The organism is Streptomyces monashensis, assembly GCF_001866665.1.
GTDB lineage: Bacteria > Actinomycetota > Actinomycetes > Streptomycetales > Streptomycetaceae > Streptomyces > Streptomyces monashensis.
Genome location: NZ_MLYO01000064.1, coordinates 1 through 55,004 on the forward strand (window position 1 = coordinate 1; position 55,004 = coordinate 55,004).

The following is a 55,004-nucleotide window of genomic DNA, read 5'->3' on the forward strand; positions in this document are numbered from 1 at the left end:
AACGACCGCAACGACCGTGACCGGGGCGGCCGTTCCTTCGACCGTCGTGACGACCGCCCCGGCTTCCGCCGGGACGAGCGCGGCGGGCACCGGGGCAGCGACCGTCCGTTCAACCGCGACCGCCGTGACGACCGCCCCGGCTTCCGCTCCGCCGGTCACGACCGCCCCTTCGGCCGTCGTGACGACCACCGCGGCACCGGCTCCTTCGGCCGCCGCGAGGACAAGCCGCGCTGGAAGCGCAACGGCTGACGCCGGGTGAGCTCGGCCGAGTGACCCGAGAAGGGCCCGTACGACACCGTCGTACGGGCCTTTTTTGGCCATAGCATGACGCATGTCACGCCCCAGGTGAGGGAATTGCTGGGGGCATGACAGAAGACGCGAGAGCGAACGGGGCGCACGGCCTGTCGGACGAGGAACGGCTGGCCCAGCTCGGTTACACCCAGGTCCTCGCCCGCCGGATGTCGGCGTTCTCGAACTACGCCGTCTCCTTCACGATCATCTCGGTGCTGTCCGGCTGCCTGACGCTCTACCTCTTCGGCATGACCACCGGCGGCCCGGCGGTGATCACCTGGGGCTGGGTGGCCGTCGGCCTGATGACCCTGTTCGTGGGCCTGTCGATGGCCGAGATCTGCTCGGCGTACCCGACCTCGGCGGGCCTCTACTTCTGGGCGCACCGCCTCGCGCCGCCCCGCTCGGCGGCGGCCTGGGCCTGGTTCACGGGCTGGTTCAACGTGCTGGGCCAGGTCGCGGTGACGGCCGGCATCGACTTCGGCGCGGCCTCCTTCCTCGGCGCGTACCTGAACCTCCAGTTCGGCTTCGCGGTGACCCCGGGCCGTACGGTCCTCCTCTTCGCCGCGATCCTCGTCCTGCACGGCCTGCTGAACACCTTCGGCGTGCGGATCGTCGCGTTCCTGAACGACGTGAGCGTGTGGTGGCACGTGCTCGGCGTGGCCGTCATCGTCGGCGCGCTGGCCTTCGTCCCCGACCACCACCGGTCGGCGTCCTTCGTGTTCACCAAGTTCGTGAACGAGACCGGCTGGGGCTCCGGCCCGTACGTGGTCCTCCTCGGCCTCCTGATGGCCCAGTACACCTTCACCGGCTACGACGCCTCCGCGCACATGACGGAGGAGACCCACGACGCGTCCACGGCCGGCCCGAAGGGCATCGTCCGCTCCATCTGGACGTCCTGGATCGCCGGCTTCGTGCTCCTCCTCGGCTTCACGTTCGCGATCCAGTCCTACGACAAGGAGCTGGCCTCCCCGACCGGCGCACCCCCGGCGCAGATCCTCCTGGACGCCCTGGGCGCCACGACGGGCAAGCTCCTGCTCCTGGTCGTGATCGGCGCCCAGCTCTTCTGCGGAATGGCCTCGGTGACCGCCAACAGCCGGATGATCTACGCCTTTTCGCGCGACGGCGCGCTGCCCTTCTCGCGTGTCTGGCACACGGTCAGCCCGCGCTCGCGCACCCCCGTCGCCGCCGTCTGGCTGGCCGCCCTGGCCGCTCTCGCCCTGGGCCTGCCCTACCTGATCAACACGACGGCGTACGCGGCGGTGACGTCGATCGCGGTGATCGGCCTGTACATCGCGTACGTCATCCCGACCTTCCTGCGCGTGCGCAGGGGCGCCGCCTTCGAACGCGGGCCGTGGCACCTGGGCCGCTGGTCGGGGGCGATCGGAGTCGTGTCGGTCCTCTGGGTCGTGACGATCACGATCCTCTTCATGCTCCCGCAGGTCTCCCCGGTCACCTGGAAGACCTTCAACTACGCCCCCGTCGCCGTCCTGGTCGTCCTCGGCTCCGCCGCGACCTGGTGGCTCGCCTCGGCCCGCCGCTGGTTCCTCACCCCGGACCGCGCTCCCGCCCCGCAGACGGCCGAAAAGTGACCATCGCGCCCTTTCCCTCCCCCGCGACGCGGCCGGTCCACCGATACCCGATCGGAGACACGGCCGCGTCCGGCTATGCTCGGACAGGCAACATCGCCTGGGCCCTTAGCTCAATTGGCAGAGCAGTGGACTTTTAATCCATTGGTTGTGGGTTCGAGTCCCACAGGGCCTACCGGTGGCGGGGGAGGGGAACAGCCTCTGACCTGCTACGCAGCGCCTGAGTCGGCTTCGGTCGGGTCGGGCGCTGCTTCGTTCTCAAGCCATTGCGTGAGCGATGCGTGAGCGGATGCGCTCGCGGCCTGCGGATCGGGGGCCGCTGGGGCGGACGCATCAGCAGCCGCCGGACGCGACCGGGGGATCAGCTTCGCTGCCTTCTCGGCGATTTCACGGTCCAGCTCAGGGAGCAGGCTCGTGTACGTGTCCGAGGTCAGCGTGATCGTGGAGTGCCGGAGCGTCTCCTTGACCGTGTGGATGTCGCCGCCGCCTCCGTGCGTGAGCGTCGCGGCAACGTGGCGCAGGTCCCGCAGGGTGATGGGCGGCAGGTCGGTCGTGGCGAGGATGCGGCGGAAGGTATCCGAGAGCGTCTCCGGGTGGAGCCAGGAGCCGTCCTCCTTGGTGAACACCTTGCCGGTGTCCTGCCAGGCGGGGCCCCACTGGGCGCGCTCCTTCTCCTGACGGGCCTTGTGGTCCCGCAGGACGGCGATGTTCATGCCGTCGAGCGCGATGGTGTTCGCGCTACCGTCCGTCTTCGGCTCGGACTCGTAGGGGTCCCAGCCGTCGACCACGATCTCCTTGGCGGGTGTGATGAGGCCGGCGTCGAGGTCGATCTCGTGCCAGTCCTGGCCGACCGCCTCGCCGCGGCGGAGACCGCGGGTACCCATGAGATGGAACGACGCATACAGCCGGTCGCCCTCAGCTGCATCGAGGAAGACGCCGAACTGCTGTGGCGTCCACACCATGACGGGCCCGGGGATCTCGCCCGTCTCGCGCCACCTCCGGACTCGCTCGTCCGTCCACAGGAGGGGCTTCGGGCGCCTGCCTGACTCCAACTCGACGTGGGACGCCGGGTTGAAGGTGATGAGCTGCTGTGCGATGGCGGAGTTCAGTGCCGCGCGGAGGGTGCGGCGGATCGCCTGCCGGGTGGCCGGGCCGGTGATCTTCCGGAACGGCTTCATCTCGGCGAGCTTGGCCCGTTCGGCCGCGAGCAGCTTCCGCTCGGCTCCTACGGGGCGGCCGGGCTTGCTCGGCTTGCATCGGGCGATCTGCTCGCGGCGGGCTTCGTTCTCGGCCGCGATCACTTCATTCTCGTCGGCTATCGCGTCGAACATCTCCACCAGGTGGCCGACGTTGAGGCGGTCGAGGCGCACGTGGCCTATGCGCGGCTTCAGGTGGACGCGAATGTGGGAGGCATAGCCGTTCAGCGTGGTCTTGCGGCGCTTCTTCGCGGCGAACCACTGGTCGAGCCACTCGCCGACGGTGAGGCTGCCGCGCAGCGGGAGACCGCCCCTCAGACTGCGCCGAGTCTCCTCGATGGCGGGCAGTGGGGCCTTCTCGACCGCGACTTCCTCCAGCATGGTGACGAGGCGCTGGAGGCTGTCCGGGTCGTCCTTGTCCGCCAGGGCGAGCAGGGAGCGGACGTGGTCGAGGTCTGCCTGAGCGTCCTTAAGGCTCTCGTAGCCCGTGCGGCTGAAGGAGCGACGGGTGCCGTCTTCTTGGGGCGGCAACTCCTGGCGTATGGAGTAGTAGCCGTGCTTGCGGCTGGAGAGCTTCGGGCAGTTCTTGCCGAGCGGCTTGGCGGTCTTGGGATCACGGCAGTAGCAGCGGCGGTGGGTGGAACCCTTCAAAGATCGTTCTCCTCGGTGGTGCTGTCGTCGGATGGGTCGACGTCGGCGAGTTCGGGTGGCAGGTAGGGGAGCAGGCCGCGGTCGCGGCGGATGAAGGAGCGGGCTACGCGGAGGCGTTGCTTGGCCTGGTCGATGCGCTCCAGGCAGGTGGCCTGGTCTCGCAGGGCCTCCGCTCGCTCCGCTGCACTGGTTGCGTGCTCGACGGCGTATTGCGCGTAGCTTTCGCTGGCCATCGCGGCCTGCGCTTCGCCGAGGGCCTGAATGTGCTCGCGCTGGTAGCGGAGCATGTCGCGGTCGGCGAGGGAGCCGCTGTCCTGGGCGATGAACCAGACCATGGCCTCCCACGGAGCGATTCGGTGCTCGTACGGGAGCCGCTGGACCTCGGCCACGTAACCGATCGGGTAGATGAGGCAGATCGGGTTCGTGCGCAGTGCCCTGGCCAGGACCATGACGTCGACCAGGGGCAGGTTGGCGCGGCGGCCGGATTCCATATTGGCGATGACGTTGCGGGGGATCGGGTGACCGATCTCCTCGCACCGGTCGGCGAGGTCCTGGGCGCTCATGCGCAGCTCCTTCCTTCGGCGTCTGACTTCGGCGGCCACGGTGGCCATGACGTGGTCGACCCACTCGGGGACGTCGTCCTCGTCGTCGTATCCAGCATCAGAATCGCGTTGTGTCATGAAGACACATTAGCTTCGTCATCCTTGATTTAGTGGCCTGGAGCCGGACGTGATCAGCGCGTTCGCCGAGGGCTCAGTCATGGATGGAGTGCGTATGCGCGAAAACGACCCTGCCGAGCGGGCGAAGGGTATGAGCAGGCAGGAGCTGCTGGGGCTGCCGGTGTCCGTTGACCTGGAGACCAGCAATCGTGCCTTGGGGCTGGGGCGGAGCAAGGGGTACGAGCTGGCCAAGCGCGGCCAGTACCCCTGCAAGGTGCTCCGTCTGGGCAACGCTTACCGGGTCGTGACCGCCGACCTGCTGAACCTGCTGGGCTTGGCCGCGTGAGGGGTCGGGTCCGTAGCAGATAGTTCTGCGCTGAGCTGACACAGAATCGCTGGACTGTGCCAGGGGGTGGACGTACTGTCCGTGTTCCCTCAGGGAACGGAAGGAGCCCCCGGCGGCGCAACGCCGGAGGCTCCAGCAACCCCGAACGGCCCTGGAAGAACCAACCCGGCGGCAAGGGCGCGCAAGCCCGACACCGCCAGACGAGGAGCTGCCCTGTGCAACATGCGGGATCCGAGCCCTATTCCAACTCCAACGAGCCTTCGTGGCCGCCGGTCGCCGTCCCCGGCCAGCCCGGCCACCACGCCGGCGAAGCGCCTACGTCGGCCAACGACGGTGCGCCGGGCCCCACTTCGGCGGACATATCCGCCGAGGAGGTGGTGCCGGATCCGGAGCCGACCGCCGGCTCGGCGCTGCTGGACGAACTGCGTGCCCAGATAGCGCGGTTCGTGATCCTGCCCTCGTCAGAGGCGCTGGACGCGGTCACGCTGTGGGTGGCGGCGACGCATCTGCAGCCCGCGTGGCAGCACGCGCCGCGTCTGGCGGTGGTGGGTCCGGCGAAACGGTGCGGCAAGTCGCGGCTGCTGGACGTGCTGACCGAGACGGTCCACGAGCCGATGCTCACCATCAACACCACACCGGCGGCCATCTTCCGGTCGATCACCGAGGAGAACCCGCCCACGCTCCTGGTGGACGAGGCGGACACCATCTTCGGCACCCCGAAGATGGCCGAGAAGAACGAGGAGATGCGCGGCCTGCTCAACGCCGGCCACCAGCGCAACCGGTACGTCACCCGGGTCGTGGGCAACGACCACACCCCGCACCGCTTCGCGACCTTCGCCATGGCGGCCATCGCGGGGATCGGCGACCTGCCCGACACGATCATGGACCGGGCGGTGGCGATCCGCATGCGTCGCCGGGCCGAGGTCGAGAAGGTCAAGCCCTTCCGCTCCCGCCGCGACATCCCGGCCCTGCACGATCTGCGTGACCGCATCGCCGCCTGGGCCAGGCCGCTGCTGGACGAGGCCGCGAACCTGGAGCCGGAGATGCCGGTCGAGGACCGCGCCGCGGACACCTGGGAGCCCCTGGTCATCGTCGCCGATCTGGCCGGTGGACACTGGCCCAGGCTGGCGCGCCTCGCGTGTACGCGGATGGTCGCCGCCGAAGCGGCGGCGGAGGACCACCCGAGCGGGGCGCGGATCCTCGCCGACATCCGCCGGGTCTTCCACGCCCAGCGCGAGGTGGACAGCCTGTCCACCGAGGAACTCCTCCACCACCTGCGCCAGGACCCCGAGGCTCCGTGGGCTGAGTGGGGACGCGGCGGGCTGACCGCCCGCGAGCTGAGCAGGATGCTCCGCGAGTTCGAGATCAAGCCTGGCAACGTGCGCATGGCCGACCGGACTCAGCGCAAGGGGTACATGCGCAACAAGTTCCTCGACGCCTGGCGCCGGTACTGCCCCGCCGTCCACCCCGCCGACGCCGACACCACCCGCGGCAAGGACTGAGGCCCGCCCTCCCGGTTGCCGTACTTGCCGTCCCTGCCGTGATCTCGCAGGTCACACGGCCTACAGGCAAGACGGCAACCGGGGTCAAGACGGAAACGCGATCATCAATCGCGCCTCTGCCGCCAAGACGCCGTCCGTATCCGTCTTGCGCCGTCCACCGCCGTCCTGCCGTATCACCGCAGGTCGCAGCCCTGCCTCTCGGGACGGAATACGCAACGCCACCGTCCCGACCGGGGGCACGGCCACACCGACACCAGGCCCGCCAGTACGGTCCCGCGCTTGTTCCGTCTCGGAACAAGACGTCGGCAAAGCCTGCCAGGACGGAGGGCCGAAGCGGTCGCCGTACCCACTGTGACCTGCGCCTGCAACGGCCAAGACGGCAAAGACGCACCACACCACTACCCCAGGAGTACCCCGCTTGAGGATCCCCCTCATATCCCGTCGCCGTGACCGCCCGCCGCTGGACGACCAGCCTGGTCAGGAGCAACCAGCGAAGACGAAGCTCACTGCGGAGCAGTACGTGCTCCGCACGGCCGGCATCGTCATCGTGGCCCTGACCGCCGGTGCGTTCTGGCTCTCCTATGCACACCTGGCCGAGGTCGCTGCCCAGCACGGACTCCGGGACTCGCCGACCCGCCGATGGGCGTGGCCCGCGACGCTGGACGCGTTCATCGTCGCGGGTGAGCTGCTCATGCTCCGTGCGGGCCTGCGCCGCGTCACCGACAAATGGGCCATCGGCGTCACCGTCATCGGATCATTCGGCTCCATCGGGCTCAACGTGGCCGGGGTGACTGGCACTCGCGAAGTCGGCAGTGTCCCGTTGCTCGACTACGTGGTTGCTGCGGTTCCACCCGCCGCCGCGATGGTGGCCTTCGGTGTGCTGATGCGGCAGATCCACGAGCTCGTCGCGCAGCCTGTCGACCACTCGGCCCCCGATTCAGCGCAGGTGCCGGAAGCACCCGCCGTCACTTCCGTCCAGCCTGCCGAGGCGCCGGTCATCGCGGTCGGCCAGTCCGGCGAGGCTCCGGTCGAGCACGTCCGGCCTGCCGGTCTGCTGGTTGAGCCCGGCCAGGCCACTGAGCCGTCGGCCGCCGTATCCGTCCAGTCGCCGGAATCGCCCGCCGACGCTGCAGCGGGCAAGTTGCGCGGTGGCCGTCCGCCCGGCGCCCCGCTCCAGGTACTCGTGGAGATCGGCCGGGCTGCCGCCGCTGAGCAGGGCAAGCTCACCCGGGCCGTCGTCCGGACGGCGGTTGAGGACAAAGGGCTGACGGTCGGCAGTGAGCGGCTGACCGAGGTGATGGAGATCCTCCGCACCGAACTCGAAGGAGCAGCCGAGACCGACCGGCCCGGCGGCTGACCGGAACTGCTGCCGGGTGACCGGAACCCTTCCGGTCACCCGGCCTGCCGTACCGCCCCCAAAAAAACGCGTGGTCGTCCACACCTGTGGATGGGGCGGCAGCCGTCCGAACTCCATCCGATCTCCGCCGTGACCCGTACGCCCTCCCCACCCCTCTCCGGAGAAACCGTCCATGACGCACGACCCGAACGACCCCGAGAACGCCCCCGACGAGATGCCGCAGCTGACGAAGTCGCCTACGTTGATGGACCGTTGGCGCCGCGCGTTTGGACGACCTGCCCCGGGCGGAGCCAGTAGTACCCCGAGTCCGACTCAAGGCCGGTCTTCGGGGGTCTCCGCCCCGGGGGTGGCGGAGACGGCCCAGCGCCAGGGGGCGCCGGACCGGGGGGTCGGGGCCGAGGGCAGCCCCGACCCGGACACGCTCCATGCCGTCCAGCACGAAGTGCTCCAACCCGCCCCCGCCGCCGAGACTGATGCCGGCGAACCGTCCGAGCAGAGCGTGCAGCCCACGATCCGCCGTTTCACCGGCACCAAGCGAGTCGTCCGCGTCGGCCCCCTGCGTTTTACCAGCGACGAACACACCCAGCTCCAGGAAGCGGCCGCCGAGCACGGCTACAAGGGCGACTCCGGCTTCGCCGCAGACATCGTGCTCGCTTTCGTCACCGGCCGGTTCACCGCCAACCTGCCCCTGTCCGAGGATCGCCGCCGCACCCACATCTTTCGCGCCCAGGTTTTGCGCCAGCTCAACCGGATCGGCGTCAACGTCAACCAGATCGCCCGCGCCCTCAACAGCGACCTCACTCCCCCCGACATCCGCCAGCGCCTCGCCGATCTCCACCAGCTGCTGGAGCTGATCGCCGAAGCTCTGCGCGAGCCCGTCGATCCGGAGACGGAGGCAGCCGCGTGATCGCCGCCATCAAACCGGCCGGGTCCAACACCCGCGGTCTGCTCGCCTACCTCTACGGGCCTGGCCGCCAGGACGAGCACCTCGATCCGCACATCGTGGCGGGATTCGCCATGCTCGGCATGCCCGACCCCGGCCGCGACGAAAACGCCACCCTCACCGAACTCGCCCGCTACCTCGACGAACCCGTCCGGCTGCGCAACGGCGAGTTCGGCAAGCAGGTGACCGACCACGTGTGGCACTGCCCCGTCCGTGCCGCCCCCGAGGACCGCTACCTCTCCGACGCCGAGTGGGGCGAGATCGCTCAGCGCATCGTCCAGGCCGCCGGCATCGCCCCCGCCGGTGACGACCTGGCCTGCCGCTGGATCGCCGTACGCCACGCCGACGACCACATCCACATCCTCGCCACGACCGTCCGCGAAGACGGCCGCCGCCCCAAACTTCACGACAGCGGCCTCCGCGTCGGCGACGCCTGCCGCGAGATCGAGAAGGACTACGGGCTGCGCCAGTTGAAGAAGGGCGACCGCACCGGCACCCGCCGCCCCACCCAGGCCGAGATGCACAAGGCCGAACGCCTCGGCTGGGACCAGCCCAGCACCGAGCGGCTCCAGGACCGCATCCGCGCCGCCATCCCGCACGTGACAGGCGCCGAGGAATTCATCGCCTACCTCGAAGCCAGCGGCGTCGAGGTCCAGGTCCGGCGCGGTCCGTCAGGCGACCTCCTCGGCTACGCCGCCGGCCGCCCCGGCGACGTCAACGAGGCCGGCGAGCAGATTTACCACTCCGGAAGCAAGATCTCCCCCGACCTCTCCCTGCCCAAAATCAAGGCCCGCCTCGAATCCGGCCATCCTCAAGAACACCCCACCGCCCGCCGCAACCACCCCAGCACCCCCTGGCACCAAGCCACCGACGCACTCGACACCCTCCACACCGACCTCGCCGACGACACCCACGCCCAGGCCCACATCACCGCCCTCGGCGAACTCCTTGAAGCCACCGCCCAGAAGGCACCCGCCCATCTGCGCGCCGAACTCCAGGCCGCTTCCAAGGCGTTCGCCCGCGCCCAGCGCTCCCAGATCCGGGCGGAAGACCGAGCTGCCCTCGCTCTGCGCAGCGCGGCACGCGACATCGTGCACACCGCCACCGGCCCCGACGGCAGCGCCCTAGCCGCCCTGGTCGCGGCCCTTGTCTGGGCCACCATCGTCGCCGGGCGCTGGCACGAAGCGAAGAGCCACGCCCACCAGGCCGACGCGGCTCGTCAGGCTGTCCAGCACCTGCAGATGGCCGCTGACCGCGCACTCGCCCCGACGCTAGTCGAACTCACAGCCCGGCTGCCCAGGGATCAAGCCCGCCGCATTCTCGCCAATGATGTACGGGCAGCTGCGCCCGACCACGCCGAGCGGATCCTCACCGACCCGGCTTGGCCGGCCCTCGCCACCGTTCTTGCCGACGCCGAAGCTCGCGGCCACCAGCCTCACCAGCTCCTCAAGGAGGCCGTCGCCCAGCGCGAGTTGACCACCGCGCGCCAACCCGCCCGTGTCCTGATAGCCCGCATCCAGCACACCGGCCGGAACCCGGTGGCCAACCGCCTTGCCGAGGCCGCCCGCCTGAAGTCGACCATGGCAGGGTCGATCCCTGCCCAGCAGACCCGGAACGGTCAGGCTCCAGCGGTGACTACGTTGCGTCCTCAACAGTCGCACCGACCGAGCCGGTAGCCGCCGTATGGGTTCGCTACGTACCCCGCGGCTTCGCGACGGAGAGTCGGCGGCTTCAAGCCAACGTCGTCTCGAATCCGCCCCGCGCCCTTGACGGCCCCCTAACCCTTCGGAACCGTCGCACGCAAGAACGCGCAACCCGCTTGATCCGGGAGGGCATCGTGGACCTACAGTTCATCGGAATCGACCCCAACACCGGCGGCGAGGGTTCGCCGACGGTGTGGGTGGAAGAGGAGACGGCCGACCTGGTCCTGCAGGGCATCAAGGCCGAGGAAGCGCTGGAGGCACTGATCAGCGGTACGGAGTGGGTGGCCGGGCACGCGGTGGGGATCCCCACCCACGAGACGGTGATCCGCATCCCCGCCCGCCTGGTGCCGATTCTGAGGGAGGCGTGTGATGTCGCAGAACGGCGTGCCGAGCTTCGCTGAGCTGCTGGCCGACACGCGCCGCAGCGCGGTGCATCTGGAGATGCGCGACGTGTACGGCGTCGGTGACGAGGCCGAAGAGTTCGAGCAGTTCAAGCGCACCGGCCACGTCGATCTCGACCCGACGGCGCGGTGGTGGCCCCAGTGGCTGGGCACGGTGCGCGAAGCCGTCGCCCGCGGCGTGGTGATGCGCCGCGCCCGGATTGTGTCCGAGCCCGTGACGGACTACATCCGGTGGGAGCACGCGGCCACCTCGCTGAATGTCGACGCGGGTGAACTGGTGCGTTGGCTGCCCCGCCGCCGGGCCGTGGACATCGCCCTGCCGGGAGCCGACTTCTGGCTGTTCGACGACCGCTTGGTGCAGTTCAACATCTTCACCGGGGCCGGTGACTGGGCGGATCCGCCCAAGGAATTCAGCGAGGACCCCACCGTGGTCAAGCTCTGCTCCGACGCCTTCGAGGCCGTATGGGAGCGTGCCGTCGACCACGAGAAGTACACCGTCTGACCCGCACCTCACCCTCATGCCCGCCTCCCCCTCGTCCAGCGCTCAGGCAGCCCGTGAAGCGCTCGCCGTACGCCTAACGCACCTACGCAAAGACGCCGGCCTCACCGGGAAGGAGCTGTCCGCCCGGTGCGGCTGGCACCCTGCGAAGACCACCCGCATCCAAAAGGGCGAGGTGCAGCCCACCGACGGGGACATCCGCGCCTGGTGCGCTGCCTGTGGAGTGGTCGGCCAGGCCGACGACCTGATCGCCACGGCCCGCGCCGTCGACTCGATGTACGTGGAGTGGCGCAGGAGCCACCGGACCGGCATGCGCAAGACGCAGGAGGACATCAACGACCGCTACGCGCACAGCGGCGTCACGCGCGCGTACGTCTCCAACGTCGTGCCCGGCTTCTTCCAGACACCCGCGTACGCCACGGCCCTGATGGAGGCCATCACCGACTTCCAGGGAACCCCCAACGACATCTCCGAGGCCGTCGCGGCCCGCGTCGCCCGGAGCCGGTTCCTGTACGAGGGCGGCCACCGGTTCGTCGTGCTCATGGAGGAGTGTGTGCTGCGCTATCGGGTGGGCGACGCCGAGACGATGGCGGGACAGCTGAGGCATCTGCTGACAGTGATGCCGCTTCCTTCCGTCTCGCTGGGCGTCATCCCCTTCACCGCGCAACGGACGATGTGGCCGCTGGAGGCGTTCTACCTCCATGACGGCACACGCAGCGTCGTGGAAACCCTCACCGCCGAGGTCAACGTGGTGCAGCCGCGTGAACTCGCCGACTACCGCAAGGCGTTCGGGGAGCTGACGAAGATGGCCGTCCACGGCAACGCCGCCCGGGCCTTGATCGAGTCGGCGATCACCTCCCTGGGATGACGTTGCGCAATTCTCCGCAATTTCGTTGAGGTCAAACTCCGGCTCTCCGTACGGTCGTTGGCGTCGCCGGGCAGGTCCAGGATCCCCTCGGCGGCAGTGGAGGAGTCCCGCTCATCCCCCATTGCGAGCGGAACATCCCAGCCCCGAGGAGACGACCCCGTGAGCGTCATGACCAGACCCACCGCAGTCGGACCGCCCGGCTACACCGAAACCCTCCCCTGCGAGCCCGAGACGGCCCGCCGTGCCCGGCGCCTTGTCTCGGGCGCGCTGAACACCTGGGGCATAGCCGAGTTGGCGGATGCAGGCACACTGATCGTCTCCGAGCTGGTGGGCAACGCGGTCCGCCACACCTCGTGCCGTCTGGTCCGGGTATCCGTCCGGCGGGTCACGGACGATCTCGTTCGGATCGGCGTCACCGACAGATCCCACGCCCTGCCGAGACTGGATCTGGTCGCCGACGGCGATGAGACGGGGCGCGGTCTGGTCCTGGTCGACGCGCTCTCGTACCGATGGGGCTACGACGAAATGCGCTGGGGCAAGACCGTCTGGGCGGAGCTGGCGGTCTCACCGTGCTGACCGTACGGCTACTGCCCGAAGACGAACTGGCGGGCGTCGCCGATCCGGAGCGGTGCGTCGAGCTGGCCGTCCCCCGCCGCATCGAGGACACGATCACCGTCCGCGCCCTGCGCCTGACACCCGCCGACCTCGTACGGCTCCGCATGGAAACCGATCTGGCCCTGGCGGACATACGCACCGAAGCCATGCACGCCGAGGCCACCTGGCGTCAACGACTCGCGCAATGGCACGCGGACGGGCGTACCGCCGTCGAGGCCAATGAGCTGGATACGGCTCTGCTCTCCCGTGTCCTGCACGGCCTGCGGGCCTCCTTGTAGCACCCACAGACCCCGACCGGCGTACCGAAAGGGAACCCCGGACGGAACGGCGCGCGCTCGTGTCCGCCCCAAGCGGGCCGGAGCCGCTCCAGATCCGCGCTGCCAAGAAGCGGCACAACGGATCCGTTCAAGACCTCTCGCTCCGGCTGAGCGGGAGGAAGCCCAGAGAACAGGAGTGCACGATGCCCGAGAACACCGTCATCCAGCCCGTCGAGGACGGTCTGATCGTCTCCCGGAAGTCCATCGCCGCCGCCCGCTCCCGTGCCGAGCAGCCGTCCGACGGCGGCTCGACCGGCGTTTCCGACAGCAACGACTGAGCGGAGCCGACAGAAGTGACCGCCTTCTCGCAGGTGGTCGAACGCCTCGGTGGGGACTTGCCCACCGGGGCCTTCGGCCGCACGTACCGCATCTGGCGCGGTGTCGCCGACTTCTCATCCCTACTGACGTGGGACGACCTCAACGCGGCCATCGGCAGGGGACGTCTCGAACCGCCTCGCTTCCGCCTGCACCGCGATGGGGAACTCATTCCCTGGCAGCAGTACGCCACCGCCGTCACGACCCGCAGGAACGTGGTGTGGCAGCGCATCCAACCCTCGCGGCTGCACGATCAACTCCACGACGGCGCCTCGCTGGTCCTGGACGCTGTGGACGAACTCCACGAGCCCGCCGAGCGCTTGGCGCAGGTCCTCGAAGGGGTGTTCCGGGGCCGTGTCCAGATCAATGTGTACGCCTCCTGGACCGCGACGGAAGGCTTCGGCACCCACTGGGACGATCATGACGTCATCGTGGTCCAGCTCGAAGGGGCCAAGCGGTGGCGTCTGTACGGGCCGACCCGGATCAACCCGCTCCACCGCGACACCGAAGCTCCGGAGCCTCCGGCAGACGAGCCCATCGAAGAAGTCGTCCTGCGCGCCGGCGACATGCTGTACCTGCCCCGGGGCTGGTGGCACGCGGTGGCGGCCACCCAGGGACGTTCCCTGCACCTGACGTGCGGGCTGCAGACCACGACCGGCGCGGACCTGGTGGGCTGGCTCTCGGACCGGCTGCGAACCTCGGAAACCGTACGTGCGCACTTGCCCGTCTTCGCCTCGCCGCAGGAACAGGCTGACTACCTCGAACTCCTCCGCAAGGAAGTCGCGGACGCCCTCCACGGCGGCGCGATCGCAGACTTCCTCACCGCGCGGGACGCCATCGAACCGGGCCGCACCATGTCCTCCTTGCCGTTCCTCGACGCCGTACCGGCGCGCGCCGACCTGCTTGTCCGGCTCACCACCGCCCGAGCCCAGCTCACCGAAAATGACCACGACTACGTCGTGTTCCTCGCCGGCGGCGAAGAGTGGACGTTCGCCCCACCTGCACGCGCCGTGCTGTCCCCGCTCCTCGACGGCTCCCCAGCACTGCTGGGGCATCTCGCGGAAACGAGCGGCCTCACCGTCCAGCAGGTCGCCGGGCTCATCACCGAACTGGTCAACGCGAACGTCGCGGCGGTGAGCGAGCGGTGAGCCCCGACCTCGCACTGGGAACGTACCGGTGCCGGGACATCCCGCAGGCGGCCGCCCACGCGGCCGCCTGCGGGGCACTCTGGATCGACACCGCCCCGAACTACCACCACGGCCAGGCCCAGACTCAGCTCCGCCCCGTGCTCGCGGGGAACCCGGATCTGCGAGTGTCGACGAAGGTCGGCTTCCTCACCCCCGACATTGCGACAGCCGCGAGCGATGCCCAAGTCCTCACACCCGCGGAGGCTGCGACAGGTCACTGTCTCACCGACCGCTACGTCACCTGGCAGAGTCGACGCAACACTGCAGAGCTGGGCCGCAAGCCGGACATCGTCTTCGTCCACAACCCCGAACGAGCCGTACGCCCCCACGACGCCATCGCCGAAGCATTCACCGCACTCGAAGCCGAGGCCCGCGCCGGACGGATAGGTGGCTATGGCGTCGCCACCTGGACCGGCTTCGAAGACGCGTTCAGCGTCGCTGACCTGCTTGCGATCGCCACACGCTGCGGAGGTCCTGGCTATCACATGATGGCCATCCAACTCCCCGCCTCGCTGGTCATGCTCAAGCCGGTCGCGCAGGTCCTGGACGGCACCGGCCCTCTCGCCGAGGCGACCGCAGCCGGCGTGGACACGTTCATTTCCGCGCCCCTGCACGGGGGAGAACTCCCCACCATGGTCACCGACGAGCTCGCCCAACTCATCGACCCTGGCACGACCCCGGCCGAGGCCGCGCTACGGGTGACCGCGTCCACCCCAGGGGTGAAGCACATCCTCCTGGGATCCGGGCGCGCGCAACACTGGAAGGCCGCCGAGCGCGTCCTCACGCTGCCTCCGCTCCCGGACAAGACCCTTCACGAGGTGATCGATGTTCTCGGCGCCTGACGACGCCACCGCCCAACGCATGCGTACCGCCAGGGCTTTCGCGTGCAATACGCTCACGCTGACCGACCTCGCCGAGAAACCCATCTGGGGCTACGCCGGCCGGACCCTCTCTGGCGCCGTAGCCGGTGCGCACGGCACCGGCTGGCTGCGCGTCGTCGCCGAGCGTCCCGACAAAGCGCACGGGAAACTCTGGGACGGCCCCAAGACCGCCCAGGAACTGCTGCCTCCCGAGATTCCCCGCCCCGCCCTCCACCACGTCCACGACTGGCAGGCGGACGACTGGGCGTACCGGGCGGAGCTGTACCAGCGCACGGACGCCACCGTCATCTCCCGCTCACCGGTCCTCGAACACGATCCGGCCCTCCCCGAAGCATGGTGGGCGCAACTGCGGACCGCACTCGACTCCCTCGCTGAAGCCCCCAGCGACCGCATCGCCGTCCGCGAGGAGTACATCCGGCGAGCCGTCCCCCAATACACCGGCCGTGACGTCGGTGAGATCGCATGGGCCACCGCTCACGGCGACTTCCACTGGTCAAACCTCGGCGGTCCCGACCTCACCATCCTCGACTGGGAAGGCTGGGGGCGAGCCCCGATCGGCTTCGACGCCGCCCAGCTCTACCTCTACTCCCTCCACACTCCCGCAACGGCCGCTCGCATCCGTCGGACCTTCGCACATGTCCTTGACACCCCGGCCGCACGCGTGGCAGAACTGACCATCTGCGCCCAGGTTCTCCAGGCCGCCGATCGCACGCCGTTCTACCGGGAGTTGGCGGGGCCGGTGAAGGAGTACCTGGACGCCACATACGAAAGGACGGGGTGAGAGTGGCGACGCCTTCAGTGCCTGTCCTAAACCGGCTTGGTGGGCAGCAGCGGGCTCTACGCCGGCGTGGTGTCCGAGGACGCGGGGCGGGCCGAGGAGTCCACTTCCTGGGCTGCTCGCCCCCACTGCACCATCTCCACCTCCTCCCCGGGCCGGAAGACCCTGAGCGTCTGCTCCAGAGAGTGGGCGTGATGCTCTGCGCGGATGCGGACCCGGCCCGCGCGAACCAGTTGTCGCCAGTCTCTGAGAATGACCCTCAGCCAGGTCTAGTTGACCCCTCTGATCACCCTGCGCGGCTCTACTGCGGCGCGCAGCTGCGCAGGATGGACGCGATCAGGTCGTCCAGGCCGTGCTCGGTCACCTCGGCCGGCAGCATGCCGCTCACCGCCAGTCCGGCGTAGCCGTGCAGCGCCGCGAAGACCGGTAGCGCAACGCGTTCCAGCTGTCCCTCGCGCACTTCGCCCCGGCGTTGCCCGTCGCCGATCAGCTCCAGCAGTTGTTCGGACCACTGCTGGGCGGCCGCGCCCAATGCCTCCGACGCCTCCGGGCTGTGCTTGACCGAGAACATCAGGTCGAGCAGCGCGGCGTTGGCCACGGCGAAGCCCACGTAGGCGCGGGCCGCGGCATCCATCCGGGCGGCGAACGCCGCACCGACGCCTTCCTGCGAGGCTGCCAAGGTCTCGGCGAGCCGCTCGAACCCGGTCAGTGCCAGGGCGTCCAGCAGTGCCTGCTTGGTCTTGAAGTGGCGGTTGGGTGCGGCGGGGCTCACCCCGATCTCTCGGGCCAGCTCGCGCAGGGACAGCGCGCCCGATCCCTTCTCGCGCAACGTCTGCTCGGCCCGTGCGAGGAGCGCGGCGGGGAGGTCTCCGTGGTGGTAGGGGCGGTTCTTCATGCCCTCAGCCTAGCCGGGCGTGAGCGACGCCTACATTGTTTATGTTGCCTACATTGTAATCAGTGTATACATTGGAGCCATGGCAAAGAACACGCACACCCAGCCCTGGAACACCACCGACATCCCCGACCAGACCGGCCGCACCGCCGTCGTGACCGGCGCCAACAGCGGCCTCGGCCTCGCCACCGCCACGGCCCTGGCCGGCGCGGGCGCGCACGTCGTCCTTGCCGTACGGGACGCCAAGCGCGGCGAGACCGCCGCCGCGACGGTGAACGGCAGCGTTGAGGTCCGCCGGCTCGACCTGGCCGACCTCTCCTCCGTGCGCGAGTTCGCCGCCGGCTGGCACGGTGACCTGGACCTGCTCATCAACAACGCCGGCGTCATGAACGTCCCCGAGGGCCGCACCAAGGACGGCTTCGAGACGCAGTTCGGCACCAACTACCTGGGGCACTTCGCCCTGACCAACCTGCTGCTGCCGCAGATCACCGACCGTGTGGTGTCCCTGTCGTCCACCGCGCACAAGTCCCCGGGCAGCCCCCGCATCCACTTCGACAACCTCGACCTGACCGGCGAGTACGACCCGATGACCGCCTACAGCCAGTCCAAGCTGGCGATGCTGCTGTTCACCCTGGAACTCCAGCGACGGCTCACCGCAGCCGGCTCGCCCGTCCGCGCGCTGGCCGCCCACCCCGGCTGGTCCGCCACCAACCTCCAGGGCAACGACGCCAGCACCCTGCGGCGTCTCCTCTGGCGCCTCGGCAACAAGTTCATCGCCCAGGACGGCCCGGCGGGTGCGCTCAACCCCCTCTACGCGGCCGTCCAGGACCTGCCCGGCGGAAGTTTCGTCGGCCCCGACGGCATGTTCGAGATGCGTGGCACCCCCTCCCTGGCCGGCCGCTCGGCGGCGGCCAGCGACCCGGCCGCCGCCCGCCGCCTGTGGACCGTCTCCGAAGAGCTGACCGGCGTCACCTTCCCGGAGGCGATCGCGGCAGTTCAGTCCTGAAGCCGTGGCCGGCCCGTCGGGTCGGCGGTCCTGCGGTGGTACGGGTGGCCGCACTGGGGCGCTGGTCCGGCCAACCGGTCGGTGACATGCCGACAGAAGAACTCGGGGGCGTCGTCAAGTCTCTCGACGAGATGCGCGCGAAGACCCAGTCGCTCTGAACCGAATCCCGATCAGTCAGCACCGACAACCACGTCGCGCGGCTCGACTGTCCACCTCGCTCTGTCTTCAGGGCACTTCACGATGGAAGGAAGGCCGAACCATGCCCGAAAACGTAGTTGTCGTCGGAGCCGGACAGGCCGGCAGTGAGCTCGCAACAACGTTGCGTCAGCGCGGCTGGAGCGGCGGCATCACCCTCATCGGGGACGAGGTGAGCCCGCCGTACCAGCGTCCGCCACTCTCGAAGGGCTTCCTCCTCGGAAAGCTCTCCCGGGAGAAGCTCTACCTCAAACCTGCCGCGACGTACGAGCGCTTCAACATCGCACTGCGGCTGGGCACATGGGCGGAAACGATCGACCGGGCGGCGAAAGAACTCGTCGTCAGCGACGGCAGCCGACTGCCGTACGACAAACTCGTCCTGGCGACCGGAGGCCGCGCGCGCCGCCTGACACTGCCGGGCGTCGACGTGGACCAGCTCGACAACCTCTTCACCCTGCGCCGGATCGACGACGTCGACGCGCTGCGCCCGCACTTCGTCCCCGGCCGCAAGCTCGTCCTCATCGGCGGTGGCTATGTCGGCCTGGAGATCGCCGCCGTGGCCACACAGCTCGACCTCGACGTCACCGTCGTCGAGGCGGCTCCTCGACTGCTGGCGCGCGTGACCGGGCCGGAGGTGAGCGGCTTCCTTGAGGACGTTCACCGCTCCCACGGCGTCCGCTTCCGGCTCGCCGCCACGGTGGCCGACGTGGCCGTGGACGCGTCGGGACACCGGGTGACCGGCGTGGAGGTGTCGGCCTCCGGGGTCGTGGAGCGGCTCGACGCCGGCCTCGTACTCGTCGGAATCGGCATGGAGCCGAACACCCACCTGGCCTCCGCAGCAGGTCTGGAGGTCGACAACGGCATCGTCGTCGACGAATTCGCACGCACAAGCGACCCGGACATCCTCGCCATCGGCGACTGCGCCAACCAGCCCAGCGCCTACGCCGGCAGGCGCATCCGGCTGGAGTCGGCGCCCAACGCCATCGAGCACGCCAAGGTCTGCGCAGCGACCATCCTCGGCCGACCGCAGGCGTCCACGGCAACGCCGTGGTTCTGGTCGGAACAGTACGACCTGAAACTCCAGATGGTGGGCCTGTCAGCCGGCCACGACCGGTGCATCACCCGCGGCGGCACGGGCACGGCCATGTCCGCCTTCTACCTCACGGGCGACAGGATTGTCGCCGCCGACGTCATCAGCCGGCCCGCCGACTTCGCCACCGCGCGACAGCTCGTCACCAGTGGCCGGCCCGTCGACCCCGAGCGACTGGCCGACAGCGAGATCCCCCTGGCCCAGGCAGCACTCTGATCCCGGCCGCGCCCACGGCGCGGTGACTGCTCCGTGGGCCCGACGACGAGGCCCGCAAAAGGGCCGCCTGTTCATGAAACACACCCACGCAAGGAGAGGCAGTTCCACCATGCCCAAGATCACCTTCATCGAGGACGACGGCACCGAGCACGCCGTCGAGGCAGGCGCCGACGAGTCGGTCATGCAGGCCGCGATGGACAACCTCGTCCCCGGCATCGTCGCCGAATGCGGCGGCTACGCCAACTGCGCCACCTGCCACGTCTACGTCGACCCGGAGTGGGCCGACAAGCTGCCTGCACCCGAGGAGGCCGAGGAAGTCATGATCGAGGCCGCCTTCGACGTCCGGCCCACAAGCCGACTGTCCTGCCAGGTCCAGGTGACCGAGGACACCGACGGCCTGATCGTGCAGCTCCCCGCCTCCCAGACCGGCGCCTGACCCGCCCATTCCTTCCCGCACCACCCTGACGAGAAAGGTGACACGATGACCACAAGCTCCACGATGGGCATCCCCGCGCACGTCCCGGAAGACCGCGTCGTCGACTTCGACTACCTGCGGCCGACCGGCATCGACGAGGACCTGCACCTGGCCTGGAAGAACGCGCAGGACACCCTGCCCGGCATCTTCTGGACCCCCCGCAACGGCGGCCACTGGGTCGTCACCCGCGCCGACGCCATCAAGGCAATCCAGCTCGACCACAAACGCTTCTCGCACGCGCGCCTCACGATCGGAGGCGAGTACGTGCGCGAGGGAGCCGTCGTCCAGATGGACCCGCCACGGCACGCCTCGTACCGGATGCTCATATCTCCCACGTTCTCCCCCAAGGCTGTCGCAGCCCTGGAGCCGATCGTGCGGGAGACCACGATTTCGATCGTCGAAGAGCTGCGTCCCAAAGGAGAGTGCGAATTCGTCGGTGACTTCGCCAAGATACTGCCCGTCGTCGTCTTCCTCGGCACCGTCGACCTGCCGCTGGAAGACCGCGACTACCTCCTGCCGCATGCGGAGAAGATGCTCCGGCCGCGCGATGCGCAGGAACAGCTCGAAAGCCACACGGCCCTGGCCGAGTACGTCGCCCGAGCCCTGGCCGCCCGGGCCGAGCAGCCGGGCAGCGACCTCCTCAGCAAGATCGTGACGGCGAAGATCGATGGCGAGCCCATCGCCTTCGAGGCGGCCGTGGCTCTGTCCCAGGTCGTCCTGGCCGGCGGTCTGGACACGGTCGCCTCGATCCTCGGCTTCGTCATACGGTTCCTCGCCCTGAATCCGGGACACCGACAGCAGTTGATCGACGACCCCTCCCTCGTGCCCAACGCCGTAGAGGAACTCATCCGCCGCCACGGGCTCATCAACACCGCCCGGCTGATCACGCAGGACACCGAGTTCCAGGGGATGCAGCTCAAGGAGGGGGAGCAGATCCTCGTCCCCAACCACCTCTACGGCCTCGACGAGCAACAGGTCGACAACCCGCTCGTCGTCGACTTCACCCGGCCTCATCCCGAACAGCACTACGCCGCCTTCGGCAACGGCCCCCACAGGTGTCCGGGCTCCTTCCTCGCCAAGACCGAACTCACGGTCTTCCTCCAGGAATGGCTCGCCCGGATCCCGGACTTCGTCATCAAGCCCGGCACGACCCCGCGCATGGCATCCGGCGCCGTCAACACCACCCACGAGCTCCACCTCGCGTGGGACACCGACCCCCGCTGACCCACCGCTCAGCCAACCCCGCCGGGAGATCAGCGCCATCACACCGGTCCTCCGGCACCAAGAACTCAGGAGCGATCATGTCCCAGATCACCTTCACCGATCGTGTTGTCGCGATCACGGGCGCCGGCCGAGGACTCGGCCGCGAGCACGCCCTGGACTTCGCCCGCCGGGGAGCGGCCGTCGTCGTCAACGACCTCGGAGGCACCGGCGCCGGGGCGGGGGCCTCGGCGAGCGCCGCCGATGAGGTCGTGGCCGAGATCTGGGCCGCCGGCGGCCGAGCCGTGGCGAACTACGACTCCGTCAGCACCCGATCGGGCGGCCAGGCGATCATCGAGTGCGCGATGGACTCCTTCGGCCGCATCGACGCGGTCGTCAACAATGCCGGTTTCCTGCGCAACAAGGTGTTCGAGGACCTGGGCGACGCCGAACTCGACGACATCATCGACGTGCATCTCAAGGCGGCGTTCTACGTCACTCAGCCCGCCTACCGTGTCATGCAGCAACAGGGCTACGGGCGGATCGTGTTCACGTCATCGGCCTCCGGCGCCTTCGGCAGCCCGGAGCAGACCAACTACGGCGCGGCCAAGGCCGGTCTGCTCGGCCTCACCAACTGCCTCGCCTGGGAAGGGCGCAAGCACGGCATCCTCGTCAACGCCGTGCTCCCCACCGCCGGTACCCGGCTGGCCAAGGAGATGAGCCAGCAGTGGCACGAAGAGATGGTCGGAGACATCCACCCGGACGCGGCCATCCTGGCACCCACCAACGCCCCCTCCTACGTCACGCCCGTCGTGGTCTACCTCGCAAGCGAGCAGAACACGGCCACGCGCGGGTTCTACTCAGCCACCGGCGGCCGATTCGCCAAGGTCGTCCCCGCGGTGACGCACGGCTGGTTCGGCCCGCTGGAGCGTCCGGCCACCGCGGAGGAGATCGCCGAGCACTTCGCCGACATCGAGTCCGACGAACACGGCTACGACCTCCCGGAGAACGTGATCGACGAGGGCCGCCCCGTGCTGGCGCGCAGGCTTCAGCAGACGGGCTCCGCATCCGTCGGGACCTGATCTCCCGCCGCAGGTCGCTGTCAATGCTGGTCACAGCCTTACAACTGAGCACAACACGCACCACCACCCCGTAAGACGGCCGAAGCCATTGCAGCTGGCTTCGGCCGCCGCGCGCAGTCTACGGACACGACGCACTCTGTCCGTCCCGGCCCGAACCTCGCCTCCGGCGTTGCGCTAACCGCGTTCAACATCGCCCTGCCCCCTTGGGCGGCCGACGACGCGCCGAAGATCTGTCCGAACTGATCGACGGGGTCTTCGCTTTGGTGGAACCCGTGTTGAACACGGGTGAACGTCGTGACGCTCTCGGTCTGCTTGGACGGCAAGACAGCGCCAACAGGCGCGAACACGCTGGTCAGCAGCACTTCCTGCGTGAGCGATGCGTGAGCGGACGGTGTGGCACGCCCCATCCGTAGATGGATCTGCCCCTGCGGCAAATGTGCTTTGACCAGGTGGTTCCGGACACCCAAGAACCGTCCGGAACCACCTAGCAAGGTTTGGCCAGGACTTTTAATCCATTGGTTGTGGGTTCGAGTCCCACAGGGCCTACGGACGGCGAGCGGGGGATCACTCCTCCCGGCTCGTCACGCGGCGCCCGGGCCGGCTTCGGTCGGTTCGGGCGCCGTGGTGGTTTCCGGGGCGGGTGGCCGAGTCCCGTGCGCGGGGGTGCTTCCGGTCGTCAGGTGCTGCGGCGCGGTGCAGTGTGGATACATGGATCTCCGGCAGGGCGGGGTCGCCGGGCGGCGGCCATGGTGGTCGAGCCGCGCGCTGCTGGCGGTTCCGGTCACGATCATCGTGGTGATCACGGTGACGGACCAACTCGTCCCGGAGGACATCCATCTGGGGCCGCTGCTGGTCATCGCCCCCGCGATCACCGCCTACTTCGCCGGCCCCTGGCTGACCGCGCTGGTCGGGCTGCTGACCGTGGCGGCGCAGGCGTACATCGGCTGGCACTTCGGCGTGCTGCTCTCCCGCAACGTACTGGTGCAGATCCTCGCCCTGGCGGTGCTGTCGGCCCTGGTCGTGGTCTTCTGCGTGGTGCGTGAGCGACATCGCGGCCAGCTGGCCCGGGTGCGTACGGTCGCCGAGGCCACGCAGCACGTGCTGCTGTGGCCGCTGCCCGACCAGCTCGGCTGTGTGCGGGTCGCCGTGCTGTACCTGGCGGCCGAGGACGAGGCCCAGATCGGTGGCGACCTGTACGCGGCCACCCCCGTCGACGGCGGTGTCCGGATCATGATCGGTGACGTGCGCGGCAAGGGCCTGCCGGCCATCGGCGAGGCCGCCCTGCTCATCGGGGCCTTCCGGGAAGCCGCCCACCAGCACGCGGGCCTGTCGGCGCTGGCCGCCGCCCTGGAACAGAGCGTGACCCGGAACCTGGCCCAGCTGGCGCCCGCCGGGGAGAGCGGGGAGCAGTTCGCCACCGCGCTGCTGCTGGAGGTTCCCGACGAGGACCGCATCACCCGGATCATCAGCTGCGGGCACCCTCCACCGCTGCTCCTCGGCCCGGACAGCGCGGTCACGGTTCCCCTGCACCCGGCGCCCCCGCTGGGGCTCGGCCGGCTGGGGCCGAGCACGTACACCGTCGACGTGTTCTCCTTCGAACCCGGCGACACGCTCCTGCTCTACACCGACGGCGTCATCGAGGCCCGGAACAGCTCCGGGGTCTTCTATCCGCTCGCCGAGCGGGCCGCGCTGTGGGCCGGACAGAGCCCCGGGAAGCTGGTGCACTCGCTCCGGCAGGATCTGCTCGCGCATGTCGGCGGCCGCCTCGACGACGACGCGGCGGTCATCGCGCTGTGCCGTACGCCCGGCCCGCATCGCGGCCACCACCGGTAGCGGCACGGCACCGGTGGGGCAGGTCCGGGTACGGCGGCCCTGCCCCACCCCCTCTCACAGGCCGTCGTACGGTCCCTGTGACTTGGTGCTGCGCCGGTCGTGCGCGGCGTGCCGGGGTCTGGTCACCTTGGACGAGACCTGGCCGACGATCTCCCAGAAACACACCAGTGCGGTGATCGGCGGAATTCCGAAGATGATCAGTGAAAGCAGTGAATGTGATGAATGACTGACGCACAGGGCGACGGCCATCGCGGAGGCGCCCAGCAGAACGCACCAGGACCGCCGCGCGCTCCGATTCTGCACGGTGGCCCGCAGAATGGACAGGGCCGCCACGAGCCACGGTCCGTAGACCGTCAGCGGCCACCACCGCGCCAGGCGCATCGGCAATACGTCGGAAGCGGTGGCGCGGAGCTGTGCATAGGAATAAGAAAAAGACCAGCCCAACATGCACACCGCGCACACCGAGATGGTTGCGATCAGGATGGTGACGTGTGCGCCGCGCTGGCTGTCGCGCATCCAGCGCGATTCCGCGTGGACCCGCCGCCGGTTGCGCCGGTGACTTGAGCGGCCGGGCGGCGGAGCCTCGTCGGGGGCAGCCGTGGTGGTCGCTCCCGACAGCATCTGGGCCAGCTCCTCGACCGGATCCCACTGCATCTCGATCGTGCTGAACTCGGCGTCACAGAAGATGTCTTCATTGTGAATCCTGTCCATCAGATAAGTCCTACAGCCCCACCATCGCCCGCGAGTAATCACTTTCCAACTGGCTGATTCTTCTCAGAAAATCATCGAGAAGATCTGAACAACCGTCGATGAGCCCGTCGAGGAACCCGTCACCGTCGCTGGAGTCCAGCTGGAATGTGATGGTCCCGTGAAGGTTGCCGGCCGCATGCCTTTCGGTGCGTGTCACGACCGCCTAACGAGCCCCTCATGAGGCGTGGGTGTCGGGCATTCGGGTATTTCTGCAACCCGAAAGTGTGCCCTGCGGGCCTAATGAAGCAATTGGCGAAAATGTGAGTGAGCAGGAAATTGCATTCCGTGAATATAGCCCGGATGCCCCACTCCTGGCCTAGTCCGCCACCTCTTCCGGTCCAGTCCGGGATGACGATCCGTTCGACGACGGCGGTCACCGGCTCCCCCGCCCCGCCTCCGACAGGGCGTTCGGCGGGGTGCGCTGTTCGATGATCAGCCGGTTCAGCGAGAGGTAGCTCAGTTTTGCGGCCGTGGCGCCGCCGGGCAGGCCGGAGGACTCGTGCTACGCGACATCGGCGGCGCGCCCGGCGTGCCGCCACCGGGTTCCGCGGGGCCACGCGGATCCGCTGCCGGACACCGACCCGGCCGCCTTCCGGCGGGCCGGTCACGCGGCGGCACGCGCGGCCGAAGCGCGGGCCGGGGCGTTCGGATCCAGGCCCGGGCGTGCTGGACGTCGGCCCGATGCACAGGGGGCGTACGCGGCCGTCGGCACTGCTGCCGGCATGGCTCCCGGGCGTCGCCGTCCTCGTCCACCGTCGCCTCCCGTCCGTCGCCTTCGGTAGTGCGGTGCTCGAACCGGGTTCCTCCGTCCGGGAGTTCGGGGATCCGCCCCCGTGGGCCGGGCCGGGCCGGGCCGGGCCGTTCGCCGTGGCCGGGGGTGTTCGGGGAGCCGAGGTTCAGGCGGTGGGACCGGCCCCGGCCCGTCCGTAGGCCCGCAGGAACGCCGCGACCCCGCCGCCGACGAGGCGGTCGGTCTCGGCCGGCGGCAGGGGCAGGACGCCGTAGTGGGTGAACTGGACGATCGTGTGCGTCGTCAGGGCCATGAAGTGGGCGGCGGCCATGGCCGGGTCGCCGTGCAGGTCGAGCAGGCCGGCCCCGGCGAGGTGGCTCATCGCCTCGGCGACGGCCCGGCCGACCGGTGCCGGTCCCTCCTCGTGCCAGGCCGTCAGGACCTCCGGCGGTACGTGGTCGGCCTCGGCGTGGATGTGGCGGACGAGGGCGAAGTGGTTCGGGTGCTCGGTCATGAGGCCGACGAACGCGCGGGCCAGGGCGACCAGGTCGCGCTCCAGGTCCTCCGGGTGCGGGGGCCGCGCCGGGTCCAGCACCTCGCGCAGCCGGGCCAGTTGGGCGTCGCGGACCTCGCCGGACGTCCAGGTCACCACGGTCTGGAACAGCTGGGCCTTCCCGCCGGGGAAGTGGTTGTAGAGCGTGCGGGTGGAGACGCCGGCCTCGGCGGCGAGCGCGTCGACCGAGGCGCGCGCGTAGCCCTCGCGGCCGAAGACCGTGCAGGACGCGCTCGCGATGGCGATCTGCTTCTCCAGTTTGCGCGGGGAGACCTCGCGCCGTGCCCGTTCCAGCCTGGACTTGTTCGTTTCGCTCACACCCGCCTCCTTCTGTGACGGCCACTCTAGTCGACTGACAACGCTCGTTGTAATTTTTACAACGATCGTTGTAACTTGCTGGAGTGGAAGGCCGCAACGGGCGGCCCACCGCCGGAAGATGGGGGACATCTGTGTCTGTGACCAGCAACGAAGCCGTATCCCCGGCCCATGACGCACCACTGCGCGTCGCCGTCGTCGTCGGCAGCGTCCGCGAGGGGCGGGTGGGCCGGGCCGTCGCCGACTGGTTCCTCGGCACCGCCGCCGATGACCCCGGCCTCGACCTCGACGTCATCGACCTCGCCGAGGTGGAGCTGCCGCTCGTGCTGCCCGGCTGGGGCGGCGGGCCGAGCCCCGAGGCCGCCGCCGTACTGGGCGACGTCTCGCCGCGGCTCGCCGCCGCCGACGCGTTCGTCGTCGTCACGCCCGAGTACAACCACAGCTTCCCGGCGTCCCTGAAGAACTTCGTCGACTGGCACTACGTCCAGTGGCAGGCCAAGCCGGTCGGCTTCGTGTCGTACGGCGGTCTCGGCGGCGGGCTGCGCGCGGTCGAGCAGCTCCGGACGGTCTTCGCCGAGCTGCACGCCGTGACCGTGCGCGACTCGGTCAGCCTGCACGGGCCCTGGTCCGGCCTCACCGAGGACGGCACCCCGCGCGACGCCGACGTCTGCGCGGGCGCCGCCAAGGGCATGCTCGGCCAACTCGCCTGGTGGGGACGGGCGTTGCGGGCCGCGCGCGCCGAGCGTCCCTACGCGGGCTGAGGGCGGGCACGGCGATGAGCAGCAGTGCCCGCTCCGTCGCGGCACCGACGTACCGGCCGGCACCCGATCCGGCCACCGCCCTGCGCCGCACGCTCACCGTCACCGTCATCGGCTCGGTGATGTCCGTGCTCGACGTGACGATCGTGAACGTCGCGCTGCGCTCGCTCTCGGAGTCCTTCGACGCCCCGCTGGAGACCGTCCAGTGGACCGCCACCGCCTACACGCTCGCGCTCGCTGCCGTCGTCCCGGTCGCCGCCTGGGCGATGGCCCGGATCGGCGCCCGGCGTACGTACACGACGGCGCTCGTCCTGTTCACCCTCGGCTCCCTGCTCGCCGCCTGCGCCTGGGACGCGGGCAGCCTCATCGCCTTCCGCGCGGTGCAGGGGCTGGGCGGCGGCCTGCTCCAGCCGGTCGCGATGACGATGGTGATGAGGGTCGCCGACCGGCGTCGGCTCGGCCGCGCGATGGCCGTCGGCGGACTGCCCATCCTGGTCGGGCCGGTCGTCGGCCCGATGCTGGGCGGCTGGCTGGTCGACGCCGCGTCCTGGCACTGGATCTTCCTGGTGAACCTGCCCGTGGGCCTCGTCGCCCTGGCCCTCGCGCTGCGGCTGCTGCCGCGCGACGAACCGGACGCGGCGACGCGCGCCGCCGCCCGCCTGGACGTCCCCGGCCTGCTGATGCTCTCACCGGGTCTCGCCCTGCTGCTCTACGGCCTGGCCCGGGGCGGCGAGCGCGGCGACTTCGCCGCCCCCGGCGTCCTGCTGCCCGCCCTCGCGGGCGCCGCCCTGACGGCCGCCTTCGTCCGCCGGGCGCTGACGGTCAGCGAACCCCTCCTGGACCTACGGCTGCTGCGCGACCGCACCTTCGCCGCGGGCATCGCCACGCTCGCCCTGTTCACCTGCGGCTACTTCGGCTCGGCGCTGCTCGGCCCGCTGTACTGGCAGCAGGAGCGGGGCCTGAGCGCGACGGCGGCCGGGCTGCTGGGCGCCCCGACCGGGCTGGTCGTCGGCACGGCGATGCAGCTCGCGGCGCGGTGGGTCGACCGCGCCGCGCCGCGCCGGCTCGTCCCGGCCGGCATCGCGCTCGCCGCCTTCGGGATGGCGCTGCTGGCCTGGCAGACGGGCGTGCCGGGGGTCGCGACCTGGCGGTTCGTCGCCTCGGCCATGGTGACGGGCGCAGGCATCGGCATGGTGCTGATGCCGACGATGACGACTGCGAGCCGGGACCTGCCCGTGGACCGGATGCCCGCGGCGAGCACCGCGCTCAGCATCAACTCGCAGCTCGGGGCGTCGGTGGGCACGGCAGTGCTCTCGGTGGTCCTGGGCGCGGCGGGCCAGGACCCGACGGGCTTCCGGATCACCTACGCGGTGGCGGCCGCGCTGCTGGCCCTCTCCGCTCTGCCGGCCCTGCGCCTCCCCGGCCGCCGCCGGCCATGAGGTCAGCCCGCGGTCCGCTCCGTCAGCCCCGACAGTTCGGTCCGCTCCGTCAGCTCGGCGAGCGGAAGCGTGTGCTGGGTCTGGAGGACCTTCGCGCGCAGGTAGCGGACGTTGTGGGCGGTGGTGAAGACGCCGGTCGGCACCCGGTCCCGGACGACGACGCCCAGGGACCTCAACTGCCCTGCCTTGTCGGGGTTGTTGGACAGCAGGTCCAGCTCGCCGATGCCGAGGGCGGCGAGCATCTGCGCGGCGGCGGTGTAGTCGCGGGCGTCCTCCGGCAGGCCGAGCGCCGCGTTCGCCTCGTACGTGTCGAGGCCCTGGTCCTGGAGGGCGTAGGCGTCGAGCTTGTTGTAGAGGCCGATGCCGCGGCCCTCCTGGCGCAGGTAGAGCAGCACACCGCCCCGGTCGGCGATGCGCTCGACCGCCTCGCGCAGCTGCGGGCCGCAGTCGCAGCGGGCCGAGCCGAAGACGTCGCCGGTGAGGCACTCGGAGTGCAGCCGCACCAGCGGGACGGAGCCCGGGACCGGGTCGCCGAGGACGACGGCGACGTGTTCCTGGCCGTCGGACAGGCCGTGGAAGGTGACGAGTTCGGCGTCGACGCTGTAGCCGTCGTGGAAGCGCAGCGGTACCCGGACGCGGGCGCGCGGCGTGGCGGCGGGGGTGTCGGGCATGCGGGTCCCTCCGAAGGCGGTTGCTTCAGATTTGAAGCAGCGTACGTCAGGGACCCTACCTCATGCTTAAAAGTTAAAGCAATTGAATTCGGGAGCGACTCCCGGCGATTCCCAGCGATTCACGAGGAGGCGGGCGGCGGCTGGGACGACGGACACGACGACCGGCGCCGCCACGGCACGTCCCCCGTCCCGGCCTCGGGGGCCTCGTCCTGCAGTCCCCGGGCGACGCTCGTGAAGATCTCCTCCAGCTGCCCCACCTGCGCGGGCGTCAGCCGGTCGAAGAGGGTGCCGCGCACGGTCTCGACGTGCCCGGGCGCCGCCCGCTCCAGCACGGCCATCCCCTCGTCCGTCAGCACGGCGATGCTGCTGCGCTTGTCCCAGCGGCAGTCCTCCCGGCGCACCAGCCCGTCCCGCTCCAGCCGGGTCACGGCGTACGTCAGCCTGCTGCGCGTGATCTTCACCGTCTCGGCGAGATCGGTCATGCGCAGCCGCCGCTCGGGCGCCTCGGAGAGGTTGGCCAGCACCGAGTAGAAAAGGTGGGGCATGCCCGCGTCCTGCTGGAGCTGCCGATCCATCGCGTCCTCCAGGAGGTGGGTCGCGGCCATGTACGCGCGCCAGGCGCGCTGCTCCTCGGGGCTGAGCCAGCGGGTCGTCATGCGGCCAGTGTAGATTTGTTTCAAACTTGAACCAAGAGTCCCGCTCCGCGGACTCGGATTCCGCAGGTCTCATGGACCTCATGCACCGCATGGACCACGCAGACCTCGCAGACCCGCAGGGAGAGTGCGCCCGATGTCGTACCCGTACGTGCTGCTGTCCGCCGCCGTCTCTCTCGACGGCTACCTGGACGACACCGGCCCCGAGCGACTGCTGCTGTCCGGCCCGGCCGACTTCGACCGGGTCGACGAGGTGCGGGCCGCGTCCGACGCCATCCTCGTCGGCGCCGGCACGATCCGCGCGGACAACCCGCGGCTGCTGGTCAACTCGGCCGAGCGCCGCGCGGCCCGGGTCGCGGAGGGCAGGCCCGCGTACCCCCTCAAGGTGACCGTCACCGCCTCCGGCGACCTCGATCCGGCCGCGAAGTTCTGGCACACCGGCGGAGAGAAGGCCGTCTACACGACCGACGCCGGTGCCGAGCGCGCCGCACGCCTCCTCGGTGACAGTGCCGAGATCGTCCCGCTCGGGCCCGAGCTCGACTGGCGGGCGCTGCTGGAGCACCTGTACGTCGTGCACGGCGTGCGGCGCCTGATGGTCGAGGGCGGCGGCACGGTCCACACCCAGCTCCTGCGGCAGGGCCTCGCCGACGAACTCCAGCTGGTCCTCGCCCCGCTCCTGGTCGGCGACCCGGCCGCACCGCGCCTGTTCGGCCCGGGGGCGTACCAGTCCGGCCGCCTCCGCCTCACCGAGACCCGCCGGATCGAGGACGTCGTCCTCATGCGCTACGAGCCCACCGCCCCCGGCGCCGGAGCCGTCCCCGCCGCCGCCGACCGGCACTGGCTGCGCATCGCCTGCGAGCTCGCCGCGCTGTGCCCGCCCTCGAAGACGGCGTTCAGCGTCGGCGCGGTGGTCGTCGCGGCCGACGGCACGGAGCTGGCGCGCGGTCACTCGCGCGAGGGGGACGACCCGGTGGTCCACGCGGAGGAGGCGGCGCTGGCCAAGATCGACCCGGCCGACCCGCGGCTGGCCGCCGCCACGGTCTACAGCAGCCTGGAGCCGTGCGCCCGCCGCGCGTCCCGGCCCGCGCCGTGCGCCGAGCTGATCCTGCGGGCGGGAGTGCGCAGGGTGGTGACGGCGTGGCGCGAGCCGGACACGTTCGTGGAGGCGGCCGACGGGAGCGGGATTCTGGCGCGGGCAGGGGCCGAGGTGGTCGTACTGCCGGAGTACGAGGCGCAGGCCAAGGCGCCCAACGGGCATCTGGTGCGATGAGCCGCCGCGCCCCTTCGGGGGCGCACAACACTCAGGGCCCGGAATCCACTGGATTCCGGGCCCTGAGTCTTCAGTAGCGGGGACAGGATTTGAACCTGCGACCTCTGGGTTATGAGCCCAGCGAGCTACCGAGCTGCTCCACCCCGCGTCGTTGTGTCTCAAGAGTACCCCATGCGAGGGGCAGCTCGCACACCGCTTGATCGCGAAGGCCGGCTGCCCGGTGATTCCGGGCCCGTTTCCACGGATTCTTCACCGACGGTGACCGCGCGACCGCCGTCCGCATAACATCTGAGACACCATCAAAAACGTCGAGACTCCTGAGCGCCGGCCAACTCGCCCGGTTTGGCGCGATCCCGGCTGGTACGTCCGGCCGGAAAGCGTTAACGATCAAGCCGAACGGCTTGGAAAGTGACTCGCAGGTCTATTAACGTTCGATAACGCAGCGCGGTCGTCCCAGCCGTCACAAGAGGCGGCTCCGTGCGCACGCGCCGAATCCCGTAAGGGAACCGGGGAACCACCACCTTGGGGTGAATCACGCGGACACCGACGTGAACTCACTGAGTCACGCCCGGTATACGCGCGTAGGAGACCTTCCTGCTCCGAACCCGTCAGCTAACCCGGTAGGCGACGGAAGGAAAGGAGTGCGCCCGCGTGGCGTCCAACCGGCTTGCCCCCGAAGCCCCGTTCATACCGGCGTCCGACGAACCCGAGGCCTTCCCCTACGGCTCCGGCGCCGCCGAAGAGGGCACGTGGGAGGAGTGGAACCCCACCGAGGACTCCGTCGACCGGGTCCGTGGCCGGCACCGGGTCGCCAAGCAGCGCGGTGGCTTCGCGCGCAGCTCCACCGTCCTCGGCGTCGGCGTCATCGCCGCCGTCGGCGCGGGCGGCATGGCCAGCGCCCACACCGGTAAGCCGCCGGTCTCCCTCTCCCTGCCGGACTCCGTGAGCCACCTCTTCGAGGGCGGCTCCACCGAGGCGCCGAAGTCCGCCACCGCCACCGGGCTCTCCGACGTCGGCATGCACACCGAGAGCGGCAGGACCGGCGACGCCGGCGAGGCCCTGCGTAACCGGATCATGGCCCAGGCCGAGCAGCAGCAGAACAAGGCCGACAGCCGGGCCACCGCCGCCAGGCTCGCCGCCGCCGAGCGGCAGACCGCCGACGCGGCCGCCCAGGCCGAGAAGGACGCCGCCGCCAAGGCCACGGCCGCCAAGGCCACGGCGGAGGCCGACGCCGCGAAGGCCGCCGAGGCCAAGCGACTGGCCGAGCTGGCCAAGCAGTACACCCTGCCCGTCGTGTCGTACACGATCACCGGCACCTTCGGTCAGCCCGGCGCGATGTGGTCCTCCGGCTACCACACCGGTCTCGACTTCGCCGCCCCCACCGGCACGCTCATCAAGGCCGTCCACGGCGGCACCGTCACCCAGGCCGGGTGGGCCGGCGCCTACGGCTACCGCACCGTCCTGACCCTGGACGACGGCACCGAGCTGTGGTTCTGCCACCAGTCCTCGATCGGGGTCTCGGTCGGCCAGAAGGTCTCGACCGGCGACGTCATCGGCCGCGTCGGCGCCACCGGCAACGTCACCGGACCGCACCTGCACCTGGAGGTCCACCCGAACGGCCAGGCCACCGCCATCGACCCGGCGCCGTGGCTGCGGGACAAGGGCCTCAACCCCTGACCGCCCCGCCTTCCGGGTGATCGTGGCGCCGGTGGCGGAATGAGATCATCCGTCGCCGGCGTTGACGTAGAGCATGACTTCCTTGCGCACACTCGGCAGTTCGGATCTCCACGTCTTCCCCCTCTCCCTCGGCGGCAACGTCTTCGGCTGGACCGCCGACGAGGCGACCTCCTTCGCGGTCCTCGACGCCTACACGGCGGCCGGCGGCAACTTCGTCGACACCGCCGACGCCTACTCCGCCTGGATCCCGGGCAACCAGGGCGGTGAGTCCGAGACGATCATCGGCAAGTGGGTCAGGGCCCGCGGCAACCGCTCCGACGTCGTCATCGCCACCAAGGTCAGCCAGCACCCGCAGTACCAGGGCCTGTCCGCCGCCAACATCAAGGCCGCCGCCGACGCCTCCCTGCGCCGCCTGGACACCGACTACATCGACCTCTACTACACCCACTTCGACAGGCCCGAGGTCCCGGTCGAGGAGATCATCGGCGCCCTCGACGAGCTGGTGAGGGCGGGCAAGGTCCGGCACATCGCCGCCTCCAACATCAGCGCCGCGCGCCTGCAGGAGTCCCTCGACTTCTCCGCGCGCGAGGGCCTGGCCCGCTACGTCGCCCTCCAGCCGCACTACAACCTGGTCTCCCGCGACACCTACGAGGGCGAGCTGCAGGAGGTGGCCGCCAAGGAGAACCTCTCCGCGGTGCCGTACTTCGCGCTCGCCTCGGGCTTCCTGACCGGCAAGTACCGCCCCGGCACCACGGTCGACAGCGCCCGCGCCGGCCGGGCCCAGGAGTACGCGGACTCCGAGCGCGGCCGGAAGGCCCTCGCCGCGCTGGACGAGGTCGCCGCCGCCCACGGGGCCCCGCTCGCCACGGTCGCCCTGGCCTGGCTCGCGGCCCAGCCGACGGTCACGGCCCCGATCGCCTCGGCCCGCACGGTCGACCAGCTCCCCGCGCTGCTGGGAGTCGCTGACCTGAAGCTGACGGATGAGGACCTGACGAAGCTGACGGCGGCGTCGGCCTGATCCCCTCCCGGCGGCACCGAGCCCCGCGCGAGCCCGAAGGCCTACGACTGGTACGGGTTGTGGGCGGGGTACGCGGGGTACGGCGCCGCCGGATACCCGTATCCGTATCCGTACTGCGGGTGCGGAGGAGCCCAGTGCACCGGAGCCGGAGCGGTGGCCCGGGCGGCGTACTCCAAGGCAGGCCGCGCCGCGTCCCTGCGCCGCCAGAGCGCGTCCAGCAGCTCCCGCTCCCGTACGACGAAGTCGGCCCCGGCCCGCCCCGCGCGCCCGCGGCGGCGCAGCAGCGCGAGCGTCGTGGCGTGCGCCTCGTACTGCGCCACCTCCCGCGCCGCCGGCTTCCCGCCGTGGTGCCGGGCGTAGTCGCGCGCCGCGCGCCGCGCCCGCATCGATCCCAGCGCGTCCGGCTCGGCCGGTCCGAGCCACCCGGCCAGCACATACGCGGGCAGCTCCGCGCGCACGGTCCGCAGCTCCCGCTGCCGCGTCCAGATCGCCAGCCAGGTCAGCAGCCCGAACACGGGCACCATGAAGCAGCCGTAGACGGCGAAGAAGCCGAACTGGCCGAAAGTGGAGGAACCGTTCCAGCAGGCGTGCATGCTCATCGCGAGCAGCAGCCCGCAGACCGGCAGCAGCACCCGCCGCGCGCGCTGCCGTGGCGCGGAGAACGCGGAGAGGCCGAAGCCGAGGCCGGTCATGGTGGTGAACAGGGGGTGCGCGAACGGCGACATCACGATGCGCACGAAGAAGGTGGCGGCGGTGACCGAGGCGATGCCGCTGTCGCCGGAGAGCTGGTCGGCCCCGAAGGCCGTGCCGAGGTAGAGGATGTTCTCGGTGAACGCGAAGCCGGTGGCGGTGATCCCGGCTATCACCATCCCGTCCACGATCCCGGTGAAGTCGCGCCGGCGGAAGAGGAAGACCAGCAGCACGGCCGCGGCCTTGGCGGACTCCTCGACGATCGGCGCTATCACCGTGGCGCCGAGGGTGTCGGCGCCGGCCGGATCGGCGGTGGCGGTGGCTATCCACCTGGTCGCGAAGCTGTTGGCGACGATGGCTATGAGCGCCGCCGCGCAGGCACCCCAGGCGAACGCGAAGACGAGGTTCCGCCGGGGGCCGGGCGCCACCCGGTCCAGCCAGCGGAAGGCGGCGGTCAGCCACGGCACGGGCAGCACGGCCAGCCCGAGCCCGACGAGGAACCCCTCGGTACCGGTCTGCCGGCGTACGAGCGCGAGGATCACCAGCCCGGACAGCGCCAGCAGCGTGATCAGCGCCCCGTACCGCACCGATCCGCGCTGCCACCAGTGCGGATGGCGGAGCACGTGACCGCCGGGGGCGGGCGGATACGCGGGATACGGAGGACTGGTCGGACTGATGGCCACGGCATCGACCCTAACGGTGACGGGACGAGGGGCTGGAGCGGATTACCGGACCGGGAAGGTCCGGCTCGGTCACGCGCTCTTGTGCGGTACGCGCCGGAACAACAGGTCGTTCACCACATGGCCCTTGTCCAGTCCCTGCCCCTCGAAACGGGTCAGCGGCCGGAACGCGGGACGCGGTGCGAAGCCGCCGTCCGCCTGCGTGTTCTCGAAGTCGGGGTGTGCGCTGAGCACGTCGAGCATCTGCTCGGCGTACGGCTCCCAGTCGGTCGCGCAGTGCACGAGCGCGCCGGGGCGCAGCCTCGTCGCGGCGAGGGTGAGGAACTCGGGCTGGATCAGCCGCCGTTTGTGGTGCCGTTTCTTCGGCCAGGGATCCGGGAAGTAGACGCGCAGCCCGTCGAGCGAGTCGGGTGTGAGCATCTCGCGGAGCAGGATGATCGCGTCGCCGTTGGCCACCCGGACGTTGGTCATGCCGCCCTGGTCGGCGAGGTTCAGCAGATTGCCCTGCCCCGGCGTGTGCACGTCGACGGCGAGGATGTTGGTGTCCGGGTCCCCGGCGGCCATCTGCGCGGTGGCCTCGCCCATGCCGAACCCGATCTCCAGCACGACGGGCCGGTCGTTCCCGAACAGCTCGCCGAGGTCGATGACCTGCTGCCCGTCGATGTCGAGCCCCCACACGGGCCACAGCCGCTGGAGCGCGTCGGCCTGCCCGGCCGTCACCCGGCTGCGCCGCGGCTGAAAGCTCCGGATCCGCCGCTCGAAGTGCGACCCGGCGGGATCCGCCCTGGGCCCGTCCGGAAACCGCGGCTCGCCCTTGGCCCGGGTGTGCCGGATGGACGCACCGGGTGCGTGCGGGTCGGCCGGGGCGGGGACGTCGGGGGTGTTCAGCGAGTCAGACACAGTACGACCGATTTTACGGCGCCCCACGGACACCCTCGGCTCCCGCCGGCTCCCGCCGGGGTTTCCTCAGTCGGTCGAGCCGAGCATGTCCAGCACCCGGCGTCCCACTTCCCGGCCGATGGGCAGGGAGGCGGTGGCCGCGGGGGAGGGCGCGTTCAGTACGTGGACGGCTCTCGCGCCCTCGCGGATGAGGAAGTCGTCGACCAGCGTTCCGTCCCGCAGCACCGCCTGCGCCCGCACCCCGGCCGGGGCGCGCACCAGGTCCGCGGGCTCCGCGCCGGGCAGCAGCCTGCGCACGGCTTCCAGGAACGCCCCCTTGGACACCGATCGCCGCAGCTCCCCGGCGCCGTATCTCCAGTGCTGCCGGGCGATCGCCCACGAGCCCGGCCAGGCCACGGTGCCGGCCAGCTCCCGGGGCCGCACGACCCCCCAGCCGTATCCCTCCCGGGCCAGCGCCGGCACCGCGTTGGGCCCGATGTGCACGCCGCCGTCGATGCCCCGGGTCAGATGCACGCCGAGGAACGGGAACGCCGGGTCCGGCACCGGATACACGAGGCCGCGCACCAGCTCGGGGCGCGCCAGCTCGTAGTACTCCCCGCGGAACGGCACGATCCGCACCTCGGGCTCGTCCCCGGTCAGCCGGGCCAGCTCGTCGCAGTGCAGTCCGGCGCAGTTCACCAGCACACGCGCCCGTACGACATCACCGGCCGCGGTGAGCACGGCCACGCCCCGCTCCGGGCGCCGGTCCACCCGGACGACCCGCGCGCCGTACCGGATCTCGGCCCCCGAGGCCCGGGCCAGCTGCCGGGCGACGCCGACGTAGTCGCAGACGCCCGTCGTGCCGACGTGTATGGCGGCGAGCCCGCGCACCTCCGGCTCGTACTCGGTGATCTGCGCGGGGCCCAGCTCCCGGACCGGGATGCCGTTCTCCCGGCCGCGCTGCACGAGCGCGTGCAGCCGGGGCAGCTCCTCGCGCTCGGTGGCGACGATCAGCTTGCCGGTGACGGCGTGCGCGATGCCGTACTCGGCGCAGAACTTCACCATCTCGGCAGCGCCCCGCACCGCGTACCGCGCCTTGAGGGAGCCCGGGCGGTAGTAGATCCCGCTGTGGATCACCCCGCTGTTGCGGCCCGTCTGGTGCCGGGCCGGACCCGGCTCCTTCTCCAGCACGGTGACCCGCGTCCCCGGCGCCGCACGCGTGATCGCATACGCGGTCGACAGCCCGACGATCCCTCCGCCGACCACGAGCACATCACAGTCGTACGCACCGACCGGCACCTGCACCACCTCCCACCTCGATAGTGCACTGCGCCACTGACAATGCCTTCAAACGCGACAGGTGTCCGATGTCACGGCTCAGGCGGGAGCCATCAGCAGGGGCCGGGCCCGCTCCCGCAGCTCCACCACCCGCGGCTCGTCCCCGTAGGGCTCCAGCCGGTGCAGCAGATCCTTCACGTACTCGGTCGTCCGGGCCGAGGAGATCCGCCCGGCCACCTCCACCGCCCGCACCCCCTGCTCGCACGCCGCGTCGAGGTTCCCGGACTCCAGCTCGGCGACGGCCGACACCACCAGCCGCAGCCCGTGCGAGCGCACGAACTCCTCCGTCGGCTTCGACAGGGCCTGTTCCGTGAACCGCCGCACCTGCCGAGGCGCCTTCAGATCGCGGTAGCACTCGGCGGCGTCGGCGGCAAAGCGGTCGTAGCCGTAAAAACCGAGCCAGGACGGGTCGTTGTCGCCCTCGCGGGACCGCTCCAGCCACCCCTCCGCCGCCTTCAGCGCCGCCCCCGCGGCCTGTGCGTCGCCCGCGCGCGCGTGGGCCCGGGCCTCGACCAGCCGGAAGAAGCTCATCGTCCGCGCGGTGGCCAGTCCCCGGTTGCGCTCCAGGGCGGCCTGCGCGAGGTCGACGCCCTCGTCACCGAAGCCGCGGTACGTCGCCTGCAGCGACATGGAGGCGAGGACGTAGCCCCCGAGGGGGACGTCCGCCGCCGCGCGCGCGAGGCGCAGCGCCTGGATGTAGTACCGCTGCGCGGCCTCCTGCTGGCCGGTGTCGAAGGCCATCCACCCGGCGAGGCGGGTGAGTTCGGCGGAGGCGCCGAACAGGGCGCGCCCCACTTCGTCGGAGTAGGCGCCGAGCAGCAGCGGTGCCGCCTCCACCCGCAGGCACTCCGGCACCATCGACGAACGCCAGTCACCGCCCCCGTACTTGGAGTCCCAGCGCCGGGCGTCCTCGGCGGCCTCCCGCAGTTTGCGCACGTCGCTGTGGCCGACTTTGATCGGTGCGCCGGAGTCCTCGACGGAGCCCGCCTCCCGTGCGACCGAGCTGTCGGCGGGGGTTATCAGCCATCGTGAGGCAGGCGTTGCGTATGCGCTCACCGCGAACGATCCGGCGAGCGACTGCCAGATGCCGCCGGTGCCGGCCCGGCGCCCGGCGAGGTCGAGACGGTACAGCTCCGTCGCCGACTTCACCGCCTGTGCCACGTCCCGAGGGAAGGCGAGGCCGACTTCGGGGGCGGGATCCGCGTCCGCCAGGCCGATCTCGTGGAGCGGCACCGGACGGCCGAGCTTCTGCCCGATGGCGGCCGCGATGAGGTGCGGCGCGGCGCCCTGCGGCACCATGCCCTTCGACACCCAGCGCGCCACCGAGGTCTTGTCGTAGCGAAGAGTCAACCCGCGTTGGGCGCCAAGGTCGTTGACGCGACGCGCGAGTCCTGCGTTGCTGATTCCCGCGAGGGCGAGAACGGCGCCGAGCTTCTCGTTCGGCCCGCGTTGCTCCCTGGACATGCGCCACCCCTCGACACAGACGGCTGCCGCACTGGCATAACCACGCGGCATTCGTAAACCCAGCGTAGTTCGCCGCATCCCAAGCGTTAAGGGGCATTGTTCCGGATGGCGGGATTGTGGTCCGTACGGAAGCGCCGCCCTGTACGCACTGTGCACGGCCTGTCGCCGCGTGCCCCCGCGCGTGTGGCCGTGCGCCCGTCCGTGCGCTCTTCTCCGGCCATCGGGGGAGCGGTTCCATGGCTCTTGCGTGGGTCGGCCCGCTGTACTGGATCCAGTGGGCTGGGGGACACCGCCACCTTCATCCCCGCGGGTGGCGGACCGGTCCGGGAGGCGATGCCCGCCTCCCGGACTGTGCGCGTGCCCGCACCGCGGCGTGCTCCGAAGGCCTGTACGGAGCGTGCCCAACTCGTGCTTCGCTCTCCGTATTTGGCTGAAAATCGCCCCATCCCGTCGTGGTGGATTTCTGCTCCGACCATGCAACTTGAGGGCGTGAAAGGCGTCTTGGGGGAGCGTACAGGGGGCGCATTCGAGTCGAGCTCACCACCCCTCCTCCTCGCCCCGCCGCCGAACTCCGCGCGCGTTTCCCTCGATCGAAGCCGGTGCCGCCGCCCCTCCACAGCGCGTCCTTCATGGCAGCATGGGGACCGGTTCGTACGGTGCACTGTTGTCCACAGGCTGTGGAGGCGTCGATGCGGTGGTTGGTGGGTTGGAGCAGCACCGCCGCGGGCATCGCCGGAATCGGCTCCGCGGGTGCCACCGGTTACGACGGCGAGACCCTGCACCCCGTCGGCTCCCAACTGCTGTGGGGCGACCCGGATCCGCTGTGGGCCGTCGGCGACTGGCGCCCGGACGAGGTGCGCGTGGTCAAGGCCGACGCGGACAACCGCATCGCCGTCCTCGGCATCTGCGGCGCCTCCGACGAGGAGCTCCGGCGCGCCCTGTTCACCGCGCGCGGGGGCGCACTCCGGCATCTGACCGCCTGGCCCGGCAGCTACACGGCCGTCGTCCAGGTCGGCCGGCGCATCACCGTCTGCGGCGACCTCGCGGGCGCCCGCCCGGTCTTCCACACCCCCTGGGCCGGCGGCACGGCCTACGCCACCGCCGCGCTGCCCCTCGCCGACCTCATCGAGGCCAACCTCGACTTCGGCCACCTCGCCGCCCTGCTCGCCGCCCCCGACGTACCGGCCGCACTGCGCGACACCACCCCGTACGAGGGCGTACGCCGTGTTCCGCCGGGGCACGCGCTCGTGCTGCGCGCCGGAGCACGCGAGATCGCCGGGTACGAGCACGTCGCCTCGCTCGCCGTGGCCGCGCCCGCGGCCGATCCCGACCACGCCGTGGACGCCGTACGCGACGCCCTCGTCGAGGCGGTACGCGCGCGTCTGGCGGCACCGCGGCACGTGCCCGACCTCGATCCCGGGCCGGTGCCCGGCATGGGCCCGGCCGAGCGGCGGGCCCGGCGCGGGATGCCCGTGCCCGGCATCGGCGCCGACCTCTCCGGCGGCCCGGCCTCCAGCACCCTCGCCCTGCTGGCCGCCGGGCTGCCCGGCCGCCCCGGCACCCTGCTCGGGCACGGCACCGGCGCCGGTGAACGGCTCCTCGCCGTCACCTTCAACGACCTGGCCGTCAGCGGTCGCGAGGCCGAGGTCGAACGCGCCGGGGCCCTCGCCGCCAACCCCCGCCTGCACCACGTGGTGGTCACCGGCGCCGAGGAGACCCTGCCGTACGCCGACCTCGACGGCCCTCTCACCGACGAACCGGGGCCCGCCCTGGTCACCGCCGCCCGGCACCGCGCCCGCCTGGCCTCCGGCAGCGCCGACCACGTCACCGGACACGGCGCCCGGCAGGTCCTCGACGCCCACCCCGCCCGCCTCGCCGACCTCCTCATGGACCGCAAGCGGCGCCATCTGGTCCGTCCGGTCGCCGCGCTCGCCCGGGCCGACGGCTCGGTGATGGTCCCCGCGCGCGTGTACGGCGCGGCCCGGCGGCTCGCCCGCACGCCCTACCGGGCCGGGCTGGAGGCACTGGCGGAGCGGCTGATGCGGCGCCGCTTCGACGAGCCCAAGGGGGCGGTCGGCGCGTCCCTCGCCGCGCTGACCTGGGCCAGACCGGGGCCGGCCGCCCGCTGGCTGACGGGGGAGGCACTGGCCGAAGTATCGGTTCTGCTCCAGGCCGAGGCGGACCGTTCCGGAACCGGCGCGCTGCGTCCCGGCGAACATCGCGCGCGTGCCGCGCTCGCCCGCGGCGCCGCCGACCTGCGCGTCCTGGAACAGGCCGCCGAGATCCGCTCCCAGCGCCTGCACGCGCCCTTCCTCGACAACCAGGTGGTCCGCGCCTGCCGTGCCCTCCCCGAGGCCCTGCGCGTCCGGCCGGGCGCGCGCTCCTCGATCCTGCGCACCGTCCTGGAGGGCGCCGGCGTCACCGACCTCCCGCCCGGCTGGGGCGCCCCCTCCCACGCCTCCTCGGCTGCGGCCACCCGCGCGGGCCTGCGCATGGCGGCCGACCCGCTGCTGGACCTCTTCGCGACGCCGCTCCTGGCCGACGCCGGGCTGGTGGAGGCCCGTGTGGTCCGCGAAGCCCTCCAGTCGGCGGCGGCAGGCGCCCCGCTCCCCCTGGACGGCCTGGCCGACCTGATCTCCCTGGAACTCTGGCTCCGCCGCCTGCTGTCACGCCGAGGCACCTGCTGGACGGGAACACCGGCACGCGCGCGTGCGGTGCCCTCCGGGATCCAGCCGAGAAGGGGCGCCTTGGCCTCCGGCGCCTGAGCAGCGCGGGCCGGGCGGCCATTGCCGTACTCCGCCCGCGGCTGTTGCGCCGTACGCCGCCCGCGGCCCGATGGGTGCTGGTCGTGCAGTGCCTCGCGCCCCTGAGGAATCGCAGCCGCCGCACCCGGACAGCGCGGGCGCGCGGCCCGGGCCCCGGCAAGACCCGGCCCCGATCCGGCACTTCGGCCGAAACCCCCGTGCCCCGCCGCCCCGCCCCCGCGACAATGGCCGGATGCGGTACAGAATCCTGGGCGTAACCCAAGCAGAGGACGACCAGGGCACTCCCGTACCCCTCGGTGGCCGGCGCCTGCGCACGCTGCTCGCCGCCCTCGCGCTGCGCCCGGCCCGCACCGCCACCCCCGAGACCCTGATCGACGAGATCTGGGCGGACGACCCGCCCCAGGACGCCCCCGCCGCCCTCCAGGCGCTCGTCGGCCGCCTCCGCCGTGCCCTCGGCCGCCACGCCGTCGTCTCCACCCCGGGCGGCTACCGCCTCGAAGCCACCGAGGACGACGTCGACCTGCACGTCTTCGCCCGCCTGACCCGCGCCGGCACCCGGGCCCTCGGCGCGGGCGATCCGGCCACCGCCCACCGCACCCTCACCGAGGCCCTCGCCCTCTGGCACGGCCCCGCGCTCGCCGACCTCCCCGACCGCACCGCCGCCACCCGTCCCGAGGCCCTGCGCCTGGAGGCGACCCGCGCCCGGGCCGCCGCGGCCCTCGACCTGGGCCGCGCCCCCGACGTCGTACCGGAACTGCGGGAACTGACCACGGCCCACCCCCTCGACGAGCCCCTGCACGCCCTCCTCGTCCGTGCCCTGCGCGACGCGGGCCGCCCCGCCGACGCCCTCGCCGCCTACGCGTCCGCCCGCCGCACCCTGGCCGACACCCTCGGCACCGACCCGGGCCCCGAACTCAGAGCTCTGCACGCCTCGTTGCTCGATCAGCAGGAGACACCTCCGGCGTCAACGGTGCCGGCGGCCCCCGCCCAACCCCTTGAGCGCACCGGCAATCTCCGTCCCCGTCTGACGTCCTTCGTCGGGCGGGAACCAGAACTCGCGGCCATTCGTTCCGACATGCACAGGGCCCGCCTGGTCACGCTCACCGGACCGGGCGGTTCGGGAAAGACCCGTCTCGCCGAGGAGGCCGCCGCAGGGCTGCCGCAGGCATGGCTGGTCGAGCTGGCCCCGCTCGACCACCCCGAGGCGGTCCCCGGCGCGGTGGTCAGCGCCCTCGGTCTGCGCGAGACCGTACTGCTGACCAACGAGCTGACGACTCCGCAGGCCGACCCTGTAGCCCTGCTGATCGAGTCCTGCGCGCAGCGCGGCCGACTCCTGATCCTTGACAACTGCGAGCATGTCATCGGCGCGGCGGCGGACCTCGCCGAGACCCTCCTCACCCACTGCCCCGGGCTCACGATCCTCGCGACCAGCCGTGAACCCCTGGGCGTCCCCGGCGAGTCGGTGCGCCCGGTCGAGCCCCTCGGCCCGGAGCAGGCGCACCGCCTCTTCGCCGAGCGCGCGAAGGCCGTCCGTCCCGACGCCGACGCGGCGCTCGCCGACACCGGGGCCGTGGCGGAGATCTGCCGCCGCCTGGACGGGCTGCCGCTCGCCATCGAGCTGGCCGCGGCCCGGCTGCGGCTGCTGTCCCCACGGCAGATCGCCGACCGGCTCGACGACCGCTTCCGCCTGCTCACCTCCGGCAGTCGTACGGTCCTGCCCCGCCAGCAGACCCTCCGCGCGGTCGTCGACTGGTCGTGGGACCTGCTGGACGAGCGCGAGCGCACGCTGCTGCGCGAGGTGTCCGTGTTCGCCGGCGGCTGGGACCTCACCGCGGCCGAGGCGGTGTGCACGGGCCCGGCCGCCGACCTGACGGGCGCCCTCGTGGACAAGTCCCTCGTCGTGGCCACGCCCACCGGCCCCGACGGCTCCGGCGGCATGCGCTACCGCATGCTGGAGACCATCCACGAGTACGCCACCGAGTGCGCCGCCGAGGTCCCCGGCCTGCGCGCCGCCGCCGAGCGCCGGCACCGCGCGTGGGTGCGGGCGCTGGTCGAGGAGGCCGACCCGTTGCTGCGCTCGGCGGCCCAACTGCCGTGGATCTCCCGCCTGGAGACCGAGCTGGACAACATCCGGGCGGCACTGGACCGCGCGGTGCACGGCGGCGACGAGGCGGAGGCGGGCGCGATCGCCCTCGCCATGGGCTGGTTCTGGTGGCTGCGCAACCACCGCCAGGAGGCGGTCGCCCGGATCCACCTGGTCCTGCGCCTGGGCGTGGCCCTGGACACCCTCGCAGCGCCCGGCATGTCCGACGCCCCGCGCACCGGCGGCGCACTGGCCGCGCTCGTGGAGGCGGCCGATCCGGTCGGGGCGTTCCTCGCCGCCCCGGACGGCGAGGCCGGGCATCCGCTGCGCGAGCTGCGGTCGGACCTGCGGATGCTCTTCCTGTTCCTGACCTCCGAGTCCGGTGCGGGGCTCCACCTCGCGGCGGACCCACGCGCCCCGCAGTACGTCGCGCGCGTACGGGCCGCCTACGAGCACGGCGGCCCCCAGGCGGCCCGGCTCCCCGGCATCGTCTGGCCACTGACCGCCTACTACCTCGGCGGCCCGGCGGACATCGGCGCGGACATGGCCGCCTCCGTCGCCAACTGCCGCAGGTACGGCGGCGACTGGGAGACCGGCGTCGCCCTGATGTACCGCACCCACGTGATCGTCGATTCCCCGGGCAACCTGCGGGGCGTGGACGAGGACCTGGCCGAACTGCGCACGCTCAGCCGGCGTGTCGGGGACCGCTGGATGCGTGCCCAGGTGTGCAGCGCGGCGGGCGAGGCGGCCATGGCGCGCGGCCGGTTCGAGGAGGCCCGCGGCGAGTACGAGGAGGCGCTGCGCCTCGCCCACGAGGTGGGCGCCCACGCCGAGGCGCCGTTCCTGATGGCGCGGCTCGCCGAGATCGCCTACCGCTCGGGCGACCCGAAGACCGCGCTGACCGCCCTGGAGGAGGCGGAAGCGGCCGCCGACCGGTACACGGTGCGCGAACCGAAGGCCTTCGTGCTGCTGTTGCGCGCGCAGATCACCCTGCGCGAGGGGGAGACCGCCCGCGGCCGCGCGCTGTACGAGGCGAGCTGTGAGGCGGTGCGCGGAGGCACCCCGCCACCGCAGTTCGCGGCGGGGCTGCGGATGGTCGAGGCGCTCGTCGTCGCCGCCGAGTCGGGCCCCGCGCACGGGCTGCCGATCCTCGCCGAGGCGCTGCGCGAGGCCGTGGCCCAAGGGTGCGCCGAGTCGATCACGGCAGCCCTGGTCGACACCGCCGCCGGACTGCTGGCCCGGCACGGCGATCTGCCGCGCGCGATCCGGCTGTACGCCGCCGCGGACCACTGGCGCGCCGGCACCCCGCGCGCCGAGCCGGAGGACACCGAGGCCGCCCGGGTGCACGCCGACGCCCGCGCGGCCCTGCCCGCCGACCGCTACGCGGCCGAGCGCACCCGGGGCGCATCCCTCGGCGCGACCGAGGTACTGCGTGAACTGGCCCCCGCGGAGCCACCGGTCGAGAGCCGCTGACGACACGACCGGCGGGCAGGCGCGGCTACCGACAGGCGAACCGGGACTCCGCCCAGTCCGCGAGCGCCGCCTGGTCGAAGACGTTGCTGTGCGGCTCCACGACGAGCCGTACGGTTGTGCGCCCGGTCAGGTCCACATGGACGGGGACGGCCTGGTCACGCCCCTTGACCATGCCGGAGCGCCACAGCCGGACCCCGTCGGCGTACACCGAGAACGACACCTTGCCGAGGCCGAGTGTCATGTCGTCCACGCCGGCCAGCGCGTCGTACGCGGTGCACTGCCGGTTCAGGGCGACGGTGACGGAGGACTCGCCGTGCACGGTGACCCCGCGCGCGTACTGCACGCCGCCGATCGACATGCCGTAGCGCTGCCACACCCAGCTGCTTTCGCCGAGCCGGATCTCGGGCCGGGTGCCGTCGCCGCCGACGTCGTAGCCCAGCTCGTTCATCTCGTAGACGGTGGTCGGCGGCGGAGTGGGCGTCGGTGTCGGCGTGGGCTTCGGCGAAGGCGTCGGAGTCGGTGTCGGTGTGGGCTTCGGTCTGGGAGCCGGCGTGGGTGTGGGCCTCGGCGTGGGGGTCGGCGTCGGGGCCGGCTCGGCAGCGGGCACGACCGGCGGCGGGGCCGGCGTGCGCTTCGAAGGAGTCGGCTGGGGGGCCGGAGACCGCACGGCCGTGGCGGACGGCGCCGGCTTGGCGGTCTCCTTGGCCGGCGGGTGGCTGTCGTTGGCCAGTGCCAGCGCCACCGCGGCGGCGGCCACCGCGACGACACCGGCCGCGATCCCCGCCTTCACCGGCGCCCCGAGTCCCTCCGCCGCCGCGGCCCCGCCCGCACCGCCCGCCCCTCCGGACGAGCCGGTGGCCGCGGCGGCGACACCGGCGGCTCCGGCCGAGGCACTGCCGGCCACGATGCCGAGCGCCTTGGCGTACCCGGCGGTGGCGAACCAGCCGATGACCGCGACCGGGACGACACCGGGGATGCCGCTCGCGACCTCTTCGATCTGCGCGGCGGCCAGCCGGCACTTGGCGCACTCCTCCAGGTGCTTGCGCAGCCCCCGCTCGGCGCGGATGCGCAGCTTGCGGCGGGCGTAGGTGCCGAGCTGGTCGGCGTAGCGGGCGCACTCCTCGTCACCGGCGAGGGCGGCGCTGACATGGGCCTGCAGATACGCCTGCTTCAGCCCCTCGCGCGCGCGGCTGGCGAGCACCCGGGTGCCGTTGGCGTCCAGCCCGAAGAGCACGGCCACCTCGCTCGGGGACTCGTCCTCCACCTCGGTGTGCCACAGCACGGCCTGCCAGCGCTCGGGCAGCGAGCGGAACGCCTGCATGGCCATGGACTGCTCGGCCTCCCGCATGGCGCGCACGTCGGCGCCCAGGTCCAGGCCCGCGCCGAAGGAGCCGATGGACGAAGTGTCGTCCGGCACCTCGGACGAGCGCGAGGCCTGCTGGGCGAAGACGGCGAAGTCGTCGACGAGGTGCTCACGCCGGGCCGACCTGGTCCAGTTCGCGGCGACGCGACGTACGGAGGTGAGCAGATAGGCCCGTACGGCGTGCTCGGGCCCGGAACCGCCGCGCACGGCCTGCAGCATGCGGGCGAAGACCTCCGCGGTGAGGTCGTCGGCGGTGTGCCCGTCCCGGCAGCAGGTCCGCGCGTAACGCCGTACGGCATCGGCGTGCCGCCGGTACAGCTCCTCGTACGCGGAGTCGTCGCCCCCGCGCATCCGCTCGATCAGCTCGGCGTCGCCCGGCGGCATCCCCCGGGGCGGCGGCAGCACGCTGCCCTCACGCTGGGCCGGCACGCTCTGGGCGGCGGTGCGACCGCCCTGGCTCCGACCGCCCTGGCTCGGCACCTGGGGCGGGGTCACCCCGGTGGCCTCCGTGGCCTCCGTGGCCGCCGTGCCCGCGTCGTCGCCGCGTGACTCGTCCTGCCCGTCAACAACGCCCATCGCGGAAAGCCCCCGACGCCGGCCCAGCCCAATCCGTCACCGGCACAGGGTGCCACATTGTCTTTTGTTCAACGGCCCCCGTTCACGGCATCCACTCATCCGAGGGGCACGGTCAATCCGATCTCTCGAACGTCATCCGGACGAGCGACCTCGGCGCATCCGTACCCGCCCGTGAAACCGGCACGGGCGGGTACGGACGGCCGAACGCGACCGGTCTACGCGGGCCGCGACCGCAGCCCCTCCAGCAGGATGTCCAGCAGCCGGGCCGACGCCGCCGCCTGCTGCGCGGCATCCGGCAGGGACGGCGCCGCCGTGGCGATCACGAGCAGCACGTCCCCGACGGAGACGTCCGCCCGCAGCTCGCCCGCGGACCGAGCCCGCTCGACCAACTGCCCGACCACATCGAGCAGCTCGCCGACCCCGCTGTCCTCGGACCCGCCTGCTCCCACGGACTCCCCGGACACCAGCCGCAGTTCACCGGAGGCCGGCTGCACCCGCTGCTGCGGCACCCGAGGCTCCTCGGCGGACGTCGCACCCGAGCCGCCCGGACCGGCCGACTCGGCCAGACCGGCGGGGCCGTGCGCGGAGCCCTTCGCGGAGCCGGCGAGCACCTGCGGCGGCAGCAGCCGCCCCGCCCCGGACGCCACCGACGTCCGCAGGAACCGGGACAGCGCCGACCACGGCTCGTCCTCCTGGCCGAGTGCGGTGCGCGCCTGCTCGGTCAGGCGCGCGGTCTCCTCCTCGGCTATCCGCCGGACCAGTACGTCCTTGCTGGGAAAGCGCCGGTACACCGTGCCGACACCGACCCGCGCGCGCCGCGCCACGTCCTCCATCGGCGCGCCGTAGCCCAGCTCGCCGAAGACCTCGCGCGCCGCACGCAGCACGTGCTCCAGATTGCGCTGTGCGTCCACGCGCAGCGGTGTCGTACGCGACGCGTCCGCGCGTCCGTTGCCCACCGCGGCGCTCACCGCCCCGCCGCCGGGTGCGACGACGGCTGCGGCTGCCGATGACCAATGATGCGTGTCCTGAACATGCATGTTTTTCCCCCGGTAATGACGTCTCCCCCCGGAGACTCCCCGTCACTGAATCCGGAGTGCGCGGAAGCCACTTCGATCTCGACCGGGTCCGCCCGTCGCGAGCCCCGTTCGAGCACATTCCCTACACCCCGTCGACACACGAACATAGTTGAGAGGCAGTCAATTCAGAAGGGGCAGGTTCCGCACACCGTGCCCCCCGATCGGAGTACGCGTCATATCCGCCCCGATCCCCCACCTTCGCACACTGTGGCCCGCCCCCGCTGACCTGCCCCCTTTCGTCCACCCCGCCGACCACCCCCGGCCCACCGCACACCCGCCCGCCGGTCACACAAATTGCCGGGACTGTGGACAAACAACAGCGCCGGGTGCGTCATGGGATGGTGAAGGAACGTGCGCGCATTCTGGTTGTCGGCGGCGGCTACGTCGGGATGTACACGGCCCTGCGTCTCCAGCGGAAGCTGAAGGCCGAGCTCAGGCGAGGTGAGGTCGAGATCACCGTCGTCACGCCCGACCCCTACATGACGTACCAGCCCTTCCTTCCCGAGGCGGCCGCCGGTTCGATCTCCCCTCGCCATGTCGTCGTACCGCTGCGCCGCGTCCTGCCCCGGTGCCACGTCGTCGTCGGCGAGGTGATCTCCGTCGACCACGAGGTGCGCACCGCCGCCGTCTCGACGCCCGCCACCGCCGAGGAGGGCATGGCGGCCGACCTCCTCGGTTACGACGAGATCGTCCTCGCCCCCGGTTCCGTCTCCCGCACGCTGCCCGTGCCCGGACTCGCCGAGTACGGCATCGGCTTCAAGACCGTCGAAGAGGCCATCGGCCTGCGCAACCACGTCCTCGAACAACTGGACATCGCCTCCTCCACCCGCGACCCCGCGATCCGCGACGCCGCCCTGACCTTCGTCTTCGTCGGCGGCGGCTACGCCGGCGTCGAGGCGCTCGCCGAACTGGAGGACATGGCCCGCTACGCCGTGCGCTACTACCACAACATCCGCCCCGAGGACATGAGATGGATCCTCGTCGAGGCCTCCGACCGCATCCTCCCCGAGGTCGGCGCGGAGCTGGGCCGCTACACCGTCACCCAGCTGCGCCGCCGCAACGTCCAGGTGCTGCTCGAAACCCGCCTGGACTCCTGCGCCGACCGCGTCGCCGTCCTCAGCGACGGCCAGCGCTTCCCGACCCGTACGGTCGTGTGGACCGCCGGCGTCAAACCGCACCCCGTGCTCGCCGCAACCGACCTCCCGCTGACCCCACGCGGCCGCCTGAGGTGCACGGCCGAACTGACCGTGGACGGCGCGGCGCACGCCTGGGGCGCCGGCGACGCGGCGGCCGTCCCCGACGTCACCGCCGCCGACCCCGGCACCGACACCGCACCCAACGCCCAGCACGCCGTCCGCCAGGCCCGCACCCTCGGCGACAACATCGCCCACGCGCTGCGCGGCGAGCCCCTGGAGACGTACGCGCACCGGTACGTCGGCTCGGTCGCCTCCCTCGGCTTCCACAAGGGCGTCGCCCAGGTCTACGGGCGCAAGCTGAAGGGCTACCCTGCCTGGTTCATGCACCGCGTCTACCACCTCAGCAGGGTGCCCACCTTCAACCGAAAGGCCCGCGTGCTGGCGGAATGGACCCTCGCAGGGCTCTTCAAACGCGAGATCGTCTCGCTCGGTTCGCTCGAACATCCCCGAGCGGAGTTCGAACTCGCGGCCGGTGGAAAGCCTCCTCACAGCCCCTCGGACGACCCGAAGGGGTCGTCCTGACCGGACCCAGGAACTCCACGGCCCGCTCCGGCGTCTGACGGATGTCGTCGCGGCCCGCCCCCGCAAGACCCTGCGCTCCTGCCAAGACCCTGCCAGACTGCCCCACGTCCGCGGACGGGTCACCCGCCCGCCCACAGCACCCACGAGGCTCTTCCCACAGTGAACTTCACGCGCTGGAGCGCCCGGCTCCCCGGAACGCAGCGCCGCGCCGCCGCGCGGACCGAGACCCCGGTCCCCCCGGACCGGCGGGGAGAAGGCTCGGTGCCCGCGGCCCGCGCCGAGCAGCCGGCCGACGGCGCACCCCCGGTGCCCGCCGTCGACGAACTGCCCGCGCGCGACGTCCTCGACCGCGTCCCGGCCCTCGTCGCGCTCGTGCACGGCCCGGACCACCGCCTCGCATACGTCAACGGCGCTTACGCGGCGGCCTTCGGCGCACGACCGACGGGCGGGCCCGCGCGGGAGGCGCTGCCGGAGCTCGCCGAGCTGGGCCTGCTCCCGCTGCTCGACCAGGTGCTGCGCAGCGGCAAGCCCCGCACCCTGAAGTCCCGCAAGGCCGTCGACGGCCGGTCGTACACCTTCACGTGCACCCCCGTCGCCGAGGACGGCGACCGCGACGGCGGCGTACTGGTCTTCGCCACCGATGTCACCGACCACGCCGAGGCCGCCGAACGCCTGCGCGCGAGCGAACGCCGCCAGCGCGAGACGGCCGTCACCCTCCAGCGCTCCCTGCTCCCGCAGGAGCTGGAACAACCCGACGACCTGCGCATCGCCGCCACCTACCAGCCCGGCGGCACCGAGGCCGCGGTCGGCGGCGACTGGTACGACGTCATCACCCTCGGCGGCGGCCGCACCGCCCTCGTCATCGGCGACGTCATGGGCCGGGGCGTGCGCGCGGCGGCGGTCATGGGCCAACTCAGGACAGCCGTCCGGGCGTACGCCCGCCTCGACCTGCCCCCGCACGAGGTGCTCCAGCTGCTGGACGGCCTGGCCGCCGAGATCGACGCCAACCAGATCGCCACCTGTGTCTACGCCGTCCACGACCCCAACGAGGGCCGGCTGGTGTACGCCTCCGCGGGCCACCTGCCGATCCTGGTCCGCGACGAGAACGGGACGGTCTCCCGCGCCGACGAACCCACCGGCCCGCCGCTCGGCACCGGTGGCTGGATGCACGCGTCGGGTTCGATCGCACTCGGCCCCGGATCGACGGCCGTCCTCTACACGGACGGCCTGGTCGAACGCCGCGACGAGGACCTGGACGAGGGCATCGCGGCACTCGAACGCGCCCTCGCGGGCGCCACCGGCACCCCGCAGGTGGTCTGCGACCGCCTGGTCCGCTCGGCCGGCGTCACCGCCGACCACGACGACGACGTCGCGGTCCTCGTCCTCCAGCACCCGGCCCGTACGGGCCCCGCCGGCGAACTCTTCCGCAACGCGGCCCTGGAACTCCTCGGCGGCGTGGAGGCGGCCCCCCGCGCGCGTGCCTTCGCCTCCGGCGTCCTCACCAGCTGGCGCTTCCCCACCGAACTGCACGACCTCGGCGTCCTCGCCGCCAGCGAACTGGTCGCCAACTCCCTCCAGCACGGCACCCCGCCGATGCGCCTGCGCCTGCGCCGCACCGACCGCCGCCTGATCGTCGAGGTCACGGACGGCGACGACCACCTGCCCCGGCGCCGCCGCGCCGAACCGGCCGACGAGTCCGGCCGCGGCATCGCGATCGTCGCCACGATCGCCTCGAACTGGGGCTCGCGCCGCACCCCCGGCGGCGGCAAGGCGGTGTGGTGCGAGTTCGTCCTGCCGAAGGGAAAAACGGGAAACCAGGGAAACCAGGGGACGCAGGGGAAGCACTGACCCATGGCAGACGCGCCCCCGACGGACGTACACCGCGCGAGCGACGGCCCGGACCAGTACGCCGTCCACAGCGCCCCGATCATGCGGCCCTTCGTGGCCGAACTCCTGGACGCCGTGGACCTCGCCCCCGGCGCCACCGTCCTCGACCTCGCCTGCGGCACCGGCTTCGCCGCCCACGCGGCCGCCGCACTCACCGGCCCCACCGGCCGGGTCTGCGGCGCCGACATCGACGAGGGCATGATCCGGGTGGCCCGGGAGCAGCACCCCCGCCTCTACCCCGACATCGACTTCACGGTCGCCCCCGCCGACCACCTCCCCTACGAGACCGCGGTCTTCGACGCCGTCGTCTGCCAGCAGGGCACCCAGTTCTTCCCCGACCTCGGCGCCGCCTTCGCCGAGACGGCCCGCGTCACCCGCCCCACCGGCCGCTTCGCCACGACCGTCTGGGCCCCCGTCGACCGCCAGCCCTACTTCCTCGCCCAGCGGCGGGCCCTCGAGGAGTACGGCGGCCCCGACGCGCCGGGCTACTTCGCGCGGGCGTTCGCCCGCACCGCCGACCAGCTCACCGAGGCCCTCCGCACGGCCGGCTACCACGGCACGGCCCACCGCGAGGTCACCCTCGGCATCACCCTGCCTCCGCTGGCCGGCTACGTCCCCGGCCACCTCGCCGCCCTCTGGGGCGGCCTGATCACCCGGGCCGGCGGCAGACAGGCCCTCACCGCCGCGGCCCGCCTGGTCCTGGACCAGCTCGCCGACCGCACCGCCCGCGACGGCACGGCGACGCTCCCCTTCACCGTGACCCTGGTGACGGCAACCCGCTGACCGGTACGCGCGACGGCCGCCACCCGAAGGCGACGGCCGTCGCGAACCGTGCCGGACCGCGGACTACGCCTCCGCCGCCACGGGCTCCGAAGGCGCCCCACCGCGCGTGACCACCCGGCTGGCCCGCGCCGACCACGGCCGGTCCTGCACAGTGGTGAGCCGCCGCCCGAGCCGCAGCGCCAGGAAGGTGATCCCGAGCGAGAACAGCAGGAACGTCACGATGTACGGCGCGTGCAGCGAGGCACCCATGGGTCCGCCCACCGCCGGACCGACGGCCAGCGCCAGCTGCTTGACCAGCGCGAACGCGGAGTTGTACTGACCGGCCATGCCCTCCGGCGCCAGATCGGCGACCAACGGCGCGACGGTCGGCGACAGCATCGCCTCACCCAGCCCGAACAGCGCGTACGTCGAGACGAACGCGGCCGTGGCCATCTCCTGGCTGCCGTGCCCCAGCCCCGCGTACCCGGCCGCGACCCATGCCACGGCCCAGATCAGGCCGACCCCGGCGATCACGCGCGAGCGCCGACGCCGCTCGACGAACTTCAGCACGGCGAACTGGGCGACCACGATCATCAGCGTGTTCGCGGCCAGGGCCGTGCCCAGCGCGGAGGTGGATATCCCGGCGGCCTCGACGCCGTACGCGCTCAGACCGGACTCGAACTGGCCGTAGCAGGCGAAGAACAGCACGAAGCCGAGCACGCACAGCTGCACCATCGCCCGGTTCCCGAGCAGCTGCTTCCAGCCGCCCTTCGCCGACGGCGCCGGAACGTCCCCCAGCCGCGGGGCGCGCGGCATCCGCACCGTCGCCATCACCACGACCAGCAGCAGGAACATCGCCGCCTCGATCGCGAACAGCAGCGTGAACGAGGACACGCGCGTGGTGTCGACGAGATGGCCGCCGATCAGACCACCGACACCGAGCCCCAGGTTCTGCAGGAAGAACTGCATCGCGAACGCACGCGAGCGCGTGTCCGACGTCGAGCAGTCCACGATCATCGTCGCCAGCGCCGGCTGCATCACGGCCTGCCCGGCGCCGAGCGCCGCGGCCGACAGCAGTACGGCCGTGGCGTTGCCCGCCAGCCCCAGGCTCAGCGCGCCGAGCGCGGCGGTGACCAGGGCGGCGAGCAGGACCGGCAGCGGGCCGCGCCGCACGATCGCCCGGCCGGCGAACGGCAGCACTATCAGCGCGGCCACGGCGAAGACGGCGAGGACGAGCCCCGCCGTCATCGACCCCAGACCCCGCACCTGCGCCACATAGACGTACAGGTACGGGACCGTGAAGCCGAGCCCGAAGGCGCTGAGTGCGTTACCCACGTGGATCCGGCGCATCGCTGCGCCCATCGCCCTGGTCACGTTCACCTCTCTCACTACTGAGATCCGAAGAAGTTAGATCTGAAGACTTCGAAGCTAAAGTTCGAAGCTAAAGACTACACAATCAAGGACTTCAAGGCAAAGGAGCTGCGTGCGATACTGCGGCCATGGCCGACACCCCCGGCGTCACCGAGCCGACCCTCGAAGAACAGATCGCCGCCTACCAGCGCGAGTTCCAGGACCTCGACCCCCAGGTCGAGAAGATCGTCTCGGCACTGTCCCGGCTCAACCGCCGCATGAACGTCGCGTACGGCCGCCAGACCTCGGCCCTCGGCATCAGTAACGCCGAGTGGGAGGTCCTCAAGGCCCTCGTCCTCTCCGGCGTGCCCTACCGCATGGGCCCCAGCGACCTCGCCAAGCGCCTCGGCCTCACGCCGGCCGCGATGACCCACCGGATCGACCGCATGGTCGCCGAGGGTCTGGTCACCCGGGAGCGTGACGAGTCGAACCGCGTCCGGGTGATCGTCGAGCTGACCCCCGAGGGCCGCGAGAAGTGGCTGGAGGCCATGCGCCTGGCGACCGTCTTCGAGGAGGACCTGCTCCAGGACCTCACTCCCGTGGAGCGCGCGGTGCTGGGAGAGGTCCTCACCCGTCTGCTGCGCAGGGTGGAGCACGCCCAGCCGGACGCCGGCGGTCGCCTCACCGACCTGGACTGATGTCGCCCCATCAGGGCCACAGAAAAGATCTTGACAGCGAGGGTTGACGCTCGCCTGCCGGATCCGTAAAGTTCTCCGGGTTGCCGCCGAGCCGTAACGGTTCTCCGGCAACACTCCGCCGCCTCGCGCGGCACCCCCTCACACCATCAGCACGATCCCCGTCCGGGTCGAATTCGGCATGCCCGAATTCAATTCGAATGGAAGCCCGGTGCCCGATTGGGAATCGGCGACCGGATCCGCTAAGGTTTGAGACGTCAGAACGGCCCAGCGGGCCGGGAAGACAA

General features: G+C 71.5%; 47 protein-coding genes, 2 tRNA genes, 1 pseudogene and 1 riboswitch. Of the genes and pseudogenes, 34 read left to right on the top strand and 16 right to left on the bottom strand.

Translation table 11 applies throughout. The features are described from left to right. The 3 genes and pseudogenes from BIV23_RS34200 to BIV23_RS34210 form a co-directional block, all read left to right on the top strand. Positions 1-249 (top strand): annotated as a pseudogene (locus BIV23_RS34200) (DEAD/DEAH box helicase); the annotation flags it as partial. Between the two features lie 116 nt (positions 250-365). Further along, the gene (locus tag BIV23_RS34205; RefSeq protein WP_071384884.1) at positions 366-1,880 is read left to right on the top strand and encodes an amino acid permease; all 1,515 of its coding nucleotides are present in this window, start codon (positions 366-368) and stop codon (positions 1,878-1,880) included. Positions 1,881-1,979: 99 nt separating this feature from the next. Beyond that, a tRNA-Lys gene (locus BIV23_RS34210) sits at positions 1,980-2,052 on the top strand. 34 nt (positions 2,053-2,086) lie between these two features. Here the strand turns inward: BIV23_RS34210 and BIV23_RS34215 are convergent. Next, positions 2,087-3,724 carry a site-specific integrase gene (locus BIV23_RS34215; protein WP_071384885.1) on the bottom strand — a complete coding sequence of 546 codons (1,638 nt, stop codon included), beginning with the start codon at positions 3,722-3,724 and terminating at the stop codon, positions 2,087-2,089. Continuing rightward, complete coding sequence (locus BIV23_RS34220; RefSeq protein ID WP_071384886.1) at positions 3,721-4,404, bottom strand: helix-turn-helix domain-containing protein; 684 nt, start codon at positions 4,402-4,404, stop codon at positions 3,721-3,723. Before BIV23_RS34220 ends, BIV23_RS34215 begins: the two co-directional genes overlap by 4 nt. 94 nt (positions 4,405-4,498) lie before the next feature. Between BIV23_RS34220 and BIV23_RS34225 the strand changes: the two genes are divergently transcribed. From BIV23_RS34225 to BIV23_RS34285, 14 genes are all read left to right on the top strand, one after another. After that, on the top strand, positions 4,499-4,729 hold the full coding sequence (locus BIV23_RS34225; protein WP_071384921.1) for a hypothetical protein: 231 nt from the start codon (positions 4,499-4,501) through the stop codon (positions 4,727-4,729). Between the two features lie 215 nt (positions 4,730-4,944). Beyond that, positions 4,945-6,231 carry a DUF3631 domain-containing protein gene (locus BIV23_RS34230; protein ID WP_071384887.1) on the top strand — a complete coding sequence of 429 codons (1,287 nt, stop codon included), beginning with the start codon at positions 4,945-4,947 and terminating at the stop codon, positions 6,229-6,231. 520 nt (positions 6,232-6,751) lie between these two features. Further along, a complete protein-coding gene (locus BIV23_RS34235) occupies positions 6,752-7,588 on the top strand; it encodes a DUF2637 domain-containing protein (protein ID WP_079173589.1) in 837 nt (278 codons plus the stop codon). A gap of 346 nt (positions 7,589-7,934) precedes the next feature. Then, positions 7,935-8,495: a MobC family plasmid mobilization relaxosome protein gene (locus tag BIV23_RS34240; protein WP_071384888.1), complete on the top strand. Its 561-nt coding sequence runs from the start codon at positions 7,935-7,937 to the stop codon at positions 8,493-8,495. Beyond that, a complete protein-coding gene (locus tag BIV23_RS34245) occupies positions 8,492-10,207 on the top strand; it encodes a relaxase/mobilization nuclease domain-containing protein (protein ID WP_071384889.1) in 1,716 nt (571 codons plus the stop codon). Before BIV23_RS34240 ends, BIV23_RS34245 begins: the two co-directional genes overlap by 4 nt. Positions 10,208-10,368: 161 nt before the next feature. Next, on the top strand, positions 10,369-10,635 hold the full coding sequence (locus tag BIV23_RS34250; RefSeq protein WP_071384923.1) for a hypothetical protein: 267 nt from the start codon (positions 10,369-10,371) through the stop codon (positions 10,633-10,635). After that, entirely contained in the window at positions 10,604-11,137 is a 534-nt protein-coding gene (locus tag BIV23_RS34255; RefSeq protein ID WP_071384890.1) for a DUF6879 family protein, read from the top strand. The genes BIV23_RS34250 and BIV23_RS34255 overlap by 32 nt, the downstream gene beginning before the upstream one ends. A gap of 16 nt (positions 11,138-11,153) precedes the next feature. Beyond that, entirely contained in the window at positions 11,154-12,002 is an 849-nt protein-coding gene (locus BIV23_RS34260) for a helix-turn-helix domain-containing protein (RefSeq protein WP_071384891.1), read from the top strand. Positions 12,003-12,170: 168 nt separating this feature from the next. After that, on the top strand, positions 12,171-12,578 hold the full coding sequence (locus BIV23_RS34265; protein ID WP_071384924.1) for an ATP-binding protein: 408 nt from the start codon (positions 12,171-12,173) through the stop codon (positions 12,576-12,578). Further along, a complete protein-coding gene (locus BIV23_RS34270; protein WP_079173590.1) occupies positions 12,572-12,895 on the top strand; it encodes a hypothetical protein in 324 nt (107 codons plus the stop codon). The genes BIV23_RS34265 and BIV23_RS34270 overlap by 7 nt, the downstream gene beginning before the upstream one ends. Before the next feature lie 182 nt (positions 12,896-13,077). Then, a complete protein-coding gene (locus BIV23_RS53340) occupies positions 13,078-13,212 on the top strand; it encodes a hypothetical protein (RefSeq protein WP_281250185.1) in 135 nt (44 codons plus the stop codon). 15 nt (positions 13,213-13,227) lie between these two features. After that, the gene (locus tag BIV23_RS34275; protein ID WP_071384892.1) at positions 13,228-14,397 is read left to right on the top strand and encodes a cupin domain-containing protein; all 1,170 of its coding nucleotides are present in this window, start codon (positions 13,228-13,230) and stop codon (positions 14,395-14,397) included. Further along, positions 14,394-15,278 (top strand): aldo/keto reductase, encoded by an 885-nt coding sequence (locus BIV23_RS34280; protein WP_071384893.1) that lies wholly within the window; start codon positions 14,394-14,396, stop codon positions 15,276-15,278. The genes BIV23_RS34275 and BIV23_RS34280 overlap by 4 nt, the downstream gene beginning before the upstream one ends. Further along, entirely contained in the window at positions 15,262-16,098 is an 837-nt protein-coding gene (locus BIV23_RS34285; RefSeq protein WP_071384894.1) for a hypothetical protein, read from the top strand. Before BIV23_RS34280 ends, BIV23_RS34285 begins: the two co-directional genes overlap by 17 nt. Positions 16,099-16,396: 298 nt before the next feature. On the opposite strand, the gene BIV23_RS34290 is transcribed toward BIV23_RS34285, so the two are convergent. Then, positions 16,397-16,990 (bottom strand): TetR/AcrR family transcriptional regulator, encoded by a 594-nt coding sequence (locus BIV23_RS34290; protein ID WP_071384895.1) that lies wholly within the window; start codon positions 16,988-16,990, stop codon positions 16,397-16,399. Positions 16,991-17,069: 79 nt separating this feature from the next. On the opposite strand from BIV23_RS34290, the gene BIV23_RS34295 reads away from it, so the two are divergent. From BIV23_RS34295 to BIV23_RS34320, 6 genes are all read left to right on the top strand, one after another. Further along, a complete protein-coding gene (locus tag BIV23_RS34295; RefSeq protein WP_071384896.1) occupies positions 17,070-17,993 on the top strand; it encodes an oxidoreductase in 924 nt (307 codons plus the stop codon). A gap of 259 nt (positions 17,994-18,252) precedes the next feature. Continuing rightward, on the top strand, positions 18,253-19,494 hold the full coding sequence (locus tag BIV23_RS34300) for an NAD(P)/FAD-dependent oxidoreductase (RefSeq protein ID WP_071384897.1): 1,242 nt from the start codon (positions 18,253-18,255) through the stop codon (positions 19,492-19,494). Positions 19,495-19,603: 109 nt separating this feature from the next. After that, positions 19,604-19,930 carry a 2Fe-2S iron-sulfur cluster-binding protein gene (locus tag BIV23_RS34305; protein ID WP_071384898.1) on the top strand — a complete coding sequence of 109 codons (327 nt, stop codon included), beginning with the start codon at positions 19,604-19,606 and terminating at the stop codon, positions 19,928-19,930. A 45-nt stretch (positions 19,931-19,975) separates the two neighbouring features. Beyond that, positions 19,976-21,193, top strand: coding sequence for a cytochrome P450 (locus tag BIV23_RS34310; protein WP_071384899.1), 1,218 nt, complete (start codon positions 19,976-19,978; stop codon positions 21,191-21,193). 77 nt (positions 21,194-21,270) lie between these two features. Continuing rightward, the gene (locus BIV23_RS34315) at positions 21,271-22,251 is read left to right on the top strand and encodes an SDR family NAD(P)-dependent oxidoreductase (protein ID WP_071384900.1); all 981 of its coding nucleotides are present in this window, start codon (positions 21,271-21,273) and stop codon (positions 22,249-22,251) included. 708 nt (positions 22,252-22,959) lie between these two features. After that, complete coding sequence (locus BIV23_RS34320) at positions 22,960-24,084, top strand: PP2C family protein-serine/threonine phosphatase (RefSeq protein WP_071384901.1); 1,125 nt, start codon at positions 22,960-22,962, stop codon at positions 24,082-24,084. 54 nt (positions 24,085-24,138) lie between these two features. On the opposite strand, the gene BIV23_RS34325 is transcribed toward BIV23_RS34320, so the two are convergent. From BIV23_RS34325 to BIV23_RS34340, 3 genes are all read right to left on the bottom strand, one after another. Then, positions 24,139-24,795 carry a DUF2637 domain-containing protein gene (locus BIV23_RS34325; protein ID WP_071384902.1) on the bottom strand — a complete coding sequence of 219 codons (657 nt, stop codon included), beginning with the start codon at positions 24,793-24,795 and terminating at the stop codon, positions 24,139-24,141. Between the two features lie 10 nt (positions 24,796-24,805). Continuing rightward, entirely contained in the window at positions 24,806-24,991 is a 186-nt protein-coding gene (locus BIV23_RS34330) for a hypothetical protein (RefSeq protein WP_071374797.1), read from the bottom strand. 739 nt (positions 24,992-25,730) lie between these two features. Continuing rightward, positions 25,731-26,435 carry a TetR/AcrR family transcriptional regulator gene (locus tag BIV23_RS34340; RefSeq protein ID WP_071384904.1) on the bottom strand — a complete coding sequence of 235 codons (705 nt, stop codon included), beginning with the start codon at positions 26,433-26,435 and terminating at the stop codon, positions 25,731-25,733. 137 nt (positions 26,436-26,572) lie between these two features. Between BIV23_RS34340 and BIV23_RS34345 the strand changes: the two genes are divergently transcribed. After that, on the top strand, positions 26,573-27,193 hold the full coding sequence (locus tag BIV23_RS34345) for an NADPH-dependent FMN reductase (protein ID WP_071384905.1): 621 nt from the start codon (positions 26,573-26,575) through the stop codon (positions 27,191-27,193). A 14-nt stretch (positions 27,194-27,207) separates the two neighbouring features. Then, positions 27,208-28,629: a DHA2 family efflux MFS transporter permease subunit gene (locus tag BIV23_RS34350; RefSeq protein WP_079173591.1), complete on the top strand. Its 1,422-nt coding sequence runs from the start codon at positions 27,208-27,210 to the stop codon at positions 28,627-28,629. 2 nt (positions 28,630-28,631) lie between these two features. On the opposite strand, the gene BIV23_RS34355 is transcribed toward BIV23_RS34350, so the two are convergent. Then, the gene (locus BIV23_RS34355; protein ID WP_071384906.1) at positions 28,632-29,300 is read right to left on the bottom strand and encodes a GTP cyclohydrolase II; all 669 of its coding nucleotides are present in this window, start codon (positions 29,298-29,300) and stop codon (positions 28,632-28,634) included. Between the two features lie 119 nt (positions 29,301-29,419). Then, positions 29,420-29,956, bottom strand: coding sequence for a MarR family winged helix-turn-helix transcriptional regulator (locus BIV23_RS34360; protein ID WP_071384907.1), 537 nt, complete (start codon positions 29,954-29,956; stop codon positions 29,420-29,422). Positions 29,957-30,089: 133 nt separating this feature from the next. Between BIV23_RS34360 and BIV23_RS34365 the strand changes: the two genes are divergently transcribed. After that, positions 30,090-31,223, top strand: coding sequence for a dihydrofolate reductase family protein (locus BIV23_RS34365; RefSeq protein ID WP_071384908.1), 1,134 nt, complete (start codon positions 30,090-30,092; stop codon positions 31,221-31,223). 74 nt (positions 31,224-31,297) lie between these two features. On the opposite strand, the gene BIV23_RS34370 is transcribed toward BIV23_RS34365, so the two are convergent. After that, positions 31,298-31,371: transfer RNA gene (locus BIV23_RS34370), tRNA-Met, on the bottom strand. A 328-nt stretch (positions 31,372-31,699) separates the two neighbouring features. After that, a riboswitch (cyclic di-AMP (ydaO/yuaA leader) is annotated at positions 31,700-31,865 on the top strand. A 9-nt stretch (positions 31,866-31,874) separates the two neighbouring features. Between BIV23_RS34370 and BIV23_RS34375 the strand changes: the two genes are divergently transcribed. Next, positions 31,875-32,900, top strand: a complete 1,026-nt coding sequence (locus BIV23_RS34375) for a M23 family metallopeptidase (protein WP_071384909.1) — start codon at positions 31,875-31,877, stop codon at positions 32,898-32,900. 73 nt (positions 32,901-32,973) lie between these two features. Next, complete coding sequence (locus BIV23_RS34380) at positions 32,974-33,918, top strand: aldo/keto reductase (RefSeq protein WP_071384910.1); 945 nt, start codon at positions 32,974-32,976, stop codon at positions 33,916-33,918. Between the two features lie 41 nt (positions 33,919-33,959). On the opposite strand, the gene BIV23_RS34385 is transcribed toward BIV23_RS34380, so the two are convergent. From BIV23_RS34385 to BIV23_RS34400, 4 genes are all read right to left on the bottom strand, one after another. Continuing rightward, the gene (locus BIV23_RS34385) at positions 33,960-35,291 is read right to left on the bottom strand and encodes a PrsW family intramembrane metalloprotease (protein ID WP_281250186.1); all 1,332 of its coding nucleotides are present in this window, start codon (positions 35,289-35,291) and stop codon (positions 33,960-33,962) included. A gap of 69 nt (positions 35,292-35,360) precedes the next feature. Further along, a complete protein-coding gene (gene trmB, locus BIV23_RS34390; protein ID WP_177240138.1) occupies positions 35,361-36,188 on the bottom strand; it encodes a tRNA (guanosine(46)-N7)-methyltransferase TrmB in 828 nt (275 codons plus the stop codon). A gap of 66 nt (positions 36,189-36,254) precedes the next feature. Further along, the gene (gene lhgO, locus BIV23_RS34395) at positions 36,255-37,475 is read right to left on the bottom strand and encodes an L-2-hydroxyglutarate oxidase (RefSeq protein WP_071384911.1); all 1,221 of its coding nucleotides are present in this window, start codon (positions 37,473-37,475) and stop codon (positions 36,255-36,257) included. Positions 37,476-37,544: 69 nt separating this feature from the next. After that, positions 37,545-38,969: an NsdA family TPR-like regulatory protein gene (locus BIV23_RS34400; RefSeq protein WP_071384912.1), complete on the bottom strand. Its 1,425-nt coding sequence runs from the start codon at positions 38,967-38,969 to the stop codon at positions 37,545-37,547. A 689-nt stretch (positions 38,970-39,658) separates the two neighbouring features. Between BIV23_RS34400 and BIV23_RS34405 the strand changes: the two genes are divergently transcribed. Further along, positions 39,659-41,734, top strand: a complete 2,076-nt coding sequence (locus tag BIV23_RS34405) for an asparagine synthase-related protein (RefSeq protein WP_071384913.1) — start codon at positions 39,659-39,661, stop codon at positions 41,732-41,734. A 232-nt stretch (positions 41,735-41,966) separates the two neighbouring features. Beyond that, positions 41,967-45,290, top strand: coding sequence for an AfsR/SARP family transcriptional regulator (locus BIV23_RS34410; RefSeq protein ID WP_071384914.1), 3,324 nt, complete (start codon positions 41,967-41,969; stop codon positions 45,288-45,290). A 25-nt stretch (positions 45,291-45,315) separates the two neighbouring features. Here BIV23_RS34410 and BIV23_RS34415 read toward each other — a convergent pair whose 3' ends face one another. Together BIV23_RS34415 and BIV23_RS34420 are read right to left on the bottom strand one after the other, a co-directional pair. Next, positions 45,316-47,229, bottom strand: a complete 1,914-nt coding sequence (locus BIV23_RS34415) for a sigma-70 family RNA polymerase sigma factor (RefSeq protein WP_107471354.1) — start codon at positions 47,227-47,229, stop codon at positions 45,316-45,318. 215 nt (positions 47,230-47,444) lie between these two features. Continuing rightward, positions 47,445-48,266 (bottom strand): TetR/AcrR family transcriptional regulator, encoded by an 822-nt coding sequence (locus BIV23_RS34420; protein WP_071384915.1) that lies wholly within the window; start codon positions 48,264-48,266, stop codon positions 47,445-47,447. Between the two features lie 377 nt (positions 48,267-48,643). Here BIV23_RS34420 and BIV23_RS34425 point away from each other — a divergent pair, with 377 nt between their 5' ends. The 3 genes from BIV23_RS34425 (at position 48,644) to BIV23_RS34435 (ending at position 52,693) form a co-directional block, all read left to right on the top strand. Continuing rightward, a complete protein-coding gene (locus BIV23_RS34425; protein ID WP_071384916.1) occupies positions 48,644-50,023 on the top strand; it encodes an NAD(P)/FAD-dependent oxidoreductase in 1,380 nt (459 codons plus the stop codon). 159 nt (positions 50,024-50,182) lie between these two features. After that, positions 50,183-51,871, top strand: a complete 1,689-nt coding sequence (locus tag BIV23_RS34430) for an ATP-binding SpoIIE family protein phosphatase (protein WP_071384917.1) — start codon at positions 50,183-50,185, stop codon at positions 51,869-51,871. A gap of 3 nt (positions 51,872-51,874) precedes the next feature. Then, a complete protein-coding gene (locus BIV23_RS34435) occupies positions 51,875-52,693 on the top strand; it encodes a class I SAM-dependent methyltransferase (protein ID WP_071384918.1) in 819 nt (272 codons plus the stop codon). Positions 52,694-52,756: 63 nt separating this feature from the next. Here the strand turns inward: BIV23_RS34435 and BIV23_RS34440 are convergent, their stop codons facing one another. Then, the gene (locus BIV23_RS34440; RefSeq protein WP_245790780.1) at positions 52,757-54,046 is read right to left on the bottom strand and encodes an MFS transporter; all 1,290 of its coding nucleotides are present in this window, start codon (positions 54,044-54,046) and stop codon (positions 52,757-52,759) included. A 125-nt stretch (positions 54,047-54,171) separates the two neighbouring features. Here BIV23_RS34440 and BIV23_RS34445 point away from each other — a divergent pair, with 125 nt between their 5' ends. After that, positions 54,172-54,720 (top strand): MarR family winged helix-turn-helix transcriptional regulator, encoded by a 549-nt coding sequence (locus BIV23_RS34445; protein WP_071384920.1) that lies wholly within the window; start codon positions 54,172-54,174, stop codon positions 54,718-54,720. Positions 54,721-55,004 lie beyond the last annotated feature (284 nt).

Coding starts and splice junctions, on each gene's coding strand:
- BIV23_RS34355 (WP_071384906.1), bottom strand. CDS start 29,300: ATGCCCGACACCCCCGCCGCCACGCCGCGCGCCCGCGTCCGGGTACCG.
- BIV23_RS34420 (WP_071384915.1), bottom strand. CDS start 48,266: ATGCATGTTCAGGACACGCATCATTGGTCATCGGCAGCCGCAGCCGTC.
- BIV23_RS53340 (WP_281250185.1), top strand. CDS start 13,078: ATGCCCGAGAACACCGTCATCCAGCCCGTCGAGGACGGTCTGATCGTC.
- BIV23_RS34380 (WP_071384910.1), top strand. CDS start 32,974: ATGACTTCCTTGCGCACACTCGGCAGTTCGGATCTCCACGTCTTCCCC.
- BIV23_RS34350 (WP_079173591.1), top strand. CDS start 27,208: ATGAGCAGCAGTGCCCGCTCCGTCGCGGCACCGACGTACCGGCCGGCA.
- BIV23_RS34310 (WP_071384899.1), top strand. CDS start 19,976: ATGACCACAAGCTCCACGATGGGCATCCCCGCGCACGTCCCGGAAGAC.
- BIV23_RS34435 (WP_071384918.1), top strand. CDS start 51,875: ATGGCAGACGCGCCCCCGACGGACGTACACCGCGCGAGCGACGGCCCG.
- BIV23_RS34315 (WP_071384900.1), top strand. CDS start 21,271: ATGTCCCAGATCACCTTCACCGATCGTGTTGTCGCGATCACGGGCGCC.
- BIV23_RS34360 (WP_071384907.1), bottom strand. CDS start 29,956: ATGACGACCCGCTGGCTCAGCCCCGAGGAGCAGCGCGCCTGGCGCGCG.
- BIV23_RS34295 (WP_071384896.1), top strand. CDS start 17,070: ATGGCAAAGAACACGCACACCCAGCCCTGGAACACCACCGACATCCCC.
- BIV23_RS34205 (WP_071384884.1), top strand. CDS start 366: ATGACAGAAGACGCGAGAGCGAACGGGGCGCACGGCCTGTCGGACGAG.
- BIV23_RS34255 (WP_071384890.1), top strand. CDS start 10,604: ATGTCGCAGAACGGCGTGCCGAGCTTCGCTGAGCTGCTGGCCGACACG.
- BIV23_RS34300 (WP_071384897.1), top strand. CDS start 18,253: ATGCCCGAAAACGTAGTTGTCGTCGGAGCCGGACAGGCCGGCAGTGAG.
- BIV23_RS34425 (WP_071384916.1), top strand. CDS start 48,644: ATGGTGAAGGAACGTGCGCGCATTCTGGTTGTCGGCGGCGGCTACGTC.
- BIV23_RS34445 (WP_071384920.1), top strand. CDS start 54,172: ATGGCCGACACCCCCGGCGTCACCGAGCCGACCCTCGAAGAACAGATC.
- BIV23_RS34290 (WP_071384895.1), bottom strand. CDS start 16,990: ATGAAGAACCGCCCCTACCACCACGGAGACCTCCCCGCCGCGCTCCTC.
- BIV23_RS34265 (WP_071384924.1), top strand. CDS start 12,171: ATGACCAGACCCACCGCAGTCGGACCGCCCGGCTACACCGAAACCCTC.
- BIV23_RS34405 (WP_071384913.1), top strand. CDS start 39,659: ATGCGGTGGTTGGTGGGTTGGAGCAGCACCGCCGCGGGCATCGCCGGA.
- BIV23_RS34400 (WP_071384912.1), bottom strand. CDS start 38,969: ATGTCCAGGGAGCAACGCGGGCCGAACGAGAAGCTCGGCGCCGTTCTC.
- BIV23_RS34415 (WP_107471354.1), bottom strand. CDS start 47,229: ATGGGCGTTGTTGACGGGCAGGACGAGTCACGCGGCGACGACGCGGGC.
- BIV23_RS34320 (WP_071384901.1), top strand. CDS start 22,960: ATGGATCTCCGGCAGGGCGGGGTCGCCGGGCGGCGGCCATGGTGGTCG.
- BIV23_RS34365 (WP_071384908.1), top strand. CDS start 30,090: ATGTCGTACCCGTACGTGCTGCTGTCCGCCGCCGTCTCTCTCGACGGC.
- BIV23_RS34260 (WP_071384891.1), top strand. CDS start 11,154: ATGCCCGCCTCCCCCTCGTCCAGCGCTCAGGCAGCCCGTGAAGCGCTC.
- BIV23_RS34305 (WP_071384898.1), top strand. CDS start 19,604: ATGCCCAAGATCACCTTCATCGAGGACGACGGCACCGAGCACGCCGTC.
- BIV23_RS34220 (WP_071384886.1), bottom strand. CDS start 4,404: ATGACACAACGCGATTCTGATGCTGGATACGACGACGAGGACGACGTC.
- BIV23_RS34410 (WP_071384914.1), top strand. CDS start 41,967: ATGCGGTACAGAATCCTGGGCGTAACCCAAGCAGAGGACGACCAGGGC.
- BIV23_RS34285 (WP_071384894.1), top strand. CDS start 15,262: ATGTTCTCGGCGCCTGACGACGCCACCGCCCAACGCATGCGTACCGCC.
- BIV23_RS34225 (WP_071384921.1), top strand. CDS start 4,499: ATGCGCGAAAACGACCCTGCCGAGCGGGCGAAGGGTATGAGCAGGCAG.
- BIV23_RS34325 (WP_071384902.1), bottom strand. CDS start 24,795: ATGGACAGGATTCACAATGAAGACATCTTCTGTGACGCCGAGTTCAGC.